Raw genomic sequence first — 57,671 nt, forward strand, 5'->3', positions numbered from 1 at the left:
CGCTGGACCCGCGCGACGACCTGGGCATCGGCCAGGTCCACTTCCCGGAGTTCGAGGTGGTGCGTCGTAGCGGCGTGGCGACCGACGGGGTCGGGGCCACGCCGGCCGACGTCCAGCTCCGTGCCCGCTGCGAGTCGGCGCTCGCCTGGCGCTACGGCTCCGCGCCCCGGCAGCGGATCTGGAAACGGCTGCACGACGAGCTCGAGGTGGTCGAGTCGTTGGGCTACGCCTCCTACTTCCTCGCCGTCAACGAGGTCACCGACCTGATCCGTGACATGGGGGTGCGCTGCGCTGCCCGTGGCTCGGGCGCCGGCAGCCTGGTCAACTACCTGCTCGGGATCTCAGGGGTCGACCCGCTGCGCCACGACCTGCTGATGGAGCGGTTCCTCTCGCCGTTGCGCTCGTCGCTTCCCGACATCGACGTCGACGTCGAGTCCGCCCGGCGGGGCGAGGTCTACGAGGCCATCCTGGAGCGCTTCGGGGGCGACCGCTGCGTCTGCGTCTCGATGACGGAGACCTACCGCGTGCGTCACGCGATCCGTGACGTCGGTGCTGCGCTCGGCATGCCGCCGGGCGAGGTCGACGCGATCGCGAAGGCGTTCCCGCACATCCGCGCACGGGACGCCCGCTCGGCGTTGCAGGACCTGCCCGAGCTGCGGGCCAGCGGGCTGGCCCAGGGCCGGCTGGACCTGATGTTCGCCCTCGTCGAGCGGCTCGACGGGCTCCCGCGCCACGTCGCGGTCCACCCCTGCGGCGTGCTGCTCTCCGACGCCACGCTGCTGGACCGCACCCCGGTCGAGGCGAGCGCGGCGGGCTACCCGATGAGCCAGTTCGACAAGGACGACGTCGAGGACCTGGGCCTGCTCAAGCTCGACGTGCTCGGCATCCGGATGCAGTCGGCGATGTCGCACGCGGTCGCCGAGATCCGGCGCGTCGACGAGGTCGAGGTCGACCTCGACGACGAGGAGCAGGTCCCCTTCGACGACCCGGCCACCTACGAGCTGATCAGCAGCGCCCGGACGCTCGGCATCTTCCAGATCGAGTCGCCGGGGCAGCGCGAGCTGGTGGGCAAGTCGGGGATCGAGAGCTTCGAGGAGATCATCACCGACATCTCCCTCTTCCGGCCCGGTCCGGTGAAGAGCGACATGATCACCCCCTACCTGGAGGCCAAGCAGGGGTGGAGGCCTGCCGCCTACCTGCACCCCGACCTGCGTCCGATCCTCGCCCAGACCCACGGCGTGGTCGTCTTCCACGAGCAGGTCATCGAGCTCTTCGCGATCCTCGCCGGGGTCAGCTTCGCCGAGGGCGACGAGAAGCGCCGGGCGATGGGGAGCCGTGAGGGGGTCGACCAAGTGCGCGACTGGTTCGTGCCCCGGGCGCTGGCCCGCGGCTACGAGGAGTCCTTCGTCGAGCGGATCTGGAAGGTGCTGGCCGCCTTTGCCTCCTTCGGCTTCTGCAAGGCCCACGCGGCGGCGTTCGCACTGCCCACCTACCAGTCAGCGTGGCTCAAGACCCACTGGCCGGCGCACTTCCTCGCCGGGGTGCTGACCCACGACCCGGGGATGTACCCCAAGCGCCTGATCCTCGACGACGCCCGTCAGTACGGCGTGGGCGTGCTCCCGCTCGACGTCAACCTCTCCGGCCGCGACTACATGGTGGAGCCCTCCGACGACCCGTCGGGCTACGCGATCCGCCTCGCCCTCTCCGAGCTCAAGGGGATCAGCGACGCCGAGGTCGACCGGATCCTCGCCGGCCGCCCCTACGCGTCGCTGGCCGACCTGTGGCACCGGGCCCCGGTCTCCCGGCCGGTGGCCGAGCGCCTGGTCCTCACCGGCGCCTTCGACGACGTCCACCGCATCGCGACCTCGGGCGGTGGCGTCGGGCTCCGCGACCAGGTCACCCGGCGCGACCTGCTGCTCCAGGTCGCCGAGCTGGAGCGGGTCGACCGCTCCGACCGGCGCACGGCCCGGGGGCGGCACACCGGTGGCCGGGTGGCGGTGGGGGGTGACGTCCGGACGCGGGCCGCTGCGCAGGTGCGCAGCGACCACGCTCCGGCGCCTGTGGAGTCGGTGCAGCTGGCCCTGGCCATCGGTGACGGCGACGTCACTGTGGTCAGCGGGCTCCCCGAGCTCAGCGTGGGGAGCGGACCGCGGCCGAGCTGGAGATCCTCGGGCTCGACGTGAGCAGCCACGTGGTCTCGGAGTACGCCGAGCTCCTCGACGCCCTCACCGTTGTACGCAGCCGTGACCTGCTGCGCTGCCGCAGCAAGGCCGAGGTGCTCGTGGCCGGGGTGAAGGTCGCGACCCAGACCCCGCCGATCCGGTCCGGACGCCGGGTGGTCTTCCTGACCCTCGACGACTCCACCGGTCCGGTGGACGCCACCTTCTTCGAGGACGCGCAGGGCCCGTACGCCTCCACCGTCTTCTCGACCTGGCTGCTGCTCGTCCGCGGTGAGGTCCGGCGTACGGGCCCCCGCGGGGTCTCGTTGCGCGCCACCGGCGCCTGGTCGCTGCCCGAGCTGCACGCCCTGTGGCGCGACCACCCCACCGCCGAGGAGGGGCTGGCCGCGGTGCGGGCCCGACTGACCCAGCCGGTCGTGACCGAGCAGGGCCCGGAGCACCGCCGGGTGCTGGTGCACAGCAGCGGCTTCCGGATGTCGCCGTACGCCGACATCAAGCCCGCCGGCGTCGACACGCTGCCGGCCCGTGCCCTGTGGCACCGCAGCCCGGGGAGTCCCGGATGAACGCGACGATCTTCGGCCTAGTGTGGGAGGCATGTCAGTCAGTGAGCGACGCAGCGCAGCCCGTTCCTCCGTCGTGTGGGGAGCGCTCGAGTCAGTCCTCGACGGCGCCGAGGGGCGTCAGGTCCTCGACATCGGTGGCGGCACCGGTGGCTTCGCCGTCCGGGTCGCCGCACTGGGGCACCGGGTCACCGTCGTCGACCCCAGCCCCGACGCGCTGGCGGCGCTCGCCCGTCGCGCCGAGGAGGGTGGCGTCGACGTGGCCGGGCTCCAGGGCGAGCTCTCCAGCCTCGAGTCGTTGGTCGAGCCCGACAGCGTCGACGTGGTGCTCTGCCACGGCGTCCTCGAGGTGGTCCCTGACCCCGAGCAGGCGCTCGCGGCGCTCGCCCGCGTGCTGCGTCCGGGTGGCACCCTCAGCGTGGTGGTCGCGCAGCGGCACGCCGCCGTCCTGGCCCGGGCGATGGCTGGCCACTTCCAGCAGGCCCTCGAGCTGCTCGACGGCGACGCGTCCCGCGGCGACGGGGCGCGCCCGCGCCACCGCTTCACCGCCGACGAGATCAGCGACCTCGTGGCGGGGGCCGGCTTCACCGTCGGTCCGCTGCACGCGATCCGGGTCTTCGCCGACCTGGTCCCCGGCTCGCTGGTCGACCTCGAGCCCGGTGCCGGCGGCGCCCTCGTCGAGCTCGAGAAGGCGGTGGCCGACCGCCCGGAGTACCTGCCCCTGGCTGCCCAGGTGCACCTGCTCGCCACGCGCTGACCTGGCGCTGCGTCCCGTCCGGACGGGCGGGTGGTCCGCATGAGCGCGACCCCCGTCCTGCACGTCGACATGGACGCCTTCTACGCCTCCGTGGCGACCCGTGACCGACCCGACCTGGCCGAGGTCCCGGTGATCGTGGTGGGGCGGCGGGCGTGGGGTCGTGCTCTCGGCCAACTACCTCGCCCGTCGCAGTGGGGTGGCCTCGGCGATGCCGATGACCCGGGCGCGACGGCTCTGCCCCGAGGCCGTGGTGCTGGCGCCGGACTTCGCGCTCTTCGACCAGGTCTCCTCCGCGGTGATGGAGGTCTTCCGGCAGGTGACGCCGGTGGTCGAGGCGATCTCGCTCGACGAGGCGTTCCTCGACGTCTCCAGCGCTGCCCGTCGTCTGGGTGAGCCGGAGGAGATCGCGGAGCGGATCCGCTCGACGATCCACGACGAGCAGCGCATCACCTGCTCGGTGGGCGTGGCGGCGACCCCGGTGGTGGCCAAGCTGGCCAGCCGGCGGGCCAAGCCCGACGGCGTGGTCGTGGTCCGCCCCGACGCGGTGACCGCCTTCCTGCACCCCCTCGACGTGGGGGAGCTGTGGGGCGTGGGGGAGAAGACGCGCGGCCAGCTGCACCGGCTGGGGCTCTTCACGGTCGGCGACCTGGCACACACGCCGGTCCGCACGGTCCAGCGCGCCCTGGGTGGGGTCCACGGAGCCCAGCTGCATGCCCTGGCCTGGGGCGTCGACCAGCGGGTGCTCACCCCCCGGAGCGGTCCGCACGCGCCCGACCGGTCGATGGGGGCCGACCGGACCTTCGACCGCGACACCGACGACCCCGACGTGGTCGTCACCGAGATGCTGCGGCTCAGCGCCAAGGTGGCCGGTCGGATGCGCAGCGCAGGCGTCGCCGGTCGCACGGTGACGATCCGGGTCCGCTTCGCCGACTTCACCACGATCACCCGGTCGAGGACGTTGACCGAGGCCACCGACGTCACCGTCGAGGTCCACCGGGTCGCCGTCATGCTCTTCCGGGCGCTGGGCCTGCAGCGGGCCCGGATCCGCCTGGTGGGGGTGCGGGTGGAGGGCCTGGTCCCGCGGGAGCAGGTGCACCGGCAGATGCAGCTGGGGGAGCGCGAGCACGGGTGGTCCGACGCGGAGCGGGCCATGGACCGCGCCACCCGCCGTTTCGGGTCGAGCGCCGTCCGTCCGGCCCGGCTCCTGGGAGGGGCCGGGTGACGAGGTTTTTCCCTCTGTGGCTACCGTGGGAGGCAACGGCTGCCTAGACTTGAAGTTGCGGATGCTCCGCGCCTCGGACTTGTGGGAGGAAACGTGCCACTCTCGGAAGAGGAGCTGCGACTGCTCGAGCAGATGGAACGTGCCCTGGTCGAGGAGGACCCCAAGTTCGCGCACACGTTGCGCGGCACGGGCGGTCACCGCGCGTCCCGTCGTCGGGCCATCATCGCGGGGGTCGTCTTCGCCGTCGGCGTGGTCGTCCTCATGACCGGTGCCATTGCGGCGCTGCCCGTCGTGGGCGTCGCCGGGTTCGTCATCATGCTGGTCTCCGCGACCATCGCCGTGACGGCGCTGCGAGCGCCGAGCAAGCCCGAGCCGACCCCGTTCCGCGAGACCCCGCAGGGGTTCGGCGTTGTCGACGGCGGTCGCCGGACCAAGGCCCCCAAGGCCTCGCGCCACAACCGTTCGCGCCACTCGTTCATCGAGCGCATGGACGAGCGCTGGCGTCGTCGTCGCGACGGCTTCTGAGCCTCGCCCGCACCCCCTGAGCACCCGCCTCCGCACTGACCGACGTCGGTACGGGGGCGGCGCTGTTCCCGGCCGTTGCGGCTTGGTCAGGGCCGGCGGGTGAGCGAGCGCGGCAGCCAGCGTGCCTTCCACCGGGTGGAGCGGTCGCTGCCCGCCGCCAGCGTCTCCACGCACGCCTCGACGTCCGCGGCCAGCGTCGGGTCACCCTGCGTACGCTGCCCCGGTCGGTCGTAGCGCGAGCGCTCCACCGCCACCACCACCCGGTCGAGCCGCTCGGCCAGCTCGTCGACCGACAGCTGGGACTCCCCGGAGGTCGCCGCGCCCGGGCGGTACCACTCCAGCACGGTCCGTCCGGTGGCGCGCGGGGAGCGCCCCTCGGGCCACAGCCGGCCCAGGTCGAGCGCGGAGTCGCGCAGCTCGTCCCACAGCTCCTCGGGGGTCGCGTGGCCCAACCGCCTCGTACGACGTCGCCCACGCACCACCTGCGGCACCAGGCTGAGCGCCCCGACCACGAGCAGCACCAGCAACCACGTCGCGACGGCCCCCCAGTCGACGAGGTCCCGCTCCTGCTCCTGGGCGGCGGGGTCCGACTCGTCGGGGGCTGCCGAGGCGCTCGGGGCGGGGGTGTTGGGAGAGGTGGTCGCCGACGCCGTGGCGCTGGGCTCGTCGCGAGGCACCTCGTCACGGGTGTGCTCCGGCACGCTCGAGGCGCGCGAGGAGGGGGTCGGCTCGAAGCGCACCCACCCGGATCCGGGGAAGTAGAGCTCCGGCCAGGCGTGCAGGTCGTGCGAGGAGAACTCCCACTCGGCCGTCCCGATGCGTCGCGGCACCAGGAAGCCGACCGCCACCCGAGCAGGGATGCCGAGGGTGCGCGCCATGACCGCCATCGAGGCGGCGAACTGCTCGCAGTAGCCGACCCGGCCACTCGGGTCGAGGAAGGCGACCAGCGCGTTGTTGTCGACGGTCTCCACGCGGTCCAGGCTGTAGGTGAACTCCTCGCGGAACCACGACTGCAGGGCACGGGCCTTCTCGTAGCGGGTCGGCTCGTCCCGGGTCACCTGCGCGGCCAGGCGGCCCACGCTGGCCGGGAGCGACTCGGGCAGCCGGGTGAAGACCTCGTCGACCTCGTCACGCCCGACCCGGCGCGCTCCAGCAGCACGTTGGAGTACTCCAGGTCGACGCCGGTCACCGACCACTCCATCTGGGAGGTGTTGAGGTCGGCGTCGAAGGCGGCGAAGTCCATGGTGTCCACGTCGTAGCGCCAGTCACCGCCGGCCTGCACGTCGGTGGTCAGCGGCAGCACCGGCAACCACCGCGATCGGAAGGCGGTCGTCGCCGTGAAGTCGTACTGCGTCTTGGTGCGCCGCAGCACGGCGTCGACGCCCCGCAGCGGCAGGTCGCGACCGTCGGCGTCCTGGATCCGGGTGGCGGTGCGGTCGCCCGTGCTCCACTCCTCGCCGTTGAAGTGGGAGAGGACGGCCGTGCGGACGTACGACGGCTGGCGGTCGGAGACCACCCGCATCAACGGGACGTCGGCGCCTCGGTCGAGGTCGCGGCGCAGGTCGACCAGCGGGCTGGTGAGCATGACCTGCTCGTCGGGACCCTGGTCGACGGCCCGCCACGGCTGGATGGGGGAGCGGGGCACGAGCGCGTTGAGCACCGTCGCCACCACGACCGCGCCCACCGTGGCGACCGCCCCGATCCGCAGGGCGGTGGCGGCGCTGGTCGCCGGACGGGCCGGGACCTCCGTCGGCCTCGTGCCCCCACCGGGCAACGACGACCCCCAGCGCACGACGAGGTCGTCGTTGTCGAGGAAGAGCAGGGTCAGGAAGCCGGCAGCGACCGCCGCGAAGACCGGCCAGGGCACGTCGACCCCGAGGTTGGCGGGCACCAGGTGCAGCGCCAGGAGGATCACCGCGCTGAGCGCGACCCGCCGCAACGTCATGGCGACCAGGTCGAGCAGCACCATCGCCGCGGTCCCGACCACCACGAAGAGCGGAGCCACCGACGGCACGTCCGACGGCACCGGGGGTGCGTAGCGGTCCGCGGAGGTCAGCGCCGCGTCGAGCTGGCCCCTGATGCTCTGCCAGGCGTCGGGGAGCGGCCACGGCGAGTCGGCCAGGAGCAGCACCACCAGCACGGCACCCACGACGACCTGGAGCAGCGTCACCACGGCGACCGGGAGCCCCCGCCAGCGGGCGGTCGCCCCCGTGGCGGCCAGGGCGACGGCGACCAGCAGCAGGGGCGCGACGAACGGCCCGGGGCTCTCGCTCAGCGGCATCCAGGTGAGGAGCGTGGCCCACACGGTCAGGGCGGCCACGACCGAGGTGAGCAGGGAGCGGGGAAGGAGAGAGGGCGCTGCAGCGTCATCGCGCGACCTGCTTCCACACGGTGTCCAGGTCGTCGCCCGGCCCGAGCAGTGCGGCGCGCCAGCCCGAGGCGGAGAGCCCGGCCAGGGTGGTCTCGGCCGCGGAGGCCCCGGAGGCCCGTCGCGTCGACGTCCACGCGTCCACGTCCAGGACCAGGGCCCGCGGCGAGCGGCTGTGCCGCTCAAGGCGGGCCAGCGCGTAGTGGTCGGTCGTGTCGAGCGCGCCGAGCACCGCGGCGACCTGCGTGCCGGTGGGCACCGACATCAGCCACGAGACGTCGAGCGACTCGATGCTGTCCACGTCGACCACCGCCAGCGCCTCCAGGATGTCGGTGACCTCGTGCCCGTGGGCCGAGGAGGTGGCCGCGACGACGGTGACCGGCAGCAGGCCGGTGGCCGTGGCCACCTGCACCTCGTGACCCTGCTCGGCCAGGTGCACGGCCAACGAGGCGGCTGCGCTGACGGCGGTCTCGAACGAGGAGGCGGAGCCACGGCCGCGGTGCGCCCGGGTGCGGGTGTCGAGCACGACGACGGTGCGGGCCTGCCAGGGCTGCTCCTCACGCCGCACCATGAGCTCGTCGGTGCGCGCCGACGAGGGCCAGTGAACGCGGCGTACGTCGTCGCCCTGCTGGTACTCCCGCACCGTCACGTCCTCGGCGTGCCCCACCGAGAAGGAGCGCGGCCGGCTGTGGCCCGACCCCGCCCACGCCTGGGCAGGGTCACCGCTGGTGAGGGCGACCGTGCGCGGCGTGGCGACCAGGTCGGTGGTGCTGTGGAAGGTGCGGCCCATCTCGACCATCCCGAAGGGATCGGTGACCCGGACGGTCATCGGGCCCACCACGTGCCGCCCGCGCACCTCCGAGCGGACCGGGTAGGCGAGGTCGCGGCTCCAGCCGCGGCCGACGCCCTCCAGCACGAAGCGGGGGCGCTGGCCCAGGGCGTACGGGACGACCTCCTCGAGCAGGAGCGTGCCCGACGGGACCTTGCCGTCGTTGGCCAGCCGCAGCTGCACGGTGGCCGACTGGCCGGCGACCACGAGCCGCGGGGTGACGGTCCGCTGCAGCGTGAGGTGGTGCTGCGAGCGGCTGAGGAAGAAGGCCGCGCCCAGGGGCAGCAGCACGGCGACCAGCCCCAGCTGCGTCATCACCCACTGGCCCAGGACGAGGCCGCAGACCACGGTGGTCGTGCCCGCCGCCAGGAAGGTCCGGCCGCGGGTCGTCAGGGAGGCGAGTGCGTCACGCACCGGGGTCGCTCGGGACGCGGACCTGGTCGAGCAGGACGTCGAGGACGGCCGTCACGCTGCGCCCGGTGCGCGTCGCCTCGAGGCTCGGCAGCAGACGGTGGGCGAGCACCGTCCGGGCCAGCCGGTGGACGTCGTCGGGCAGGACGTAGTCGCGCCCGGCCATGGCCGCGGCGGCCTTGGCCGCCCGCACGAGCTGCAGCGTCGCGCGCGGGGAGGCGCCGAGCAGCAGCTCGGGGGCGGTGCGGGTCGCGGTGGCCAGTGCCACCGCGTACCGCTGGACGGCGGGGGAGACGTGCACCTGGCTGACGGTGGCGATCAGCTTGCGGATCTCGGTCACGTCGGTCACCGGCTCGAGGCTGTCGAGCGGGTTGCGGGAGGTGTGCTCCTGCAGCATCGCCAGCTCGGCCTCCTCCACGGGGTAGCCCATGGACACCTTGGCCATGAAGCGGTCGCGCTGGGCCTCCGGGAGGGCGTAGGTGCCCTCCATCTCGACGGGGTTCTGGGTGGCCACCACCATGAACGGCGCCTCCAGCGGCCACGTGACGTTGTCGACGGTGACCTGGCGCTCCTCCATGCACTCGAGCAGGGCGGACTGGGTCTTGGGGGAGGCGCGGTTGATCTCGTCGCCCACCACGACGTTGGCGAAGACGCCGCCGGGCCGGAACTCGAACTCACCCGAGTTGCGGTTCCAGATCGAGACGCCCGTGACGTCCGAGGGGAGCAGGTCGGGGGTGAACTGGATGCGTCGCACGGTGCCGTCGATGCTGCGTGCCAGGGCCTTGCTGAGCATCGTCTTGCCGACGCCGGGCACGTCCTCGATGAGCAGGTGTCCCTCGGCGAGCAGGACGACCAGTGCGGTGTCCACCACCTCGGTCTTGCCGGAGATGACCGTCTCGACGCTGGCACGCAGGCGGTCGGTGACCTGTCGCAGGACCGCCAGGTCGCCGGCGGGGTTGGGCATGGTCACGCTCGCTCGAACTCCTCGTGCTCCGGGAGGCCTCGTCGTGGCTGACGTGCGTCACGGTGCGGTCGCTGGGTGTGCATCGTCAACCGTAGACGGCCGGTGATCAAGCCTCGACACGGAAGTGGGGCAGATCTGCGCCCTCCCGCCGGCCACCGCTCCGCGGCCCTCCACCACGCTCCACCACTGCGCGTCGTCCTCCACCGACGCTCCACCGACGCTCCACCGGGACCCCTGCGCGCCCTGCGTTTCCCGCGTGGAGGGGCGTCGAACCTGCTCTGACCTGCCCCTTTCCTCCCGGCGCGAGGAAGGGGGCGCGCACAGCCGCCCGATGGCGGGTCGCGCCGCGACGCGCCCGTCGACACGCCCGCGGGGAGAAAACACCCAAACAATGGTTGATCGTGGAGGAACGTGGGGTACTGTGGTGGAAAGTGGTGGAAGGGATGAGTGCGGGGGAGGCGTCGGATGTTCTTCGGCACCTACACGCCCAAGCTCGACGACAAGGGTCGGCTCTTTCTCCCGGCAAAGTTCAGAGAGGAATTGGCGGAAGGTCTCGTCGTGACCAGGGGGCAGGAGCGCTGCCTCACGATCTGGTCGCTCGAGGACTTCGCACGGCTCACCGAGCGTCTTCAGCAGGCGCCGATGACCGTCAAGGGGACTCGTGACTACGTCCGCATGCTGTTCGCGGCGGCCAGTCAGGAGGTCCCGGACAAGCAGGGACGCATCTCGATCCCTCCCGTGCTCCGCCAGTACGCGTCACTCGACAGGGACGTGGTCGTCATCGGCTCGATGAACCGCATCGAGATCTGGGACCCGACCTCCTGGGCCGAGTACAGCGAACAGCAGGAACAGGTGTTCTCCGACCTCAGCGACGAGGTCTTCCCGGGCGCCTGACCACCTCGGGCGACCGAGGTCGACACACAACTCAACAACGGCGGCGTGGGGCCAGGTCTCGCGCCCGCTCTCGCGAACCGTCTGGGGTCACTTCCCCGGCACCAGAAGGTCTTCCCATCTCGAGAGCGGGCAGGGACCTGACCGACACGCCGCCCGACTCGCCCCCAGGGGCGGGGCAACCGTCGACGGGTCGTCGACGGCACATCGGTCATCACGAGCACGGAACGGGGGGCAGGACATGAACGGCACGCAGTCAGGCGTCGCTGGAGGAGCTCAGCCCCTCCGGGTGCGCGACCAGGCCCGCGACGTGCTCGCCCTGATGGTCTTCACGGCCGCGGCGTCGGGCGCCTGCTCGCTCGTCTTCCTGCTCCTGCTGGTGCTGGGCGAGTAGGGCATGGCCAACTCCCGCCACGTCCCGGTGCTCCTCGAGCGGGTCGTCGCGCTGCTCGAGCCGGCGCTGCAGACTCCCGGTGCGGTCCTGGTGGACTGCACCTTGGGCCTCGGTGGCCACACCGAGGCGGTCCTGGAGGCGTTCCCCGAGTGCCGGGTCATCGGCATCGACCGTGACCCGCGGGCGATCGCGCTCGCCAGCGAGCGGCTCGCACCGTTCGGCGACCGCTTCACCGCGGCGCACGCGACGTACGACCAGATCGCCGAGGTCGTGGCCGAGGCGGGCCTCGACCACGTCGACGCGGTCTTCTTCGACCTGGGTGTCTCCTCGATGCAGCTCGACGAGCGCGAGCGGGGCTTCGCCTACGCCGAGGACGCCCCGCTTGACATGCGGATGAACGACTCGACGGGCGTGACGGCCGCCGACGTGATGAACACCTACTCGGTGGGTGAGCTGACCCGGGTGCTGCGCGACTACGGCGAGGAGAAGTTCGCCTCCAAGATCGCCCGGGCCATCGTCCGCGAGCGGGAGAAGGAGCCGTGGACCCGCTCCGGCCGACTGGTCGAGCTGCTGTACGCCGAGATCCCCGCCCCCGCCCGGCGGACCGGTGGCCACCCGGGCAAGCGCACCTTCCAGGCCCTGCGCATGGAGGTCAACGACGAGCTGGGCGTGCTCCGCCGGGCGCTGCCCGCCGCGCTGTCGGTGATCGGCGTCGGAGGCCGCGTGGTCGTGGAGTCCTACCACTCGCTGGAGGACCGGATGGTCAAGAAAGCCTTCGTCGAGGTCACCACCCTCGACGTGCCGCCCGACCTCCCCTTCGTCCCCGAGGGGGCCGCGCCCCGCATGAAGCTCGTGATCCGTGGCGCCGAGCAGGCCGACGAGACCGAGATCGAGCACAACCCCGAGCAGCCTCGGTCCGCCTGCGGGCCGTGGAACGAGTCCTTCCTGACCAGAGGAGCACCCGATGAGCAGTCCAGCAGTGCAGCTGCGCTCGCGCGTCTCCACCCTTGGCGGAGCCGCGGTCGAGAAGGCCCGTCTCACCGTCGTCCCGGTCAGCCGGGGACGGGCGCCGCGGGTGCCGTTCATCGTCCTGGTCAGCGTGGTCGCCCTGGCCGGCGTCGTCGGGCTGCTGCTCTTCAACACCTCGCTCCAGCAGGCCTCGTTCGCCGAGACCCGGCTGGCTGACAAGGCCGCTGCGCTGGCCGACCGCGAGGAGACGCTGCGCATGGAGCTCGACGACCTCCGCGACCCCCAGCGGATCGCCCGTGAGGCCGAGTCGATGGGCATGGTGATTCCGCCGGCCCCCCCTTCCTGAAGCTGGACGGCACCGTGGTCGGCACGCCGCGCCCCGCCACCCCGGAGGACCGGATTCGGATCACGCCCCGGCCGCCGGCCATGCCGGCCGACCTCCAGCCCGAGATCACCGTGATCGAGGTCCCGGCCAAGCCTGCGGGGGAGTGACCGGCGCGACGTCGCCGTCGGTCGAGGCGTGATCCACGCCCTCCGACACACGTCGCTGCCTGCCGCGCAGCGACGCCCGCGGCAGGTTCAATGGACGGACCGCCGGCGGGCGCAGACCGACCGCCACCAGCAGGGACCACCACCAGGACCACCACCAGGACCACCACAGGGGAACGGAGCAGAGTTGCCGACCACCAGCCGCCCGGACGAGTCCCGCCCCACGGGGCGACGCGGTTCGCCGGTCCTGCGACTGCGGATCGGCCTGCTGCTGATCGCGGTGGTGCTCTCCTTCTTCGCTGCCCGCCTGCTCCAGCTCCAGGGGCTGGACCCCAAGTCGTACGCCGACATGGCGGACGCCAAGGACGTCGTCGAGATGACGCTGCCCGCGGCGCGCGGTGACATCCTCGACCGCAACGGCGTGGCGCTCGCGGGCTCGGTCAACGGCCGGATGATCATCGCCGACCCGTTCCGCACCGCCTCCAAGGCGCCCGAGCTGGCCACGCTGCTCTCCAACGAGCTCGACCTCGACTACTTCGAGACGCTCGAGAAGCTCCGCAAGGAAAACAGCCGCTTCCAGTACATCGCCCGTCGCGTGCCGGCCGCCGACGCCCGCGAGCTGCTCGACAAGCTGGCCAAGGCCAAGCTCAAGGGGATCAGCACCGAGGACGAGCCGATCCGCGACTACCCGGCCGGTGATGTCGCCGCCAACCTCGTGGGCTTCATGGGCACCGACGAGCCGCTCGCCGGCTTCGAGCGCAGCTTCGACGCGCACCTGTCGGGCAAGGACGGTGAGAGCCGCTACACCCAGGGCTTCGGCTACCGGGTGCCACTGGCCGAGAACTCCACCGTCGCCCCCGTCGACGGTGACGACCTGCGCACCACGATCGACCGCGACCTGCAGTGGTACAGCCAGAAGGTGATCGCCCAGGCGGTCGAGGACTACCGCGCCAAGTCCGGCGTCGCGGTCGTCATGGACTCGCGCACCGGCGAGCTGCTGGCCGTCGCCGACGCCCCGACCTTCAACGCCAACAAGCCGCTCGAGAGCGACGAGGACGACCTCGGCTCGCGCGCCTTCAACGACGTGTTCGAGCCCGGCTCGGTGCAGAAGGTCCTCACCGCGGCCGCCCTGGTCGACGCCGGCAAGGTGACCGCCCGCACCCGGATCAAGGTGCCCGCGCAGCTGCGGCGCCAGGACCGCCCGATCAACGACTGGTTCACCCACGGCGTGCTGCGGATGACGATGGCCGGCGTGATCGCCCAGTCGTCCAACATCGGCACCGTCCTGGCCGCCGACCAGCTCGACAAGCGGACGCTGCACCGCTACCTCTCCGGCTTCGGACTGGGCCTTCCCACCGACGTCGGGGTCCGGGGCGAGGCCCGTGGCCTGCTCCCGTCGCCGGAGCAGATGACGGCACAGAACAAGGACCGCATCGCCTTCGGCCAGTCGCTCTCCGTCAACGCGGTCCAGATGACCGCAGCGGTCAACACCATCGCCAACGGCGGTGTCCGGGTCTCCCCGAGCCTGGTCGCGGGCTCGGCGACCACCGACGAGGGCGTCGAGGTCGGCAGCGACCACGCCACCCGCACGCGCGTGGTCAGTGAGAAGGCCGCCCACGAGACCATGCTGATGATGGAGCGCGTGGTCGACGACGAGGTCGGCGTCGCGCCGCGCGCCCAGGTGCCCGGCTACCGGGTCGCCGGCAAGACCGGTACCGCGCAGCGCGTCGGCGAGAACGGTGGCTACGACGGCTCGTTCTCGCTCTCCTTCGGTGGCTTTGCGCCCGCCGACGACCCGCGCTTCACCGTCTACGTCGTCATCCACGCTCCCGCCGTCGACGGTGGCGGCGGCTCGGTCGGTGGCCCCGCCTTCTCCAAGATCATGGCCCGTGCGCTCTCCCACTACGGCGTCCCGCCGACCGGCAGCAAGCCCAGCCGCACCCCGGTGGAGTGGTGAGCCGGGTCGACCCTGCCGAGCCGAGCCGCGATAGCCTCTCGAAGATGGGTTCAGAGCAGAAGTCGTCCGCGGCCAGGCCGCTGACCCCGCCCCACGCGACCCTCTCCGAGGTGGCGCAGTGGCTGCGGGAGGTGGCCGGCCACTCCGCCCACGTCCTGGTCCAGGGGGCCGGCGACGTGGAGGTCACGGGCCTCACGCTGAGCACCGGCCGCGTCGAGCCCGGTGACCTCTTCGCAGCCCTGCCGGGTTTGCGTACGCACGGAGCGACGTACGCCCCCGAGGCGCTCGCCGCCGGTGCCGTCGCCGTCCTCACCGACCCCACGGGGGCAGTGCTGCTGCCGCCCGACACCCACGCCGTCGTGGTCGAGGGGCCGCGCCGGTTCCTGGGCGCCCTCGCCGCGCGCCTGCACCGCCAGCCCGCCGCCTCGATGCGGATGCTCGGCGTCACCGGCACCCAGGGCAAGACCACCGTCACCCAGCTCGCCGAGGGCGCCCTGCGGCGTACCGGCACCGTGGCCGCCGTCGTCGGCACCGTCGGCACCCGCGTGGCCGGGGTGGACGTCGCCACCTCGCTGACCACGCCCGAGGCGCCGGACCTCCAGGCGCTCTTCGCGCGGATGCGCGAGCTGGAGGTCGAGGCGTGCGCCATCGAGGTCTCCAGCCACGCGCTGGTCCTGGGCCGCGTCGACGGGGTCGTCTTCGACGTCGCGACCTTCCTCAACCTCGGGCGTGATCACCTCGACTTCCACGAGGACGTCGAGGAGTACTACACCGCCAAGGCCTCGCTCTTCACCGCCGAGCGAGCGCGTCGGGCGCTGGTCAACGTCGACGACGAGCACGGCCGCCGCCTCGCCGGCGAGACCGAGCTCGAGGTGACCACCTTCTCGGCCCGTGGCGCCGACGCCGACTGGCGCGCCACCGACGTGGTCTGCGGCCCCGACGGCTCGACCTTCGTCCTGCACGGCCCCGACGGGCTGGAGCTGGCGACCTCGGTGCCGCTGCCCGGCGACTTCAACGTCGCCAACGCCCTGGCGGCGACCGCCATGTGCGCCATGGCGGGCTTCGACGCCGCCACCGTCGCCGGCGGGATCGCGGGCGGCCCCGGCGTCCCGGGACGGTTGGAGCGCGTCGACGCTGGGCAGGACTTCTCCGTGGTGGTCGACTACGCGCACAAGCCCGACGCGGTCGAGGCGACCCTGCGGACCCTGCGCCCCCTCACCGACGGCCGCCTGGTCGTGGTCCTCGGCGCCGGGGGTGACCGGGACCGCGGCAAGCGCCCGCTGATGGGCGAGATCGCGGGCCGGCTGGCCGACGTCTTCGTCGTCACCGACGACAACCCCCGCTCCGAGGACCCGGCCGCCATCCGCGCCGCCGTGCTCGAGGGCGCGCGGGACCCGCACGCCGAGGTCCTGGAGATCGGCGACCGGCGCGAGGCGATCCGCACGGCGCTGCGGCTGGCGCGCTCCGGCGACATCGTCCTGGTCGCCGGCAAGGGGCACGAGTCCGGCCAGGAGGTCGACGGCGTCGTGACGCCCTTCGACGACCGTGAGGTGGCGCGCGAGGAGTTGGCGCTCCTGTGATCCCCATGACCCTGGCGGAGGTCGCGGACGTCGTGGGTGGGGTGCTCGACGGTGACGGGGCCGGCGACGTCCTGGTCACCGCACCTGCCTCCGTGGACAGCCGCGCCGTGCCCGAGGGCGGACTCTTCGTCGCCGTGGTGGGGGAGCGGGTCGACGGTCACGACTACGCCGCGGGTGCCGTGGCCTCGGGGGCCGCCGGCGTGCTGGGCAGCCATCCCTGTGGCGCGCCCGCCGTGCTCGTCGACGACCCCGTCGCCGCGCTGGGACTCCTGGCCCGCCACGTGCTGGACCGCCTGCCCGACGTCACCGTGCTCGCGATGACCGGGTCGCAGGGCAAGACCGGCACGAAGGACTTCCTGGCCGCGGTGCTCGCGCCGGAGGGCCCGACCGTCGCCACCGCCGGCAACAACAACAACGAGCTCGGTGTCCCGCTCACCGTCCTGCGCGCCGACGCCGACACCCGCTTCCTGGTGGTCGAGATGGGGGCCCGCGGGGTCGGCCACATCGCCACCCTCTGCGAGATCGCCCCGCCCCGGGTGGCGGCGGTCCTCAACATCGGCACCGCCCACGTGGGCGAGTTCGGCAGCCGCGAGATGATCGCCGTCGCGAAGGGCGAGATCCTCGAGGCGCTGCCGGCGGACGGCACCGCGGTGCTCAACGGCGGCGACCCGCTGACCTCGGCGATGGGCGTACGCACCCGCGCCACCGTCACCAGCTTCGGCGTCGACGCCGAGCTGGCGGGGGTCGCCTGGCGTGGCCTCGACCTCGACGAGTCGGGACGGGCCCGGTTCGAGCTGGGCCACGACGGACGCTGGGCGCCCGTGCACCTGCGCCAGATCGGGATGCACCAGGTCGAGAACGCGGCCGCGGCCGCCGCCATGGCCCTGGCCGTCGGCGTACGCCTGGACGACGTCGCCGAGCGCCTCTCCGGGACCGGCGAGGTGTCGCGGTGGCGGATGGAGCCGCACGTGCGTGCGGACGGGCTGCTGGTCGTCAACGACGCCTACAACGCCAACCCCGAGTCGATGTCCGCCGCCGTGCGCACCCTGGCCCACCTGGGTCGCGCGCGGGGTGGCCGCAGCATCGCCGTGCTCGGCGAGATGCGTGAGCTGGGCGACGGCTCCGAGGTGGGGCACCGTCGCGTGGGCACGGTCGTGGCCGAGGTCGGGATCGACCTCCTGGTCACCGTCGGGCCCGAGGCCGAGGCGATCGCGGCGGGCGCCGCCGCCGATCCCGCCTGGAGAGGTGAGGCAATCATCACGGCGAGCCGGGACGAGGCACTGGCTCGGGTGCGGGAGAATGTGACGGCCGCCGACGCGGTACTGGTCAAGGCATCACGCGGTGCGGCTCTCGAGCACATCGTCGAAGGAATCCTGGAAGGAACTGCTGCCCGATGAGAGCCATCCTGTTCGCAGGCGGACTCGCCCTCATCCTGTCGTTGCTCGGCACCCGAGTGGCGATCACGATGCTGTCGCGACGCGGGTACGGACAGGAGATCCGCGAGGACGGCCCGACGTCGCACCACACCAAGCGCGGCACTCCCACCATGGGAGGCATCGTCATCATCGGTGCCTCGGTGCTCGCCTACTTCGTCGCCAAGCTGGTCACCGGCACGGCGCCCTCGGCCTCGGCCTGGCTCCTGCTCTTCCTCTTCGTCGGCCTCGGCACGGTCGGCTTCCTCGACGACTTCATCAAGATCGTCAAGCAGCGCAGCCTCGGCCTGCGCAGCAAGGCCAAGATGATCGGCCAGACGGTCGTCGCCGTCGCCTTCGGCGTCCTGGCGCTCTCGCCGATGCTCGAGGACGACCGCGGCCAGATGCCCGCCTCGCAGCACATCTCCTTCCTGCGTGACTTCGACCGCTGGGAAGTGCCGACCATCCTGCTGGTCATCTTCATCTGGTTCATGGTGACCGGCTTCAGCAACGCGGTGAACCTGACCGACGGGCTCGACGGCCTGGCCGCCGGCGCGACCACCCTGGTCTTCGGCGCCTTCGTCCTGGTCAACGTCTGGCAGTACAACCAGTCCTGCGCCCTCTCGCCGTCGGCGTCCTGCTACGAGGTACGAGATCCGCTCGACCTGGCGGTGGTCTCCGCCGCCATCATGGGAGCCACCTTCGGCTTCCTGTGGTGGAACGCCTCGCCGGCCCAGATCTTCATGGGCGACACCGGCTCGCTGGCCCTGGGTGGCGCACTCGCCGGCCTGGCCATCCTCACCCGGACCGAGCTGCTGCTGGTCATCATCGGTGGCCTCTTCGTCCTCGAGACCCTCTCGGTGATGCTGCAGGTCGGCTGGTTCAAGGCCACCAAGGGCAAGCGCATCTTCCGGATGGCACCCCTGCACCACCACTTCGAGATGCTCGGGTGGGAGCAGGTCACGGTCGTCATCCGCTTCTGGATCATCGCCGGCCTCTTCGTCGCCGGTGGCATCGGCATCTTCTACGCCGAATGGGTGGCGGGCATCGGATGAGCCGTCCCGACCTCGACGCCCTGACGAGCAAGGACTCGTGGGAGGGCGTCCGCGCGGTCGTCGCCGGATTCAGCGTGGCCGGCTTCGCCTCCACCGACAACCTCACCCACCTCGGTGCGGAGGTCGTGGCGCTCGACGAGCGACGTGACCCCGAGCTCGAGGAGAAGGCCGAGCTGCTCGGGGTGCTGGGGGCCGACGTGCGCCTGGGGGAGGGCGTCACCGACCTGCTGCCCGCCGACGTCGACCTGCTGGTGGTCTCGCCCGGCTGGCGGCCGGACTCGAGCCTGGTCCTGCAGGCCCACGAGCGCGGCATCCCGGTCTGGGGTGAGGTCGAGCTGGCCTGGCGCCTGCGCCACCCCGACCACGACGTCCCGTGGCTCGTCGTCACCGGCGCCTCGGGGCGTGGCACCACCGTCCGGATGCTCGACGCGATCCTGCGGGCCGAGGGGCTGCGCTCCGTCGCAGCCGGTGACGTGGGGCTCTCGCTGGTCGAGGTCGTCATGGACCCCGAGCCCTACGACGTCATCGCCGTCGACGTCTCCAGCCAGCAGCTGCACCACACGTACTCGATGCAGGCCGAGTCGGCCGCCGTGCTGGGCATGGGGCCGCAGACCGAGGTCGACTACCCCCGCTGGCACCCGTCGTACGAGGCGTGGCTCGCGGACACCGCGAAGGTCTACCACCACGTCCAGAAGGCCTGCGTCTACAACGTCGCCGACGAGCGCACCCGGCGGATGGTCGAGGAGGCCGACGTGCAGGAGGGGGCCCGCGCCATCGGCTTCACCTACGGGATGCCGTCGGTGGGCATGGTCGGGCTGGTCGAGGAGATCGTGGCCGACCGCGCCTTCATCCCGCAGCGCGACACCAGCGCCGCAGAGCTCTTCACGGTGGGCGACCTCGCCTCCACCGAGCCCGAGTTCGTCTCCGCCGCCCTGGCCGCTGCGACCCTCGCCAGGGCCCACGGCGTCAGCCAGGTGGCGGTGCGCGACGGGCTGCGGGGCTTCCGGCCGCGTCTCGGCGACTGACGCCGACCGCCCGCGCCGACCACCCGCACCGACCACGCTGCTGCCCGTCCATGGTGCGACCGCTCGTCCCTCCACGACGTACGCCGGTCGCCCACGTCGCGACACGCGGCGCGGGTGTCCCGTGATCCGGGCGTCCGTTGACGAGACTGGTGGTCACGTTCGCAGCACCCCACGGAAACGGAGCACGCATGGCCACGGTCAGCCAGGAGGGTGACGCCTCCGGCCTGCGTGTGCGTGAGTCGGTGACGGCGCGGGTGCGTGCCGCCCTCGACCACCCGCTGAGCTCGTACTACCTGCTGCTGGGCGCGTCGTCACTGCTGCTCGTCATCGGCCTGATCATGGTGACCAGCTCCTCGAGCGTCTTCGCCTACCGCACCAGCGGCGACTCCTACTCGATCGTGAAGCGTCAGCTGATGTGGGTGGTGATCGCCCTGCCGCTGGCGTGGGGCGCCACCCGGGTGCCGGTGGCGCTGGTGCGCAAGGTGGCCTGGCTGGGCTTCTTCCTTGCCGTCGCGCTGCTGGCCCTCGTGCGGATCCCGGGGCTGGGCGTCGAGGTCAACGGCAACACCAACTGGCTGGCACTGGGTCCGGTCACCATGCAGCCCTCGGAGGTCGCCAAGTTCGCGCTGGTGATCTGGGCCGCCCACATGTTCGCGAAGAAGGAACACCTGCTCCACCAGACCTCGCACCTGCTGATCCCGGTCGTCCCGGGCATCGGGCTCGTCACCGGACTGGTCGTGCTGGGCCACGACCTCGGCACCGCACTGGTCTTCGGCGGCATCCTGATGGCCCTGCTGTGGGTGGTGGGCCTCGACTGGCGTTACTTCGTCTTCGGCTTCACCGGGCTGGTCGCGCTGGCGTTTCTGGCGGCCTCGACGAGCCTGGAGCGCAAGGAGCGCCTGACCAGCTTCGTCGACCCGCAGCACTACCACGACAACGGCTGGCAGCCCTCCCACGGACTCTTCGCCCTCGCGAGCGGGGGGTGGCTCGGCAACGGGATCGGTGACTCCACCCAGAAGTGGGGCGACCTCCCCGAGGCGCACACCGACTTCATCTTCGCCGTCCTGGGCGAGGAGCTCGGCCTGGTCGGCACGGTCCTGGTGGTCGCGCTCTTCGGCGTGATCGCCTTCGCCGGTGTCCGGCTCGCGCTGCAGACCGAGGAACCCTTCGTGCGCTACGCCTCGTTCGGCGTGGTGGCATGGCTGCTTGGTCAGATGATCATCAACGTCGGCATGGTGCTGGCCGTGCTGCCCGTCATCGGCATCCCGCTCCCGCTGATCTCCTACGGCGGCTCCGCGCTCGTGCCCTCGTTGGTCGCCCTGGGCCTGCTGGTCGGCTTCGCCCGCCGCGAGCCCGAGGCAGCCGAGCTGCTCGAGGCGCGTCGTACCCGCACCTCCGGGGTGTCAGCGCCGTCGACGTCGTCGGTCACCTCCTAGGCTGGGACCACCATGCATGTCCTTCTCGCCGGCGGTGGAACCGCCGGGCACACCTCGCCCCTGCTCGCCACGGCCGACGCCCTGCGTCGGCTCGCACCGGAGACGGTGATCACCTGCCTCGGCACCAGCCAGGGCCTGGAGGCACGCCTCGTCCCGGCGGCCGGCCTCCCGCTCGAGCTCGTGCCCAAGGTCCCGCTCCCGCGCAAGCCCGGCAAGGCGCTGCTCCAGGTGCCGGGCAAGCTGCTCGCCGCCCACCGTGCCGCGCTCGAGGTCGTCGACCGGGTCCGACCCGACGTGGTGGTCGGCTTCGGCGGCTACGTCTCGGTGCCGGCCTACCTGGCCGCCCGCAGCCGCAAGCTCCCGATCGTGGTCCACGAGGGCAACGCCCTGGCCGGCATCGCCAACAAGCTGGGTGCCCGCCTGACCACCCACGTCGCCACCTCGTTCCCGAGCACCGAGATTCCGCACGCCACCTACCTGGGCCTGCCGGTCCGACGGATGATCTCGACGCTGGACCGCGCCGCGCTGCGCGCCGAGGCCCGCGCCACCTTCGGCCTCGACCCCGACCGCCCGACCCTCCTGGTCACCGGCGGCTCGCAGGGGGCCGCCCGGATCAACGCCTCGGTCTCCGGAGCCGCGGACGCCTTCGCCGCCGCAGGCGTCCAGGTGCTCCACGTGGTCGGTCCGCAGCAGACGGTCGAGGTGCCGAGCTCCTCGGTGCCCTACGTCGTCCAGCACTACGTCGACCGGATGGACCTGGCCTACGCGGCCGCCGACGCCGTGCTCTGCCGCGCCGGCTCCAACACCGTCACCGAGGTCTCCGGCGTGGGCCTGCCGGCCGTCTACGTGCCGCTGCCCATCGGCAACGGCGAGCAGGCGCTGAACGCCCGTCCGGTCGTCGACGCCGGTGGCGGGCTGCTGGTCGCCGACGGTGACCTGACGCCTGAGTGGGTGCGGGCGGAGCTGCCCGCGCTGCTCACGGACGCCGACCGCCTGGCCCGGATGGGGGCAGCAGCCTCCGACGTCATCCCGCTCGACGCCGACGAGAAGCTGGCGCGCATGATCCTGGAGGCCGCCCGATGAAGGTCCCGGTCCCCGACCAGATCCTCCCGGCGAGGAGCTCGGCCGTGTCCACTTCGTCGGCATCGGTGGGGCGGGCCTCTCCGCCATCGCCCGCATCATGCTCGAGCGCGGCGTCACCGTCTCCGGCAGCGACGGCAACGACTCGCCCACCCTGTCCGCGCTGCGTGGGATGGGGGCGACCGTCCACGTCGGCCACGCCGCCGAGCAGGTCGCGGGGGCGGACACCGTCGTCGTCTCCACTGCGGTGCGCGAGGACAACCCCGAGGTGGTCGCCGCCCTGGCCGCCGGTGCCCGGCTCTGGCCGCGCTCGGCCGGCCTGGCGTCGGTGATGGCCGGCAAGCGCACGCTCGCCGTTGCCGGCACGCACGGCAAGACCACCACCACCTCGCTGCTCACCTCCGCCCTGCAAGCCGCGGGGGCCGACCCGACGTACGCGGTGGGCGGTGACTTCGCCGCGACCGGCACCAACGCCCACGACGGGGCCGGCGACCTCTTCGTCGCCGAGGCCGACGAGTCCGACGGCGCCTTCCTGGTCTACCGGCCGTTCGGCGCGGTCGTCACCAACGTCGAGGCCGACCACCTCGACCACTTCGGCACCGAGGAGGCCTACCGGGCCGCCTTCGACTCCTTCCTCACCCGCATCGAGCCGGGCGGCTTCCTGGTCGTCGTGGTCGACGACCCGGGCGCGGCTGCCCTGGCCGAGACCGCCGAGGGCCGCGGCATCACCGTGCTCCGGGTGGGCGAGTCCACCTCGGCCGACCTGCGCCTGGGCGACCTCGAGTTCGTCGGCAACCGTTCCTCGGCGACCGTCACCGTCTCCGGGCCGCTCGCCGAGCTGGCCGGGCGGGACGGGGCGCTGGGACGCCTGGAGCTGCAGATCCCCGGTCGTCACTACCTGCTCGACGCCGCAGCCGCGCTGGCCGCCGGCCTCCAGGTGGGCCACGGCTTCGACGACCTCGCCCGCGGCCTGGTCGGCTTCACCGGCACCCGCCGCCGCATGGAGCGCAAGGGCGAGGCCGCTGGCGTACGGGTCTACGACTCCTACGCCCACCACCCCGTCGAGATCGCCGGCGACCTCCAGGCTGCCCGCGCGGTGGCGGGGAGGGGCGCGTGGTCGTCGCCTTCCAGCCGCACCTCGTCTCCCGCACGCGCATCTTCGGCGCCGAGATGGGCCGCGCCCTCGAGGCCGCCGACGAGGTGGTCGTCCTCGACGTGTACCTCGCGCGTGAGGACGCCGACCCTGAGGTCACCGGGGCCCTGGTCGCCGACGCCTGCGGGCTGGGGAAGGAGCGCGTGGCCTACGTCCCCGACTTCGACGCCGTGCCCGCCGAGCTCGTACGCCGCGCCCGTCCCGGCGACCTGGTGCTCACCCTGGGCGCCGGCACCGTGACCCAGCTCGGCCCCCGGGTCCTGGACCTGCTGGGCGAGGCCTGAGCGAGCCATGGAGTCCGGGACGCAGGCACCGCCCGACAGTCGGGCCGAGGGGCTCGACCCACGCGCCGAGGAGCGGATGCGGCGACGCTTCGCCCGGCGCCAGTGGGCGCGGCGCTGGGGCGTGTGGCGTCCGCTCCTGGCGCTCCTGCTGGTCGCAGTCCTGGCCGGCGTCGGTGTCTGGCTGGTCTGGTTCTCCGACGTCCTGTCGGTCGAGGAGGTGACCGTCTCCGGGACCGACCACCTCACCTCGGCCGAGGTGCGCCGTGCCGCCGACGTCCCGATGGGTCGCCCCCTGGCCCGGCTCGACCTGGTCGGCATCGAGAGCCGGGTCGAGTCCCTGGCGCCGGTGGCCGAGGCCCGGGTCGAGCGCACCTGGCCCCGTGGCGTCAGGGTCGTCGTGACCGAACGGCGCTCGGTGGCCGTGGTCGAGATCGGTGGGCGCGTGCGCGGCATGGATGCCGACGGCGTCGTCTTCCGCGACTACGCCAAGGCTCCCAAGGGCCTGCCCCGCGTCCGGGTCGTCGGCTCGGTCGACCGCGAGGTGCTCCAGGAGGCGGCGACCGTGCTCTCGGCCATGCCGGCCGACCTGGCCAAGGTCGTGCGCCGGGTCGACGTGGAGACGATCGACCACATCTCGCTGGTGCTGCGTGGTGACCGCACCGTGCTGTGGGGGAGCGGGGAGTTCTCCGAGGACAAGGCGGCCGTGCTCGCCGCCCTGCTGGAGGCCCAGGACGCGAGGTCGTACGACGTCAGTGTGCCGGGGCAGCCCGTCGTCAAGAACTGACGCGCGCATTCCTTTGCTTTTCTCGCGACACGCGGCGTGTCCCGTCGATGACGGCGCGCACGGCTGCCTACTGTCGTCATCAACACGAGGTTGACATAACTATAACCCTCAGGCTCACGGTTAGGGTTCCGCGGGCCGAGGGGAAGCGTCAGCCCCTGACCGACTTTCCGAAGCAGAAGAGACACCTGGGTACCGGTGGCAGGACCGGACCCGAACAGAAGGGCGTGGACCGTGGCAGCAGCCCAGAACTACCTGGCGATCATCAAGGTCGTCGGCATCGGCGGAGGCGGCGTCAACGCCGTCAACCGCATGATCGAGGTCGGCCTCAAGGGCGTCGAGTTCATCGCCATCAACACCGACGCGCAGGCGTTGCTGATGAGTGACGCCGACGTGAAGCTCGACATCGGCCGTGAGCTCACCCGTGGTCTCGGCGCCGGGGCGCAGCCCGAGGTGGGCGCCAAGGCCGCCGAGGACCACGCGGACGAGATCGAGGAGGTGCTCAAGGGCGCCGACATGGTCTTCGTGACCGCTGGTGAGGGCGGTGGCACCGGTACCGGTGGCGCGCCCGTCGTGGCTCGCATCGCCCGCTCGCTGGGCGCCCTGACGATCGGTGTGGTCACCCGCCCGTTCGCCTTCGAGGGTCGCCGTCGCGCCAACTCCGCGGAGGAGGGCATCAGCCGCCTGCGCGAGGAGGTCGACACCCTCATCGTCATCCCCAACGACCGGCTGCTGTCGATCAGCGACCGCAACGTCTCGATCCTCGACGCCTTCAAGCAGGCTGACCAGGTCCTCCTGCAGGGTGTCTCGGGCATCACCGACCTGATCACCACCCCGGGCCTGATCAACCTTGACTTCGCGGACGTGAAGTCCGTCATGGCCAACGCCGGCTCCGCCCTCATGGGCATCGGCTCCGCCCGTGGCGAGGACCGCGCCGTCGCCGCGGCCGAGATGGCCGTCTCCAGCCCGCTGCTCGAGGCCTCCATCGAGGGTGCCCACGGCGTCCTGCTCTCCATCGCCGGTGGCTCGGACCTCGGTCTCTTCGAGATCAACGAGGCCGCGGCGCTCGTCTCCGAGGCAGCGCACGAGGAGGCCAACATCATCTTCGGTGCCACCATCGACGACGCCCTCGGTGACGAGGTGCGCGTGACGGTCATCGCGGCCGGCTTCGACGGCGGCATGCCGAAGCGCCGCGAGAACGCCTCGGGCCTCAATCGCCCGGTGCAGTCGCAGGCGGAGACCCGTCAGGCCGCGCAGCAGATCGCCCAGTCCCACCAGGGCAACCAGTCCCACCAGGGCAACCAGGGCAACCAGGGCAACCAGGGCAACCAGGGAGGTCAGTCCACCCAGGCGCCCGCCTCGCGTCCGGCGGCCCCGGCGCAGCCCGCCCCGGCCAGCCAGACGCCTCCGCCCGCCGAGCGTCCCCGCGTCCAGCGCAAGGTCGAGTTCGACGACGACGACCTGGACGTCCCCGACTTCCTGAAGTGAGCCCCACCTTGTTCTCCGCACGGAGGACGTGGACGGTGGAGTCGACCTCGACGACGGTGGAGGTCGCCTTCACCGACGCGTCCGTCGACTTCGCCGAAGGGCCCGGGCGCGACCCCGACCGTCTGGCCGACGCGCTCGACCGCGTGGCCGACGCGGTCGGGGTGCCGGTCGTCCGGATGAGCCAGGTGCACGGTCGTGACGTCGCCGTCGTCTCCCACGGCGACGACGTGCCCACGGCCGACGTCCTGGTTACCGCCACGCCGGGGCTCGCGCTCATGACGCGAGCCGCCGACTGCGTGCCCGTCGTCCTGGCCGCCCCTGCCGCGGGCCTGGTGGCCGCGGTGCACGCGGGGCGGGAGGGCGTCGTACGCGGTGCGGTGCCGGCCGCCGTCGAGGTCATGCGCGCCGAGGCGGTCACGGACCCGGGGGAGATCCGTGCCTGGATCGGCCCCCACGTCTGCGGCGCCTGCTACGAGGTGCCCGCGGCGATGCGTGACGAGGTCGCCGAGGTGGCGCCGGCGACGAGGTCCCAGACCTCGTGGGGCACTCCCTCCCTCGACCTCGGGGCAGGCGTTCGCGCGCAGCTCGACGCGCTCGGCGTCGTCCACGAGACCGTCGGCGGGTGCACGTACGAGGACGAGTCGCTGTGGTCGCACCGTCGCGGTGGCGCCGAGGCGGGTCGCCTGGCCGGGCTCGTGTGGGTGGCGCCATGACGGCGCGCGTCGACGAGCTGCGGGCCGGACTGGCCACGGTGCGCGAGCGGATCGCCCGGGCCTGCCGGGCGGTCGACCGGGCGCCCGACGAGGTCAGCCTGGTCGTGGTCACCAAGTACTTCCCGGCCAGCGACGTACGCCTGCTCGCCGAGCTCGGCGTCACCGACGTGGGGGAGAACCGGCACCAGGAGGCGGAGGCCAAGGCGCACGAGTGCGCCGACCTCGGCCTGCGCTGGCACTTCATCGGTGGCCTGCAGAGCAACAAGGCCGCTGCGGTGGGCGCCTACGCCCACGTGGTGGAGTCCGTCGACCGGACCAAGCTGGTGGCGCCGCTCTCCCGTGGTGCGGCCGGCCGACCGGAGCCGGTCGAGGTGCTCCTCCAGGTGAGCCTCGACCCACCCGGCGCCGCCCACCGGTCCGGTGCGCCGGTCGCCGACCTGGCTGCCCTGGCCGACGCGGTGGCCGACGCCGAGCACCTGCGGCTGGCAGGGCTCATGGCGGTGGCGCCGCTGGGGGCGGACCCTGACGCCGCCTTCGCCCGTCTGGCCGAGGTGTGCCAGGACGTCCTCACCCGGCACCCGGAGGCACGCGTGCTCTCCGCCGGGATGAGTGGTGACCTCGAGCAGGCGATCGCCCACGGCGCGACACACGTACGCGTCGGCTCGGCGATCCTCGGTCCGAGGCCAGTGATCTTGTAATGTCAAAATTCAATGGGTCGCCCATCGCGGGCGACACGATGTACCGGAGGAATGGCTCATGAGCGGCGCGATGCGCAGGATCGGCGAGTACCTCGGCCTGCTCGAGGACACCGGTCGGTACGACGACTACGCGGACGACGGCGCCGCGGACACCGAGACGACCATGGCTGGCCCGGTGGAGGACCGCCGCCCCGCCCCGGTCTCCGACCTGGCCGAGCGCCGCCGTCCGGCGCCGGTCCCGACCCCGACGACGGTGACTGAATTGAGCAGGATCACGACGCTCCACCCGCGTACCTACAACGAGGCTCGTACGGTCGGTGAGAACTTCCGAGAGGGTGTCCCGGTCATCATGAACCTCTCGGACATGGACGATGCCGACGCCAAGCGCCTGGTCGACTTCGCGGCCGGCCTGGTCTTCGCCACCCGTGGCAGCATCGAGCGGATCACCAACAAGGTGTTCCTGCTCTCGCCGCCCAACGTCACCGTCTCGACGGAGGAGAAGGAGCGCCTCGTCGAAGGCGGCTTCTTCAACCAGAGCTGAGAATGACTGCTGTCGGATCGGTCCTGTACGCGATCGTCTGGATCTTCCTGATCCTGCTGATCATCCGCCTGGTGGTCGACTGGGTCCAGGTCTTCGCGAGGTCGTGGGTCCCGAAGGGGCCCCTGCTGGTGGCGCTCGAGGGCGTCTACACCGCGACGGACCCGCCCATCAAGCTCGTACGCCGCTGGGTGCCCATCGTGCGCATCGGGCAGGTCGGCCTGGACCTGAGCTTCATGCTCGTGTTCATCGCCTGCTGGCTGCTGCTCAGCGTCATCAGTGGCGTCTTCGCCCTGTGAGCGTACTGTGATTCATGCCGCACGCCGCGCTGCGGCGTGACGGGCGGAAACCCCCGCAAGTCGTCCATCTGGACGCACCAGCCACATGGGTGCTGCACCACGCGTCGAGAACTGGCGCTATTGTTCCCACAGTCAGAACCATAAGTTTGTCGATGAAGAGATTGGGTGAGGTCATGCCGCTGACGCCTGAGGACGTGAGCAACAAGCGCTTTACTCCTGTCCGGCTCCGTGAGGGCTACGACATGGGTGAGGTCGACCAGTTCCTGGACGAGGTCGAGGCGGAGCTCGCTCGGTTGACCAAGGAGAACGACGACCTGCGCGCCAAGCTCGCTGCGGCGCAGAACGCGGCCCCCGCGACCCCGACGCCGTACGCGATCCAGGCCGTCGAGCCGGAGCCGGAGCCGGAGCCCGTCGCTCCCGAGCCGGTCTACGCCCCGGAGCCTGTGGCGCCCGTCGTCGCCGCCCAGCCGCCGGCGCAGGAGACCCTCCGCGTCGAGACCGTCGCCGAGGCCTCCAACGCCGCTGCGCGACTGCTGGAGATCGCCACGCGCAACGCCGACGAGCTCGTCGACAGCGCCAAGAACGAGGCCGACCGCATCGTCGGCGAGGCCCGCACCAAGGCCGAGCGCCTCGAGTCCGAGTCGAAGGGCAAGGCCGACCGCCTCGAGGCCGAGGCCCGTCAGCGTGCCCAGATGCTCGACGCCGAGACCGCCGAGCGTCGTACGCAGATGTTCGGTGCGCTCGAGACCGAGCGCGACAAGCTCAACGGTGAGGTCGAGACCCTGCGCTCGTTCGAGCGTGAGTACCGCTCGCGCCTGAAGACCTACTTCACCCAGCAGCTCGAGGCGCTCGAGGGCACCGCAAGCCTGGAGAACCCCTCGACGGGCGAGGCGCCGGCACCCAAGCGCCTGCGCTCGATCCTGGGCGACGACGAGGGCTGAGGCTCCACCACAAGGTTCTGAAGCAGCGGCCGGTCCCGTAGGGGGCCGGCCGCTGAGTCGTGCCCGGAGGTGTGTCGCGGTCCAGGCCGGTGAGGGGTCGCCACGCCGTACCGAGGATTGAGTGATTTGGTCCGACGCACTAACGTGCGTCGCAGCCCGTGTGGCCCTCGCCACGCCGGATCGTTCGAAGGGGGAGTGCGCGATGGTCCCGACCACCCGCAAGAGCGTGACCACCAAGAAGGTTCCCACCGCGGAGTCCGCGGCGGCCCTGGCCGTCAAGGACGGCGAGACCAGCTGGAGCTCGGAGGAGCTCGACGAGGTGCTGGTCGACCTGCACGAGCACCGCGACCGCCTGGTGAAGATGATGGACGTCCAGGAGCGGGAGCTCACGGGCCTCATGAAGGACGCCGGAGACGGTGCCGGCCACGACCAGGCCGACGTCGGCGCGACCAGCTTCGAGCGCGACCACGAGCTGACCCTGATGAACAACGAGCGGGAGATGCTCGCGCAGATCGACCGCGCGCTGGCCCGGATCGAGGCCGGCACCTACGGGGTCTGTGAGTCGTGCGGTGAGCCCATCGGCAAGATGAGGGTCATGGCCTTCCCGCGTGCGACACTGTGCCTGTCATGCAAGCAGCGCGAGGAGCGTCGCTGACCCCAGCGACAGCACGACGGGTCTCTCCGTCCCCCACTGGTCCCTGTTCGCGACGGTCGCCGTCATCGGATACCTGGTCGACCAGCTGACCAAGGCGTGGGCGCTGGAGACGCTCGACGACCGGATCATCGGCGTGATCGGTGACTGGTTCACCCTGCGCCTGGTCTTCAACCCGGGCGCGGCGTTCAGCACCGGGGCCGAGTTCACGATCGTGTTCACGTGCCTGTCGACGGCGGCTGCCGTCACGGTGCTGTTCCTCTCCCGCCGGGTGGCGAGCAAGGTCTGGGCCGTCGGCCTGGGTGCGTTGCTGGCCGGCGTTCTGGGCAACCTGACCGACCGGGTGTTCCGCGAGCCGGAGCCGTTCCACGGGCACGTGATCGACTTCCTGAGCTTCGGGGACTTCCCGGTCTTCAACGTCGCCGACGTGCTCATCAACGTGGCGGCCGGCGTGATCATCCTGCAGAGCCTGCGGGGCGTCTCCCTCGACGGGAGCCGCGACGGCGATGACGACACCCCCGACGACCCCGACGGTGCCGACGAGGCGTCCGACGACGCCGACGCGAGCGAGGAGAACCCATGACCGACCGTGCCGACCACCGCACCGTGCTGATCCCCGAGGGGTTGGCGGGGGAGCGTGTCGACGCGGCGATGGCACGCATGTTCGGGCTCTCACGCACCCGCTCGGCCGACCTCATCGCCGGTGGCCTCGTCCACCTCGACGGGGCGCAGGTCTCGAAGAGCGAGCGGGTCCACCCCGGCGCGATGCTGGAGGTCGTGATCCCGGTGGAGAGCGACCCGCTGGCGGTCGTGCCCGAGCTGGTCGAGGGCATCAAGATCATCCACGACGACGACGCCATCGTCGTGATCGACAAGCCCGTGGGCGTCGCCGTCCACCCGAGCCCCGGCTGGTCCGGCCCGACCGTGGTCGGTCACCTCGCCGGCGCCGGCTTCCGGATCTCGACCTCCGGCGCGTCCGAGCGCCAGGGCATCGTCCAGCGCCTGGACGTCGGCACCTCCGGCGTCATGGTGATCTGCAAGTCCGAGCGTGCCTACTCGGTGCTCAAGAACGCGTTCCGCCACCGCACGGTCGACAAGACCTACCACGCGTTGGTCCAGGGCCACCCGGACCCGCTGGAGGGCACGGTGGACGCCCCGATCGGGCGTCACCCCAAGTTCGACTACAAGTTCGCGGTGATGGCCGACGGCCGCCACAGCGTCACCCACTACGAGACGCTGGAGGCGCACCGCTTCGCCAGCCTGCTCGAGATCCACCTGGAGACCGGCCGCACCCACCAGATCCGGGTGCACATGTCGGCCCTCAAGCCCCCGTGCGTGGGGGACATCACCTACGGCGCCGACCCCACGCTGGCGCGACGCGTCGGGCTGGAGCGGCAGTGGCTGCACGCGGTCAAGCTCGGCTTCGAGCACCCCGAGTCCGGTTGAGTACGTCGAGTAGAGTCGACCTACCCCGACGACCTGGCGCACGCCCTCGACGTCATCCGTGACGCGCACTGACCCGACCCCGGCCCGTTGACGCTCCGCCCCGCGACGAGGGACGACCTGGCGGCGATGGTCGAGGTGCACCTGGCGGCGCGTGCCGCCGCGCCCATGCCGCCGGCCGCCGGCGGGCGTGACGTCGTACGCGAGGGGCTGGCCTCGGCGGACGAGGACGAGCTGTGGGTCGCCGAGGCTGAGCTCGCCACCGGCGCCGCTGTGGTGGCGTACGTCCGCTTCGTGCGCCCGACGCCCGGCGGGTGGGCTGGCTCGACGACCTGTACGTCTCTCCCCGGGCCGCGGGACAGGGTGCGCACCGCCCTGCTCGACCTGGTGAAGGCGGCGTTGCCGGACGGGTTCGGCCTGTGGGCCTTCGCCTCGAACCGGCCTGCCCGCGTCTTCTACGCCGACCGCGGTCTGGTGGAGGTCGAGCAGGTCGCGGCCCACGAGTCGCCGACCGGGGAGGCCGAGGTACGCCTGGAGTGGGCCGGGTCACCCGGTGGCTGAGACCGAAGGGCCCTGTCGAGTGCCAGCTGTCGGCGCGCTCGCCTAGTCTTGGATCTCCGAGCTCCGCCGGTGCGCGGAGCTCGACCCTCGTCCCTCTCGACCCCGTCGCACGTCGTGCGTCGGAGGCGCCCCTCGGAAGGAGCCACCGAACCCCTCATGTCGGTCGCCAACGACTCGTTCGCCCACCTGCACGTCCACACCGAGTACTCCATGCTGGACGGCGCCTCCTTGCTCGACGGGCTCTTCTCCCGCGTCGCCAACCTGGGCATGACGTCGATCGCGATGACTGACCACGGCAACCTGCACGGCGCCTACGACTTCTGGAAGAAGGCGAACAAGTACGGCGTGAAGCCGATCATCGGCATCGAGGCCTACCTGACGCCCGGCACGCCGCGCCAGGAGCGTCGCCGCGTGAAGTGGGTCGTGGCGGGGCTGCCGAGGAGGGTGGCGACGACGTCGCCGGTGGCGGCGCCTACACCCACATGACGATGTGGGCCGAGGACACCCCCGGCATGCACAACCTCTTCCGGCTGTCGTCGCGCTCGAGCCTCGAGGGCTACTTCTACAAGCCCCGCATGGACAAGGAGATCCTCGCCGAGCACAGCAAGGGCCTCATCGTCTCCACGGGCTGCCCCTCCGGCGCGATCCAGACCCGGTTGCGCCTCGGGCAGTACGAGGAGGCGGTGCGCGAGGCCGGCGAGCTGCAGGACATCTTCGGCAAGGACAACGTCTTCCTCGAGCTGATGGACCACGGCATCTCGATCGAGAAGCGGGTCCGTGACGACCTGCTCCGCCTGGGCAAGGAGATGGGCCTCCCGCCCATCGCCACCAACGACTCGCACTACAACAACCCCGAGGACGCCGACGCCCACGACGCCCTGATCTGCGTGGCCTCCGGCAAGAGGCTCGCCGACCCCAACCGCCTCAAGTTCGACGGCGGTGGCTACTACATCAAGTCCGCCGCCGAGATGCGGGCGCTGTGGGCCGACCAGTTCGGCATGCCCGAGGCCTGCGACAACACCCTGCTCATCGCGGAGCGCTGCAACATCGAGTTCACCGAGTCCACCGGTGGCTACATGGCGCGCGCCCAGATCCCCGCGGACGAGACCGAGGAGTCGTGGTTCCGCAAGGAGGTGTGGCGCGGCATCGAGATGCGCTACCCGGGCGAGCGGCTCACCCAGGAGGTGAAGGAACGCGTCGAGATGGAGCTCGGCGTCGTGGCCCAGAAGGGCTACTGCGGCTACTTCCTGGTGGTCGCCGACTTCATCCAGTGGTCCAAGGACAACGGCATCCGCGTCGGCCCCGGCCGTGGTTCCGGTGCAGGCTCGATCGCTGCGTACGCCCTGCGCATCACCGACCTCGACGACCCGCTCGAGCACGGCCTCTTCTTCGAGCGCTTCCTCAACCCCGAGCGCCCGTCGATGCCTGACTTCGACATCGACTTCGACGACGCCCGCCGCGGTGAGGTGATCCAGTACGTCACCGAGAAGTACGGCGCCGAGCGCGTCGCCCAGATCGCGACCTTCGGCCGGTTGAAGGCGAAGGCGGCGATCAAGGACGCCGCCCGCGTCCTCGACCACGGCTTCGCCATCGGCGACCGGATCACCAAGGCCCTGCCGGCCGACGTGATGGGCAAGGGCGTCCCGCTCAAGGAGCTCTTCAACGAGCAGCACAAGCGCTACGGCGAGGGCGGCGAGTTCCGTGCCCTCTTCGAGCAGGACCACGACGTCCGCACGATCTACAACACCGCGGTCGGCCTCGAGGGCCAGATCCGCAACTGGGGCGTGCACGCAGCAGGCGTGATCATGTCCAGCGAGCCGCTGATCGACATCGTCCCGATCATGGCGCGCCCGCAGGACGGCGCCGTCATCACCCAGTTCGACTACCCGATGTGCGAGTCGCTGGGCCTGGTCAAGATGGACTTCCTCGGACTGTCCAACCTCCGCATCCTCGAGGACGCGGTCGCCAACATCCGCGCCAACCGCGAGATCGACGTGGTCCTGGAGGACCTCCCGTTCGACGACCGGGCGACGTACGAGCTGATGGGCCGCGGCGACACGCTCGGCGTCTTCCAGCTCGATGGTGGCGGCATGCGGGCCCTGCTCCGCTCGCTGCTGCCCGACCAGTTCGCCGACATCACGGCCGTCTCGGCGCTCTACCGCCCCGGCCCGATGGGTGCGGACTCGCACAACAAGTACGCCCGGCGCAAGAACGGGCGCGAGCCGATCGAGCCGATCCACCCCGCGCTGGCCGAGGCCCTCGAGCCGGTGCTGGGGGAGACGTACGGCCTGATCGTCTACCAGGAGCAGGTCATGGCGATCGCCCAGGTGCTCGCCGGCTTCACCCTCGGTGCCGCAGACAACCTGCGTCGCGCCATGGGCAAGAAGAAGAAGGAGGAGCTGGACAAGCAGTACGCCGGCTTCCAGGCCGGCATGCTCGAGCGGGGCTACCCGCAGGACGCCATCGACACGCTGTGGGAGATCCTGCTCCCGTTCTCCGACTACGCGTTCAACAAGTCGCACTCCGCCGCCTACGGCGTCATCACGTACTGGACCGCCTACCTCAAGGCCAACTACCCGACCGAGTACATGGCCGCCCTCCTGACGTCCGTCAAGGACGACAAGGACAAGATGGCGATCTACCTCAACGAGTGCCGCCGGATGAAGATCCAGGTGCTGCCGCCCGACGTCAACGAGTCCTCCTCCAACTTCACCGCGGTCGGCAAGGACATCCGCTTCGGCCTCACCGCGATCCGCAACGTCGGCGCCAACGTGGTTGACGGGATCATCGAGGGGCGCACGTCGCAGGGCCGGTACGCCGACTTCAACGACTTCATGGCCAAGGTGCCGCCGCTGGTCTGCAACAAGCGCGTCATCGACTCGCTGATCAAGGCCGGGGCCTTCGACGACATGAAGCACCGCCGCCGCCGCGCTCCAGGTGATCCACGAGTCGGCGGTCGACCAGTACGTCGACATCAAGCGCAACGAGGCGATCGGCCAGGACTCCCTCTTCGCCGGTCTGATGGACGAGGACGACACCGGCGGCTTCGGCGTGACGGTCGCCATCCCGAGATCGACGAGTGGGACAAGATGACCCTGCTCGGCCACGAGCGGGAGATGCTCGGTCTATACGTCTCCGACCACCCGCTGATGGGCCTGGAGCACGTGCTCTCCAACGGCACCGACTGCACGATCGGCCAGCTGCTCACCGACGAGGACCGGGCCCACGGGACCACGGTCACCGTCTCGGGCCTGGTCACCCAGGTGCAGCGCAAGATCACCAAGCGCGGTGACGCCTGGGCGACGCTGACCCTGGAGGACCTCGAGGGTGGCATCGAGGTGCTCCTCTTCCCGAGCGCCTACCAGCTCGCGGCGCCGCACCTGATGCAGGACGCGATCATCCGGGTGAAGGGCCAGCTCTCCCGCGACAAGGAGCAGCCCGAGCTGCGCGGGCAGGAGGTCACCGTCCCCGACCTGAGCGACGGCCCCAGCGGCCCGGTCGTCGTGTCGTTGCCCGCCACGCGCTGCACCCAGCCCGTGGTCGAGTCGTTGCGCGACGTGCTCTCCGCCCACCCCGGCATGACGGAGGTGCACCTGCGGCTGATGTCGCGCTCCTCGACGACGGTGATGAAGCTGGACGACCGGTTGCGGGTGACGCCCACCTCGGCCCTCTTCGCCGACCTCAAGCAGCTCCTGGGGCCCCAGTGCCTGGGCCAGTGATCACCCAGGACGGTCAGCCGGCCGGAGCCCCCGCGGCCACCGACTCCTCGCACCCGGGGGAGACGGCCGGCAGGCGCGCGCTGGTCCTCCTCGGTCTGCTGGGCGCAGGTGCCGTCCTCGGCGCGCTGCTGGGCGCCGTGTGGGAGCTCGTCTGGACCCCGCCGACCGGTGCGGCCTGGAAGGGCGAGTTCTTCCTGGACCGTGCGGGACTGGTCAACGACGTCGACGCGACCGGCTGGTTCACCGTGGTCGGCCTGGTCGGAGGCGTGGTCTTCGGTGGCCTGGCCGCCAGGTTCGTGCGCTCCGCGCCCCTGCTCGTGCTGGTCGGCATCCTCCTCGGCGCCTTCGTCATGGCCTGGGTCATGTACGTCGTCGGCCACGTCCTCGGTCCGCCGGACCCCGACGTCGTCGCCCGGACCACCGGTGACTGGGAGCCGATCATCTCCGACCTGCGTCTCGCGGGCGTCGAGCACACCTGGTGGCCCTTCGGCTCGACCGCCACCCTCGCGCCCGCAGTGGGCGCGATGATCAGCGTCGTCGGCATCTACTTCGGCGGGGTCCGGCGCCCACACCGGTGACCGCGTGGTCCCCGGTTCTGCCCCGGTGGATATCGGTGGGTGTCGTGTCGGTCGGTCCACCTATCATTGAGCCATGATTCGCCGCATCGACCTCCGTGAGGCCTCGCCCTCCATCGACTACCGCACGAGCGTGCCCCGTGCCGAGTTCGACGTCGAGGCGGCCACGCATGCGGTGAAGCCGATCATCGAGGCGGTCCGCACCCGTGGTGTCGACGCCATCCGGGAGTACGGACTCCAGTTCGACGGCGTCGACGTGGCCGAGATCCGGGTCCCGACCGAGGCGCTGGGTGAGGCGCTCGCCGACCTCGACCCCGGCGTACGTGCCGGTCTGGAGGAGGCCATCCGTCGTCTGCGCCTCACCTGCGCCGCCGAGCTCGAGCAGGACGTCACCACCGAGCTGGCCCCCGGTGCCACGGTGACCCACCGCAAGGTGCCCGTCGACCGTGTCGGCCTCTACGTCCCCGGTGGCCTCGCGCCGCTGGTGAGCAGCGTCGTGATGAACGTCGTCCCCGCCCAGGTCGCCGGCGTCGGCTCGATCGCCCTGGCCAGCCCGCCCCAGAAGCACAACGGTGGACTGCCCGAGTCCACGATCCTGGCCGCCTGCGCACTGCTCGGCGTCGACGAGGTCTACGCGGTCGGGGGCGCGCAGGCCATCGCCATGTTCGCCCACGGCGCGGGTCCCTGCGCCAAGGTCGACCTGGTCACCGGCCCGGGCAACATCTACGTCGCCGCCGCCAAGCGCGAGCTGCGCGGCGTCGTCGGCATCGACTCCGAGGCCGGCCCGACCGAGATCGCGATCCTGGCCGACGACTCCGCCGACGCGTCCTTCGTGGCGGCCGACCTGATCTCCCAGGCCGAGCACGACCCGATGGCTGCCTCGGTGCTGGTGACCGACTCCCCGGTGCTGGCCGACGCCGTCGTCGCGGCCCTCGAGGTGCAGGTGGCCGCGACCAAGCACGTCGAGCGGATCCGGACGGCCCTGCAGGGCCAGCAGTCCGGCATCGTGCTGGTGCGCGACGTCGACCAGGGGCTTGACGTCGTCAACGCCTACGCCGCCGAGCACCTCGAGATCCACACGCGTGACGCCGCGGCCGTGGCCGCCCGCGTGCGCAACGCCGGCGCGATCTTCGTCGGCTCCTGGGCGCCGGTCTCCCTGGGCGACTACTGCGCAGGCTCCAACCACGTGCTTCCCACGGCTGGCTGCGCCTGCCACTCCTCGGGCCTGTCGGTGCGCGCCTTCACCAAGTCGGTGCACGTCATCGACTACTCGCGCGAGGCCCTGGCCGAGGTGGCCGACCACGTCGTCACCCTGGCTGGAGCCGAGGACCTCCCGGGCCACGGCCAGGCCGTGCAGGTGCGGTTCGCGGGTGACGGGGAGTGACCGCGCTCAGCTGGCCCCCGTTGCGCGACGCGCTGGTGGGGGACGAGCCCTACGGTGCGCCCCAGCTCGACGTGCCGGTGGCGCTGAACACCAACGAGAACCCGTACGGGCCCTCGGAGGCGGCTGCCGCTGACATCGCCGAGGCGGTGCGCGAGGCGGCCCTCGGGCTCAACCGCTACCCGGACCGCGAGTTCACCGCGCTGCGCCACGCGCTCACCGACTACCTCAACACCGACGGTGGCCAGGGCCTGACCCCTGACATGGTCTGGGCAGCCAACGGCTCCAACGAGGTCATGATGCAGATCCTGCAGGCCTTCGGTGGGCCCGGGCGCACGGCGATCTCGTTCGCCCCCACGTACGCGATGTACCCCGAGTACGCCCGCAACTCCCTCACCGAATGGGTCGCGGGGCGCCGCGAGGACGACTTCAGCCTCGACCTGGAGGCGGCTCGCCGGATGGTCGAGGAGGTCCGTCCGGCCGTCGTGCTACTGCCGAGCCCCAACAACCCGACCGGCACCGCCCTGCCCCCGGAGGCGGTCTCGGTGCTCTGCGAGGCCGCCGGCAACGGCATCGTGGTGATCGACGAGGCCTACGGCGAGTTCCGTCGCGAGGGCGTGCCGAGCGCGCTCGAGCTGATCGGCACCCACCGCAACCTGGTCGTCACCCGCACCATGTCGAAGGCCTTCGCCCTGGCCGGGGCCCGGGTGGGCTACCTGGCCGCCCGGCCCGAGGTCGTCGACGCGATCCGCATCGTGCGCCTGCCCTACCACCTCTCGGCCGTCACCCAGGCAGCAGCGCTGGCCGCCCTGCGGCACGCACCGGAGCTGCTCGGCAAGGTCGACGACCTGCGCGCCGAGCGCGACGCCTGCGTCGAGTGGCTGCGCGCGCAGGGGCTCGAGGTCGCCGACTCCGACGCCAACTTCGTCCTCTTCGGTCGGTTCGCCGACCGTCACGCCGTCTGGCAGGGCCTGCTCGACGCCGGCGTGCTGATCCGCGAGACCGGCCCCGAGGGCTGGTTGCGGGTCTCCGTCGGCACCCCGGCCGAGATGGCCGCCTTCCGCGACGCCCTCACCACCGTGATGGCCGACCCCTCCACCACCGTCAAGGAGAACCGATGAGCCGCACCGCCCGGATCGAGCGTCGTACCAAGGAGTCCTCGGTCCTCGTCGAGGTGAACATCGACGGCACCGGCCGCACCGACGTGTCCACCGGGGTCGGCTTCTTCGACCACATGCTCGACGCCTTCGGTCGCCACTCGCTGGTCGACCTGACCGTGAAGACCGAGGGTGACACCCACATCGACGCGCACCACACCGTCGAGGACACCGCGATCATCCTCGGCCAGGCGCTGCGCCAGGCCCTCGGTGACAAGAAGGGCATCCGTCGCTTCGGCGACGCGACCGTGCCGCTCGACGAGGCGCTCGTCCAGGGCGTCGTCGACCTCTCCGGCCGTCCCTACTGCGTCCACACCGGCGAGCCCGAGGGCCAGATCTACGTGGCGATCGGTGGCGACTACCAGGGCTCGCTGACCCGTCACGTCTTCGAGTCGATCTCCTTCCACGCCCAGATCGCGCTGCACGTGCGCGTGCTCGCCGGACGCGACCCGCACCACCTGGTCGAGGCGCAGTTCAAGGCCTTCGCCCGGGCGTTCCGCGACGCCGCTGCCATCGACCCGCGCGAGACGGGCGTCCCCTCGACCAAGGGCACCCTGGAGGGTGACGGCGTGGAGAGCGGATCCGCAGCGGCAGGGGCGCCGGCGTGAGCAAGCCGTCCGTCGTCGTCCTCGACTACGGGTCGGGCAACCTCCGCTCGGCCGTCCGGGCCGTCGAGCGCGCCGGGGGAGAGGTCACCCTGACCAGCGACTTCCAGACCGCCCTGGACGCCGACGGCCTGCTGGTGCCCGGAGTCGGGGCGTACGAGTCCTGCATGAAGGGCCTGCGCGCCATCAAGGGCGACCGCATCATCGGGCGTCGGCTCTCCGGGGGCCGACCGGTGATGGGCATCTGCGTGGGCATGCAGATTCTCTTCACGAAGGGCGTCGAGCACGGCGTCGAGACCGACGGCTGCGACGAGTGGCCCGGCACCGTCGAGCGCCTCCAGGCGCCCGTGGTGCCGCACATGGGCTGGAACACCGTCGAGGTGCCCGAGGGCAGCCAGCTCTTCGCCGGCGCCGAGGACGAGCGCTTCTACTTCGTGCACTCCTACGGCGTGCGGGAGTGGGAGCTAGTCACCAACGACCGCACCGCCGCGCCGCTGGTGACCTGGGCCGAGCACGGCGGGGACCGCTTCGTCGCCGCCGTGGAGAACGGCCCCCTCTGGGCGACGCAGTTCCACCCGGAGAAGTCCGGTGACGCGGGCGCCACGCTGCTGCGCAATTGGGTCAACACCCTCTGACACCCCGGTCCCGTCCGCACCGCTGCGGGGCGGACGGACCACCTGAGAAGGACGACATGACGAACTACCTCCAGCTCCTCCCGGCCGTGGACATCTCCGGTGGCCAGGCCGTCCAGCTCTCCCAGGGGGTGGAGGGCACCGGCGGCCGGTACGGCAACCCGGTCGACGCCGCGCTGCGCTGGCAGGAGGCCGGCGCCGAGTGGCTGCACCTGGTCGACCTCGACGCCGCCTTCGGCAAGGGTGACAACTTCGAGATCAAGTCCGAGATCGTGCGCCGGCTCGACATCAAGGTCGAGATGACCGGCGGCATCCGCGACGACGAGTCGCTGCGCAAGGCGCTCGCCACCGGCTGCGAGCGGGTCAACATCGGCACCGCCGCGATCGAGAACCCCGAGTGGTGCGCCCGCGCCATCGCCGAGCACGGCGACCGGATCGCGATCGCCCTCGACGTGCGCGGCACCACACTGGCCGGGCGCGGCTGGACGTCGGAGGGTGGCGACCTCTACGAGACGCTGGCCCGCCTCGACGCGGAGGGCTGTGCCCGCTACGTCGTCACCGACGTCAACAAGGACGGCATGCTCCAGGGCCCGAACACCGAGCTGCTGCGCAACGTCTGCGCCGCCACCGACCGCCCGGTCATCGCCTCGGGCGGCATCTCCACCATCGACGACATCGCCGCCCTGGCCGAGCTGGTCGACCTCGGGGTCGAGGGTGCGATCGCCGGCACGGCGCTCTACGAGGGTCGGTTCACCCTCCAGGAGGCGCTCGCCCTCACCCTCCCGAAGGGGGGACGGGCATGAGCCTCGCGGTGCGTGTGATCCCGTGCCTCGACGTCGACGGTGGCCGCGTGGTCAAGGGCGTCAACTTCAGCGAGCTGCGCGACGCCGGTGACCCCGTCGAGCTGGCACGGCTGTACGACGCCGAGGGTGCCGACGAGCTGACCTTCCTTGACATCTCCGCCTCCCACCAGGGGCGGGCCACGACGATGGAGATCGTCTCCCGCACCGCCGAGGAGGTCTTCATCCCCCTCACCGTCGGTGGAGGGGTCTCCAGCGTGGAGGACGTCGACCGGCTGCTGCGGGCCGGTGCCGACAAGGTCGCCATGAACACGGCCGCGATCCGACGCCCCGAGCTGATCTCCGAGGTCTCCGACCGTTTCGGCAGCCAGGTGCTGGTGCTCTCGGTCGACGCGCGTCGTGCCGCCGGCACCGACTCGGGCTTCGAGGTGACCACCCACGGTGGTCGCCAGTCGGCCGGCATCGACGCGATCGCCTGGGCGGCCCGTGCGGCCGAGCTCGGCGCGGGGGAGATCCTGCTCAACTCGATGGATGCCGACGGCACCCGCGACGGCTTCGACCTCGAGATCATCCGGGCGGTGCGCCGCGAGGTGAACATCCCCGTGATCGCCTCCGGCGGCGCCGGCGAGCTCGGCCACTTCTCGCCGGCCGTCGACGCCGGTGCCGACGCGGTGCTGGCCGCCAGCGTCTTCCACTTCGGCACGCTGCGGATCTCCGACGTCAAGCAGGCCCTGGCGGCTGACGGGCACCCCGTCCGCTGACCCGCTCCACCCCGCCGACCCTCGGCCCGGCGCGCACGAGAGCGTCGGGACCGGTTCCCCCGGGGAAGCACCGGACCACCACCCCGGAGTCCGGGGAATGCCACCGGCGTACCCCGGGTTGCCCCCAGAGGCGCTGCGTCGACCGACGAAGGCTGCCGTCCGCACGGAAGAGGAGTGAGCCCTGAGCACCACCACGACCGAGGCGACGAGGTCCCCGGCCCCCGGGACCGGCGGCGTCCCGCCCGAGGCGGCGCCGCGACGTCGTACCTCCACGACGTGGGAGGGGTTCCGGGTCCTGGGCGTGGCCGTCCGCCGCGAGCCGTGGGTCTTCATCCTCTCCACCGTGGGCAGCGTGCTCTTCGCCGTGCTCACCGTCGCCGACGCCTGGGTGCTCGGGTGGTCCACGGACCACGTCGTGATCCCCGCCTTCGAGGACGGTGAGATCGGCACCGCGATGCTCTGGGCCGTCGTCGCCCTCTTCGTGGGAGTGGCCCTGCTGCGCGCGGTGGGCATCGTGGCCCGACGCCTCGGCGCCGGCATCATGCAGTACCGGATGCAGGCGCACACCCGTCGCGAGGTCACCCGCAAGTACCTCGAACTGCCGATGGAGTGGCACCAGCGCCACCCGACCGGCCAGCTGCTCTCCAACGCCTCCAGCGACGTCGAGGCCGCGTGGGCGCCGATCGCGCCCTTCCCGATGGCGCTCGGCACGGTCGTGATGATGGTGATCGCAGTCGTGCAGATGCTGGCCGCCGACCTGGTGCTCGCCCTCGTCGGGCTGCTCGTCTTCCCGGCCGTCTTGGTCGCCAACGTGGTCTACCAGCGTCTGGCGTCACCGCTGATGACGCGCGCTCAGCGACTGCGCGCCGAGGTGGCCGAGGTGGCGCACGAGTCCTTCGACGGCGCCATGGTCGTCAAGACGCTGGGGCGCGAGGGGGAGGAGACCGCGCGCTTCGCCGCCAAGGTGCAGGAGCTGCGCGAGGTCAACACCCGCGCCGGACGGGTGCGGGCCGCGTTCGACCCCGTGCTCGCCGCGCTGCCCAACCTCGGGGTCCTGGTCGTCCTCGCGGTCGGCGTGGCCCGGGTGGAGTCCGGCGTCACCGTCGCCGGCGACGTGGTGACGGTGGCCTACCTGCTCACCATCGTCTCGTTCCCGATCCGCGCCATCGGGTGGCTGCTCGGCGAGTTCCCACGCAGCGTCGTGGGCTACGACCGCACGCGCGCCGTGCTCGACGCGACCGGCACCATGCCGCACGGCGACCTGCCTGCGCCCGTCAGCGCTCACGGGGCGCGACTCAGCGTCGACGGCGTGGCGTACGCGTACGACGAGGCCCCGGTGCTCCGCGGCGTCGACTTCGAGGCCGCGCCCGGACGAACCGTCGCGATCGTCGGTGCCACCGCCTCGGGCAAGAGCACCCTGACCCAGCTGCTGACCCGGCTGGTCGACCCCGACGAGGGCGCCATCCGCCTCGACGGCATCGACCTGCGCGACCTCGCCCCCGGCGAGCTCGCCCGCGTGGTGGCCGTCGTGCCGCAGACCGCCTTCCTCTTCGACGACACCGTGCGGGGCAACGTGACCCTGGGCGCGGAGGTCGGCGACGACGAGGTCTGGTCGGTGCTGCGCACGGCCCAGGCCGAGGAGTTCGTGCGGGCGCTCCCGCTCGGCCTCGACACCCCGCTGGGGGAGCGCGGCACCTCGTTGTCGGGAGGACAGCGTCAACGGCTCTCGCTGGCGCGGGCGCTGCTGCGCCGTCCCCGCCTGCTCGTGCTCGACGACGCCACCAGCGCGGTCGACCCCGAGGTCGAGCAGCGCATCCTGGCCTCGCTGCGCTCCGGCGAGGCCGGTGACACCACGCTGGTCGTGGTCGCCTACCGGAAGGCCACGATCGCCCTGGCCGACGAGGTCGTGCACCTCGAGCAGGGGCGCGTCGTCGACCGCGGGCCGCACGCCGACCTGCTGGCGCGCAACGCGTCGTACGCCCGTCTCGTCAACGCCTACGAGCAGCCCCGTCCCGACGTCGAGGAGGTGCTCGGATGAGTCTTCGTCCCGGAGCCACCGGTCCCGTCGGCAGCCAGGTCTCCTCCGGTGAGGAGATCGGGGCCGTCGAGACGATACGGCGTGGCATCGCCCAGACCCCCGAGCTGCTCCACGGCGTCGGGTGGACCCTCTTCTTCGCGGTCATCGCCTCGCTCGGCCAGGTGATCGTGCCCATCGCCGTGCAGCAGACGCTCGACCGTGGCCTCGCCGGCCCCGGCGGCCCGGACCTGGCGTTCGTGGCCTGGATGGGCCTGGCCGCCTTCGGTGGCCTCATCGTCACCAGCGTGGCGTCGTACTTCATGACGTCGCGCCTCTTCACCACCAGCGAGGGCGGGCTGGCGACGCTGCGGACGAAGGCGTTCCGCCACATCCACGACCTGTCGTTGCTCACCCAGAGCACCGAGCGCCGCGGGGCGCTCGTCTCGCGCGTCACGAGCGACGTCGACCAGGTCAGCCAGTTCCTGGTCTTCGGTGGCCTGCTGCTGGTGATCAGCGTCGGCCAGGTGCTGGTCGCCACGGTGATCATGGCGTTCTACTCGTGGCAGCTCTGCCTGGTCGTCTGGCTCTGCTTCGCCCCGCTCTTCGCCTCGATCCGCTACTTCCAGCGCAAGCTCTCCGACGCCTACGGGGTCGTCCGACGCCAGGCCGGCACCATGCTGTCCGCAGTCTCAGAGCCCGTCGTCGGCGCCTCGGTGGTGCGGGCGTACGCCGTGCAGGAGCGCACCCAGGAGCGCATCGACACCGCGATCGACGGCTTCAAGGCGGCCAGCACGCGCGCCCAGCAGTTCACCGTCTTCTCGTTCTCCCTGGGTGGCATCTCCGCCGGCCTCGCCAACGCGGGCGTCCTGGTGATCGGGGTGCTGCTCGGCTTCACGGGCGACATGACGGCCGGGACCGTGCTGGCCTTCGCCTTCCTGGTCACCCTCTTCGTGGGCCCCGTGCAGATGGGCACCCAGATCATCACCGACGCGCAGAACGCGATCGCCAGCTGGCGCCGCGTCATCGGCATCCTCGAGATGCCGGCCGACGTGGTCGACCCCGGCGGGGAGGGCACCGCCCTGCCGCGCGGCCCGATGGACGTCCGCTTCGAGGAGGTCTCCTTCGCCTACCCGGGTGGTCCGCTGGTGCTGCGCGACGTCGACCTGGAGCTCCGTGCGGGCACGCGCGTCGCGATCGTCGGTGAGACCGGCTCGGGCAAGTCCACCTTCGCCAAGCTGCTGACCCGGCTCATGGACCCGACCACCGGCCGCGTGCTGCTCGACGGGGTCGACGTGCGCGAGGTCGCCCATGCCAGCCTGCGCCGCGGCGTGGTGCTGGTGCCGCAGGAGGGATTCCTCTTCGACGACACGTTGGCCGCCAACGTGCGCTACGGACGCCTGGACGCGACCGAGGACGACATCGTCCGCGCCGCCGAGGAGCTCGGCCTGGCCGACTGGCTCGACGGCCTGCCCGACGGCGTACGCACCGAGGTCGGTCAGCGTGGCGAGTCGCTGTCGGCGGGGGAGCGGCAGCTCGTGGCGCTGCTGCGCGCCCACCTGGCCGACCCCGACCTGCTCGTCCTGGACGAGGCCACCAGCGCGGTGGACCCCGAGCTGGAGGTGCGCATCGGGCGCGCGCTGGAGCGGCTGATGTCCGGACGCACGTCGGTGACCATCGCCCACCGCCTCAGCACGGCCGAGCAGGCCGACGAGGTGGTGGTGGTCGACGCCGGACGTGTCGTGCAGCGCGGGCCGCACCGCGAGCTCGTCTCGCAGCCGGGGCTCCCGTACGCCCGGCTCCACGCCTCCTGGGTCGCCCAGCACGGGCGCTGAGCCGGTGACGGTTTCACACCAGAGGTCACAGGAGGGGGCGCAGCAGGAGTCCGGCGGCGCCGGCCCACCCGCCGCGCGCGATACTGGGGGAGTGACTGCACTCGACCCCGACATCGCCGCCCGGCTCAAGCGCACCTCCGACGGGTTGGTCCCCGCGGTCGTGCAGCAGCACGACACCGGCGAGGTGCTGATGCTCGGCTGGATGGACGACGAGGCCCTGGCCCGTACCCTGACGACCGGACGCGCCACCTACTGGTCGCGCAGCCGCCAGGAGTACTGGGTCAAGGGGGAGACCTCGGGCCACGTGCAGTGGGTCAAGGAGGTCCGGCTCGACTGCGACAAGGACACGCTGCTGGTGAAGGTCGACCAGGAGGGCGCCGCCTGTCACACCGGTGACGCCACCTGCTTCGACGCCGACCTGCTGCCGGCGGTGCCCGGTCGTGGCTGACCGGTCGTTCGGCCCCACCCTGCTCGCCGGCCTGGCCGGCGCGGGCCTCGCCGCCACCGCCGGCCACCGTGACTGGGTGGAGCTCTCCGCCCGCGGCAGCGACCAGGCAGCGGCCGACTGGTTCTGGCAGAACGCCCCCGGCCTCGGCCAGATGCCCGCCTCGGGTGCGCTCGGCCTGGTGGCGCTCGCCGCGTGGGGCGTGCTGCTGGTGACCCGCGGTGCGTGGCGCCGAGCGGTCGCCGGCCTCGGCCTGCTGGCCTCCCTCGGGCTCGCCGCCGTCTGGGTGATCGGGGCGCTGACGCTGCGTGATGACGTCTCCGCCGCCGTGACGCGCGCCGAGCTGGCGCCGGGGTGGTCCCTGGGCTGGACGTCGTGGTTCGTGATGGCCGGGATCGCCGTCGTGCTCCTGGTGCCGGCGCACGTCGTCGCGCTCCTGCGCGTCCCGCGGTGGCCGGCCATGGGCAGCCGGTACGACGCCCCGACCGGTGCGCCGCGCCCCGGTGCGGAGTCGTCCGCGGCAGCCGCGGCCGTCCCGGTCGCCGACCTCGGCGAGGAGGACCCTGCCGACGTGTGGAAGGCCATCGACGAGGGCCGCGACCCGACGGAACGGGTCGACCCCTAGACTGGTGCCCGGTCCGCGCTGCGGGCTGGACGTACTCGCACGGATCAGGAGCACAACTCATGGCTGACAACCACGGAAACACCCCCGCCGCCTGGACCGCTGTCGCGGTGGCGATGGTCGGCTTCGTGATCGGCAGCGTCGCGCTCATGCTGACGCCCGTCTCCATGGTCCTCTTCTGGGTCGGCGTCGTTGTCGCCGTCGTCGCCCTCCCGCTCTTCATGGTGATGGCGAAGATGGGCCTCAACGAGGAATCCCACTGATCCGAGCCTGACCGGCCGTGGTCCACGTGACCTCCCCGGTGGGCCCGGTGCCCACCACCCGGGCGCAGCGTCTGCGTCCGGTCCTCGCCGCGGGCGCCGTCGTCGGTGCCGCCACGCTGGCGCTGCACCTGCGTGACCCGCACGTGCAGGGCAGCTGGGGCTTCTGCCCCACCGCGCTGGTCGGCTTCGCCTGCCCGTTCTGCGGCAGCCTGCGCGCCGTCCACCACCTCACCGACCTCGACCTGGTGGCGGCTGCCTCGAGCAACCTCGTCCTGGTCGCCGCGGCGCCGGTGGCCGTCGTGCTGTGGCTGCGTGCGGTGCTGCGTGCCTGGCAGGGCAGGCAGCCGCTGCTGCCGGCCCTTCCCGCCGCCGCGTGGTGGGGGATCGGCGTGGCCCTCGCCGTCTTCGCGCTCTGGCGCAACCTTCCGGTGCCGCTGGGGGAGTGGCTCGCGCCCTGAGCTGCCGCTCGAGCCACTGGACTGGTGCCCGGGGCTCACCGCCGGGGTGAGAGGCTTGTCCCTGTTCGTCCCGCCAGCCCTGGAGGAATCCGCGTGTCCGTCCTCGACGACATCGTCGCCGGTGTCCGGATCGACCTCGCCCGCGCGAGTCCGAGACGCCGTTGCGCGACCTGCGGGCCGCGTTGGCCGACGTCGACGCCCCCCTCGACCCGATGCCGCACTTCTCGGCGCCCGGGTCCAGCGTCATCGCCGAGGTGAAGCGCTCCAGCCCCAGCAAGGGCCACCTCGCCGACATCCCCGACCCGGCCGACCTGGCGGTTGCGTACGCCCGTGGCGGCGCCGCGGCGATCTCCGTCCTCACCGAGGAGCGCCGGTTCAAGGGTCCCTCGACGACCTGCGCGCGGTGCGCGCGGCCGTCGACGTGCCGATCCTGCGCAAGGACTTCATCGTCGAGTCCTACCAGCTCGTCGAGGCCCGTGCCGGGGGCCGACCTCGCCCTGCTCATCGTCGCCGCCCTGGACGACGACACCCTGCGCCGCCTCCACGACGAGGCCCGCGAGCTCGGGCTCACCGTGCTGGTCGAGGTGCACGACGAGGAGAGACCGAGCGTGCCGTCCGCCCTCGCGCGCTCCCTGATCGGGTCAACGCCCGCAACCTCAAGACGCTGGCGGTCGACCACACCACTTCTCGCGGCTCGGCCGCTCGTGCCCGACGACCGGGTCAAGGTCGCCGAGTCGGGCATCAACTCGACGGACGACGTGGCTGGCTTCGTGGCCGACGGGCGCCCGGGTCGTGCTCGTGGGGGAGGCGCTCGTCAAGGACGGCGACCCCGAGCAGGCCGTCCGCAGCATGACAGGAGTAGGACTGTGACAGGGCAGGCAGACGCAGGCCGGCCGGGCCGTTACGACGCCGACGAGCGGGGCTTCTTCGGCGACTTCGGTGGCCGTTTCATGCCCGAGGCGCTGGTCGCCGCGCTCGACGAGCTGACCGAGGCCTGGAACGGCGCGATGGCCGACCCGGAGTTCGTGAAGTCGTTCGAGGACGTCCTCGCCGACTACGCCGGCACCCCCAGTCGGCTCTACCACGCGGAGCGGCTCTCGGCGCAGTACGGCGCCCGGATCCTGCTCAAGCGCGAGGACCTCAACCACACCGGCGCCCACAAGATCCGCAACGTGATGGGCCAGGCCCTGCTCACCAAGCGGATGGGCAAGACCCGCGTCATCGCCGAGACCGGCGCGGGCCAGCACGGCGTCGCCAGCGCGACCGCCGCGGCCTACTTCGGCCTCGACTGCACGGTCTACATGGGTGCGGTCGACACCCGGCGCCAGGCGCTCAACGTCGCCCGGATGCAGATGCTGGGCGCCACCGTGGTCCCGGTCGAGTCCGGAAGCGCGACGCTGAAGGACGCCATCAACGAGGCGCTGCGTGACTGGGTCGCCAGCGTCGACCACACCGCGTACCTCTTCGGGACGGCGGCTGGTCCGCACCCGTTCCCGAGCATGGTCCGCGAGTTCTGCCGCGGCATCGGCGACGAGGCGCGCGCCCAGGTGCTGGAGCAGTTCGGCCGGCTCCCTGACGCCGTGACCGCCTGCGTCGGCGGCGGCTCCAACGCCATCGGCCTCTTCACCGCCTTCCTCGAGGACGAGGACGTCGCCATCTACGGCTTCGAGCCGGGCGGCGACGGCGTCGAGACGGGCCGTCACGCGGCCACCATCTTTGCCGGCGACTCCGGCGTGCTGCACGGCGCGCGCACCTTCGTGCTGCAGGACGAGGACGGCCAGACGGTCGAGTCCCACTCGATCTCCGCCGGTCTGGACTACCCGGGCGTCGGCCCCCAGCACTCCCACCTGGCCAGGGTCGGGCGCGCCACCTACCTCCCGGTGACCGACTCCGAGGCGATGGACGCGATGGCCCTGCTCGCGCGCACCGAGGGGATCATCCCGGCCATCGAGAGCGCCCACGCGCTGGCCGGCACCCTGAAGGTGCTGCCGGAGCTGGTGGCCGAGAAGGGCCCGGAGACGACCGTGGTCGTGAACCTCTCCGGTCGTGGTGACAAGGACATGGGGACCGCCATCGAGTGGTTCGGACTGGGAGGCTCGTGATGGGCACCGCACCCGCCTTCGAGCGCGCGAAGGCCGAGGGTCGCGCGGCCCTCGTCGGCTACCTGCCGGCCGGCTTCCCCGACCTGCAGCGCTCGATCGACGCCATGAAGGTGATGGTCGACTCCGGCTGCGACGTGATCGAGGTGGGCCTGCCCTACTCCGACCCCGTCATGGACGGCCCGACGATCCAGGCAGCCGCCCAGCAGGCGCTCGACGCCGGCATCCGTACGAAGGACGTGCTGACCGTCGTCGAGGCGGTGGCGGCCACCGGGGCGCCGACCGTCGTGATGACGTACTGGAACCCCGTCGAGCGCTACGGGGTGGAGCGCTTCGCCACCCACCTGGCCAACGCCGGCGGCTCGGGCCTGATCACGCCCGACATCACCCCCGACAGCGGCGAGGAGTGGATCGCTGCGGCGGACGCCCACGACCTCGACAAGATCTTCCTGGTCGCCCCCTCCTCGACCGACGCGCGGGTGGCGATGACCACTGCGGCGTGCCGCGGCTTCGTCTACGCGACCGCCGTCATGGGGGTCACCGGAGCGCGCACCTCGACCAGTGACCTGGCCGGCCCGCTCGTGGCGCGCACCAAGGCCACCACCGACTTGCCCGTCGGGGTCGGCCTCGGCGTCAGCAACGGCGAGCAGGCTCGCGAGATCGCCCAGTACGCCGACGGCGTCATCGTCGGCTCGGCCTTCGTGCGGGTGCTCCAGCAGCACGCCGACGACCACGCTGCCGGCCTGCGGGCCCTGGCAGCGCTCACCGAGGACCTGGCGAACGGGGTGCGGGGATGACCCGTGGGTGGGGACGGCGTCTCGCGCTCGGCCTGGCGGCCGGCGTGCTGGCCACCGGAGCCCTCGCCTGCAGCCCGGCCACGCAGGAGCCGTCCGAGGCGGGCATCTACGGAGCCGAGCTCGACCAGCCCTACGAGGCCGCCGCGATCCCGCTGACGACCACGTCGGGGGAGGAGCGGGCGCTGGCCGACGTCGACAACGACCTGACGCTGGTCTTCTTCGGCTACACCCACTGCCCCGACATCTGCGGCGTGGTCATGTCCACGATCGCCTCGGCCCTGACCCAGGTCGACGAGGAGCTCCGCGACCGGGTCGACATGGTCTTCGTCACCACCGACCCGGCCCGTGACGACGCCGAGGTCCTGCGTGCTACCTCGACCGCTACAACCCCGAGTTCGAGGGCTCACCGGCAGCCTGGACGCCATCGTCGAGACCGGGCGCTCGGTCAGCGTCGCGGTCGAGGAGGGCGAGAAGCTGCCCAGCGGCGGCTACGAGGTCGTGCACTCCGACCACGTCGTGGGCCTCGACGAGGACGGCCTCGGCCAGATCGTGTGGACCAAGGACGTCTCGGCCAAGCAGATGGCCTCGGACATCGAGTCCCTTCTGAGCCGCTGAAGCCTGCCGCTGAACCCTGCCGCTGAACCACTGCCGCTGAACCCTGCCGAACACTGGAGCTCCCATGCTGAGCCAGCTCGTCGCCCTGGCCATCCCCAGCCCCGACCAGGGCGTGTGGCACCTCGGGCCCGTGCCCCTGCGTGCGTACGCGCTCTGCATCATCCTCGGCGTCGTCGTCGCGGTCTGGATGGGGGAGCGGCGCTGGGTGGCACGCGGTGGCCAGCCCGGCGACGTGCAGGACCTTGCCCTGTGGGCGGTGCCGTTCGGCCTCGTCGGCGGCCGGCTCTACCACGTCGTGACCGACCACCAGCTCTACTTCGGAGACGGCAACGACCCGATCACCGCCCTCTACGTGTGGCGCGGCGGGCTCGGCATCTGGGGCGCGATCGCCCTCGGTGCCCTGGGCGTCGTGATCGGCGCCCGGCTCAAGGGCATCAAGGTGCTGCCCTTCCTCGACGCACTGGCTCCCGGGGTGCTGCTCGCCCAGGGCATCGGGCGCTGGGGCAACTGGTTCAACCAGGAGCTGTACGGCCGTCCCACCGACCTGCCGTGGGGTCTCGAGATCGACGACGCCCACCGGCCGTACGACTACGTCGGGGCCGACGTCGTCTTCCACCCCACCTTCCTCTACGAGAGCCTGTGGGCGCTCGCCGGCTGCCTCCTGCTGCTCTGGCTCGACCGGCGCCGGCGCTTCGCCCCCGGCCAGCTGGTCGCGCTCTACGTGATGGTCTACACGGCCGGTCGCGTCTGGATCGAGAACCTGCGCATCGACTCGGTGCAGTACGACGACCTGCTGGGCCTGCGCCTCAACAGCTGGACGTCGATCCTGCTCTTCGCGGTGGCGCTGGTGTGCTTCTGGCTCCTGCGCCGCCGGGCGGCGCAGGAGGGGGCAGCCGCCCCCGCGTCCGCCGTCGGTGACGGGGGTCCGGAGCCGGCCGGTTCTGAGAAGGCCGTTGACGCAGAGCCGGGCGACGACCGATCCTGAGTGGGCGGGCTTCCGCCCGAGATGGGGGAGCCAGCCCCCCTGGGTGGTAAAGTTCCGCCGTCCGGGCCAACGTCGTCCCGCGAGATCTTCACATCGTGGCCATCCCCCTCCTCTCGAGGCGGGTGCTGCCACCCAGGACGACGGGAGAAATGCCCATGCACGCATTCCCGCCTCACCAAGGGCTGTACGACCCCGCCTTCGAGCACGACTCGTGTGGCGTGGCCTTCGTCGCGACCCTGACCGGCGTTGCGAGCCACGACATCGTGGCCAAGGGCCTGGAGGCCCTGATCAACATGGAGCACCGCGGCGCCGCGGGCGCCGAGACCAACTCCGGTGACGGCGCCGGCATCCTGATCCAGGTGCCGGACGCCTTCCTCCGCGAGGTCGTCGACTTCGAGCTCCCCGCCGCCGGTGCGTACGCGGTCGGCACCGCCTTCATCCCGGGCGACGAGGCCGCGGTGGCCGACACCGTCCAGGCGATCGAGAAGATCGCTGCCGAGGAGGGCCTCGAGGTCCTCGGATGGCGCGACGTCCCGGTCAACCCCGAGGTGCTCGGTGCGACCGCCCTGTCGGTCATGCCGACCTTCATCCAGCTCTTCGTCGCCTCCCCGGGCGCTGCCGTCACCGGCATGGACCTGGAGCGCCAGGCCTTCTGCCTGCGCAAGCGCGCCGAGCGCCTGACCGAGGTCTACTTCCCCTCGCTCTCCTCGCGCACGCTGGGCTACAAGGGCATGCTCACCACCGAGCAGCTCGGCCAGGTCTTCCCCGACCTGTCCGACGAGCGCATGGCCTCGGCCATCGCCGTGGTGCACTCGCGCTTCTCGACGAACACGTTCCCGAGCTGGCCGCTGGCCCACCCGTTCCGCTTCATCGCGCACAACGGTGAGATCAACACCGTCAAGGGCAACCGCAACTGGATGCGGGCCCGGGAGGCGCTGCTCGACTCCGACAAGTTCGGTGGCGACCTCGACCGCCTCTTCCCGATCTGCACCCCCGAGGCCTCCGACTCGGCCTCGTTCGACGAGGTGCTCGAGCTGCTGCACCTCGGCGGCCGGACCCTCCCGCACTCGGTGCTCATGATGATCCCCGAGGCGTGGGAGAACAACGAGCAGATGGACCCGAAGCTCCGGGCCTTCTACGAGTTCCACTCCACGATGATGGAGCCGTGGGACGGCCCCGCCTGCGTCGTCTTCACCGACGGCACCCAGATCGGCGCCGTGCTCGACCGCAACGGCCTGCGTCCCTCCCGCTACTGGGTGACCGACGACGGCCTCGTGGTCCTCTCCTCCGAGGTCGGCGTGCTCGACATCGACCCCGCCAGGATCGTCCGCAAGGGCCGCCTGAAGCCGGGTCGCATGTTCCTCGTCGACACCGAGGAGCACCGCATCGTCGAGGACGACGAGATCAAGGCCGGCCTCGCCGCCGAGCACCCCTACGAGGAGTGGCTGCGCGACAGCCTGATCAACCTCAAGGACGTCCCGGACCGCGAGCACGTCGTGCACACCCACGCGTCCGTGGCCCGACGCCAGCAGGTCTTCGGCTACACCGAGGAGGAACTGCGCGTCATCCTCGCGCCGATGGCCAACACCGGTGGCGAGGCGCTGGGCTCCATGGGCACCGACACGCCCATCGCCGCCCTGAGCGACAAGCCGCGCCTGCTCTTCGACTACTTCCAGCAGCTCTTCGCCCAGGTGACGAACCCGCCGCTGGACGCGATCCGCGAGGAGCTCGTCACCTCGCTGTGGGGCACCGTCGGTCCGGAGTCCAACCTGCTGGAGCCCTCCGCGGACTCCTGCCGCCAGGTGGTCATCCCGTTCCCGGTGCTCTCCAACGACGACCTCGCCAAGCTCCGCTACCTCCACCAGGACAGCGAGCGCCCCGAGTTCGTCACCCACGTCGCCCGGGGCCTGTACGAGGTCGCCGGCGGCGGCGCGGCGCTGGCTGCGCAGATCGACGAGATCTGCCACGAGGTCTCGGCCGCCATCGCCGACGGTGCCCGGATCATCGTGCTGTCGGACCGTCACTCGACGGCCGACCTGGCGCCAATCCCGTCGCTCCTGCTCACCGCGGCGGTCCACCACCACCTGGTGCGTGAGAAGACGCGTACGCAGGTCGGGCTGGTCGTCGAGGCCGCCGACGTGCGCGAGGTCCACCACGTCGCCCTGCTGATGGGCTTCGGTGCCGGCGCGGTCAACCCGTACCTGGCCATGGAGACGGTCGAGGACCTGGCGCGCGAGGGCTACTACGTCCAGGTCGAGCCCGAGGTCGCGGTCAAGAACCTGATCAAGTCGCTCGGCAAGGGCGTCGTGAAGGTGATGAGCAAGATCGGTGTCTCGACGGTCGCCTCCTACACGGGTGCGCAGATCTTCGAGGCCATCGGCCTGTCGACCGACCTGGTCGACAAGTACTTCACCGGCACCACCTCCAAGCTCGGCGGCATCGGCATCGACACCATCGCCGAAGAGGTCGCCCTGCGCCACGCCCAGGCGTACCCGCGCGGCGGCGTCGTCTCGGGCAACCGTGAGCTCACCACCGGTGGTGAGTACCAGTGGCGTCGTGACGGCGAGCCGCACCTGTTCGACCCGGAGACGGTCTTCCGCCTCCAGCACTCGACGCGCCAGGGCCGCTACGACATCTTCAAGCAGTACACCGCGCGCGTGGACGAGCAGTCCGAGCGCCTGATGACGCTGCGTGGCCTGTTCCGGTTCAAGGATGCGGAGCAGACCGGTCGGGGCCCGATCCCGATCGACGAGGTCGAGCCGATCAGCGAGATCGTCAAGCGCTTCTCCACCGGCGCGATGTCCTACGGCTCGATCAGCCGCGAGGCGCACGAGACGCTGGCGATCGCCATGAACCGGTTGGGCGCCAAGTCCAACACCGGTGAGGGTGGCGAGGACCCGGAGCGTCTCTACGATCCCGAGCGTCGTTCGTCGATCAAGCAGGTCGCCTCGGGACGCTTCGGCGTCACCTCGGAGTACCTGACCAACGCCGACGACATCCAGATCAAGATGGCCCAGGGCGCGAAGCCCGGTGAGGGCGGCCAGCTGCCGGGCAACAAGGTCTACCCCTGGGTGGCCAAGACCCGTCACTCCACCCCGGGCGTCGGCCTGATCAGCCCGCCGCCGCACCACGACATCTACTCGATCGAGGACCTGGCGCAGCTGATCCACGACCTGAAGAACGCGAACCCGTCCTCGCGGGTCCACGTGAAGCTGGTCTCCGAGGTCGGTGTCGGCACGGTCGCCGCGGGTGTCTCCAAGGCGCACGCCGACGTCGTGCTGGTCTCCGGCCACGACGGCGGCACCGGTGCCTCGCCGCTCACCTCGCTCAAGCACGCCGGTGGTCCGTGGGAGCTCGGCCTGGCCGAGACCCAGCAGACCCTGCTGCTCAACGGCCTGCGTGACCGGATCGTGGTGCAGGCCGACGGCCAGCTGAAGACCGGCCGCGACGTCATCATCGCCGCCCTGCTGGGCGCCGAGGAGTTCGGCTTCGCGACCGCTCCGCTCGTGGTCTCCGGCTGCGTGATGATGCGCGTGTGCCACCTCGACACCTGCCCGGTGGGTGTGGCCACCCAGAACCCGGTGCTGCGCAGCCGCTTCAGCGGCAAGCCCGAGTTCGTGGTGAACTTCTTCGAGTTCATCGCCCAGGAGGTGCGCGAGCTCCTCGCCGAGCTCGGCTTCCGCTCGATCGACGAGGCCGTGGGCCAGGTCGACGTGCTCGACACCGTCAAGGCCGAGCACCACTGGAAGGCCTCCGGCCTGGACCTGGCGCCGATCCTGCACAAGGTGGAGAACCCGCCGCAGTTCGCCGACCAGGACCTGCGCTGCACCAAGAGCCAGTACCACGCCCTCGACAAGGCCCTGGACAACGAGCTGATCCGGCTCGCGGCCCCGGCCCTGGAGAACGGCGAGCCGGTGCGCGCCCAGGTCAAGGTCTCCAACGTCAACCGCACCGTCGGCACCATGCTCGGCCACGAGGTGACCAAGCGCCACCGCGGCGAGGGTCTGCCCGACGGCACGATCGACATCACCTTCACCGGTTCGGCGGGCCAGTCCTTCGGCGCGTTCGTGCCCAAGGGCATCACCCTGCGGCTCGAGGGTGACGGCAACGACTACGTCGGCAAGGGCCTCTCGGGCGGTCGCATCGTGGTGCGTCCCTCGCGTGAGGCCACCTTCGACGCCAGCGAGCAGGTCATCGCCGGCAACACGATCGGCTACGGCGGCACGTCGGGCCAGATCTTCCTGCGCGGGCAGGTCGGCGAGCGCTTCTGCGTCCGCAACTCGGGCCTCACCGCCGTCGTGGAGGGCGTGGGCGACCACGGGTGCGAGTACATGACCGGTGGCCGCGTCGTGGTCCTCGGCCCGACGGGACGCAACTTCGCGGCCGGCATGTCCGGCGGTGTCGCCTACGTCCTCGACCTCGACGCCTCGCGGGTCAACCCCGAGCTGGTCGACCTGACCCCCCTCGGCGCCGACGAGGCCGCCGAGCTCGAGGCGCTCGTCCGCGAGCACCTGGAGGAGACCGGTTCCACCGTCGCCGAGCAGCTGCTCGCCGACTGGCCCGCCGCGGTGGGTCGCTTCACCGAGGTCATGCCTCGGGACTACCGACGCGTGCTCACCGCACGCGCCGAGGCCCTCGCCGAGGGTCTCGACGAGGACCAGGCTGCTGCGCGCATCATGGAGGTGCTTCATGGCTGACCCGAAGGGCTTCCTCAAGCACGACCGCCAGGTGGCTGGCCGTCGTGCCGTGGAGGAGCGAGTCAAGGACTGGAACGAGGTCTACCCCGACGGGATCGGCCGCGCGCTGCTCCCGATCATCAACACCCAGGCCAGCCGCTGCATGGACTGCGGCATCCCGTTCTGCCACCAGGGTGCCCGCTGGGCAACATCATCCCGGAGTGGAACGACCTGGTCTTCCGCAACGACTGGGAAGGCGCGATCGACCGCCTGCACAAGACGAACAACTTCCCGGAGTTCACGGGTCGTCTGTGCCCGGCACCGTGCGAGACCGCCTGCGTCCTGGGGATCAACCAGAACCCGGTGACGATCAAGAACGTCGAGGTCTCGATCATCGACCGTGCCTGGGAGTCCGGCTACGTCCGGCCCGAGGCGCCGGAGTGGCTCTCGGGCAAGACCGTCGCCGTCGTGGGCTCCGGCCCCGCCGGCCTGGCGGCCGCCCAGCAGCTGACCCGGGCCGGTCACACGGTCGCCGTCTACGAGCGCGCGGACAAGCCCGGCGGTCTTCTCCGCTACGGCATCCCCGAGTTCAAGATGGAGAAGAAGCACCTCGACAAGCGCCTCGACCAGATGCGCCGTGAGGGCACCATCTTCCGCAGCGGCGTCGAGGTCGGGCAGGGCACCCTGACGGGTGAGCGCCTCCAGCAGCGGTACGACGCGATCGTGCTGGCTGTCGGCTCGACGGTGGCGCGTGACCTGCCGGTCCCGGGGCGCGAGCTCAACGGCATCCACCAGGCCATGGAGTTCCTGCCGCAGGCCAACCGTGAGGCGCTCGGCCAACCGGTCGAGGGCCAGATCCGTGCCGACGGCAAGCACGTCGTCATCATCGGTGGCGGTGACACCGGCGCCGACTGCCTCGGCACCTCGATCCGTCACGGTGCCGCGAGCATCACGCAGCTCGAGATCATGCCGCAGCCGACGCCCGAGCGTCCGACGGGTCAGCCCTGGCCGACCTACCCGATGATCTTCCGCGTCTCCTCGGCGCACGAGGAGGGTGGCGAGCGCGTCTACTCGATCTCCACCACCGAGTTCGTCGGTGACGACGAGGGCAACGTCAAGGCGCTCCGCTTGGTCGAGGTCGACGCGAAGTTCCAGCCCGTCCCGGGCACGGAGAAGGAGATCCCGGCCGACCTGGTCCTGCTGGCGATGGGCTTCGTCGGGCCCGAGCAGCCCGGCCTGGTCGAGCAGCTCGGCGTCGAGCTCGACGAGCGCGGCAACGTCGCCCGCTCGAAGAACTACGAGTCCTCGGTCCCCGGCGTCTTCGTGGCCGGTGACGCCGGACGCGGCCAGTCGCTCATCGTGTGGGCGATCGCGGAGGGCCGTGCTGCGGCCGCCGCGGTGGACGAGTACCTCACGGGATCGACCGAGCTGCCGTCGCCCATCCCGCCGACGGCTCGCCCGCTGGTGGTCTGACGACGCACTGCTGGTCCGGCCGGGTCGCCCTTCGGGGCGGCCCGGCCGGCGCCATTTCGGTCGCCCGATTTCATCGCGGTGACACCTCGCCGACACGTTGGTCC

At 71.7% G+C, this 57,671-nt stretch carries 49 protein-coding genes and 6 pseudogenes (1 of these 55 running past the window's edge); 51 read left to right on the forward strand and 4 right to left on the reverse strand.

All coding sequences use genetic code 11. The features are described from left to right. The 5 genes and pseudogenes from E2C04_RS06895 to E2C04_RS06910 form a co-directional block, all read left to right on the forward strand. Window positions 1-2,183 carry the 3' portion of a DNA polymerase III subunit alpha gene (locus tag E2C04_RS06895; RefSeq protein WP_202977924.1) on the forward strand. The gene continues 907 nt to the left of window position 1, outside the view, so the window shows 2,183 of its 3,090 coding nt (coding positions 908-3,090); the start codon falls outside the window, past its left edge; it ends in the stop codon at window positions 2,181-2,183. After that, entirely contained in the window at window positions 2,180-2,743 is a 564-nt protein-coding gene (locus E2C04_RS18570) for an OB-fold nucleic acid binding domain-containing protein (RefSeq protein WP_202977925.1), read from the forward strand. Before E2C04_RS06895 ends, E2C04_RS18570 begins: the two co-directional genes overlap by 4 nt. A 31-nt stretch (window positions 2,744-2,774) precedes the next feature. Beyond that, complete coding sequence (locus tag E2C04_RS06900) at window positions 2,775-3,497, forward strand: class I SAM-dependent methyltransferase (RefSeq protein ID WP_135832057.1); 723 nt, start codon at window positions 2,775-2,777, stop codon at window positions 3,495-3,497. Between the two features lie 69 nt (window positions 3,498-3,566). After that, window positions 3,567-4,719: pseudogene (dinB, locus tag E2C04_RS06905) on the forward strand (DNA polymerase IV). A gap of 93 nt (window positions 4,720-4,812) precedes the next feature. Beyond that, on the forward strand, window positions 4,813-5,244 hold the full coding sequence (locus E2C04_RS06910; RefSeq protein ID WP_135832058.1) for a DUF3040 domain-containing protein: 432 nt from the start codon (window positions 4,813-4,815) through the stop codon (window positions 5,242-5,244). Between the two features lie 86 nt (window positions 5,245-5,330). Here the strand turns inward: E2C04_RS06910 and E2C04_RS06915 are convergent, their stop codons facing one another. The 4 genes from E2C04_RS06915 to E2C04_RS06930 are packed head-to-tail and all read right to left on the reverse strand — an operon-like array spanning window position 5,331 to window position 9,786. Beyond that, window positions 5,331-6,323 (reverse strand): transglutaminase-like domain-containing protein, encoded by a 993-nt coding sequence (locus E2C04_RS06915; protein WP_135832059.1) that lies wholly within the window; start codon window positions 6,321-6,323, stop codon window positions 5,331-5,333. Beyond that, entirely contained in the window at window positions 6,299-7,564 is a 1,266-nt protein-coding gene (locus E2C04_RS06920; RefSeq protein ID WP_135832060.1) for a TgpA N-terminal domain-containing protein, read from the reverse strand. Before E2C04_RS06920 ends, E2C04_RS06915 begins: the two co-directional genes overlap by 25 nt. A gap of 46 nt (window positions 7,565-7,610) precedes the next feature. Beyond that, on the reverse strand, window positions 7,611-8,855 hold the full coding sequence (locus E2C04_RS06925; RefSeq protein WP_135832061.1) for a DUF58 domain-containing protein: 1,245 nt from the start codon (window positions 8,853-8,855) through the stop codon (window positions 7,611-7,613). Beyond that, window positions 8,848-9,786 (reverse strand): AAA family ATPase, encoded by a 939-nt coding sequence (locus E2C04_RS06930; protein WP_229721526.1) that lies wholly within the window; start codon window positions 9,784-9,786, stop codon window positions 8,848-8,850. Before E2C04_RS06930 ends, E2C04_RS06925 begins: the two co-directional genes overlap by 8 nt. Window positions 9,787-10,281: 495 nt before the next feature. Between E2C04_RS06930 and mraZ the strand changes: the two genes are divergently transcribed. The 46 genes and pseudogenes from mraZ (at window position 10,282) to E2C04_RS07145 (ending at window position 57,567) form a co-directional block, all read left to right on the forward strand. After that, window positions 10,282-10,710, forward strand: coding sequence for a division/cell wall cluster transcriptional repressor MraZ (gene mraZ / locus E2C04_RS06935; RefSeq protein WP_135832062.1), 429 nt, complete (start codon window positions 10,282-10,284; stop codon window positions 10,708-10,710). 394 nt (window positions 10,711-11,104) lie between these two features. Continuing rightward, window positions 11,105-12,069: pseudogene (gene rsmH / locus E2C04_RS06940) on the forward strand (16S rRNA (cytosine(1402)-N(4))-methyltransferase RsmH). 131 nt (window positions 12,070-12,200) lie between these two features. Next, window positions 12,201-12,416, forward strand: coding sequence for a cell division protein FtsL (gene ftsL, locus E2C04_RS22275; protein WP_170213493.1), 216 nt, complete (start codon window positions 12,201-12,203; stop codon window positions 12,414-12,416). Window positions 12,417-12,430: 14 nt separating this feature from the next. After that, window positions 12,431-12,562, forward strand: coding sequence for a hypothetical protein (locus E2C04_RS20770; RefSeq protein WP_275106566.1), 132 nt, complete (start codon window positions 12,431-12,433; stop codon window positions 12,560-12,562). Between the two features lie 184 nt (window positions 12,563-12,746). Then, window positions 12,747-14,516, forward strand: a complete 1,770-nt coding sequence (locus E2C04_RS06950; RefSeq protein ID WP_229721500.1) for a peptidoglycan D,D-transpeptidase FtsI family protein — start codon at window positions 12,747-12,749, stop codon at window positions 14,514-14,516. 44 nt (window positions 14,517-14,560) lie between these two features. Continuing rightward, complete coding sequence (locus tag E2C04_RS06955; protein ID WP_135832064.1) at window positions 14,561-16,096, forward strand: UDP-N-acetylmuramoyl-L-alanyl-D-glutamate--2,6-diaminopimelate ligase; 1,536 nt, start codon at window positions 14,561-14,563, stop codon at window positions 16,094-16,096. Between the two features lie 5 nt (window positions 16,097-16,101). After that, window positions 16,102-17,493, forward strand: a complete 1,392-nt coding sequence (locus tag E2C04_RS06960; RefSeq protein ID WP_229721527.1) for a UDP-N-acetylmuramoyl-tripeptide--D-alanyl-D-alanine ligase — start codon at window positions 16,102-16,104, stop codon at window positions 17,491-17,493. Continuing rightward, entirely contained in the window at window positions 17,490-18,563 is a 1,074-nt protein-coding gene (gene mraY / locus E2C04_RS06965) for a phospho-N-acetylmuramoyl-pentapeptide-transferase (RefSeq protein WP_135832066.1), read from the forward strand. Before E2C04_RS06960 ends, mraY begins: the two co-directional genes overlap by 4 nt. Continuing rightward, window positions 18,560-19,588, forward strand: coding sequence for a Mur ligase family protein (locus E2C04_RS06970; protein WP_135832067.1), 1,029 nt, complete (start codon window positions 18,560-18,562; stop codon window positions 19,586-19,588). The genes mraY and E2C04_RS06970 overlap by 4 nt, the downstream gene beginning before the upstream one ends. Before the next feature lie 188 nt (window positions 19,589-19,776). Continuing rightward, the gene (gene ftsW / locus E2C04_RS06975) at window positions 19,777-21,024 is read left to right on the forward strand and encodes a putative lipid II flippase FtsW (RefSeq protein ID WP_135832068.1); all 1,248 of its coding nucleotides are present in this window, start codon (window positions 19,777-19,779) and stop codon (window positions 21,022-21,024) included. 12 nt (window positions 21,025-21,036) lie between these two features. After that, on the forward strand, window positions 21,037-22,107 hold the full coding sequence (gene murG / locus E2C04_RS06980; RefSeq protein WP_135832069.1) for an undecaprenyldiphospho-muramoylpentapeptide beta-N-acetylglucosaminyltransferase: 1,071 nt from the start codon (window positions 21,037-21,039) through the stop codon (window positions 22,105-22,107). Then, window positions 22,104-23,541 (forward strand): annotated as a pseudogene (murC, locus tag E2C04_RS06985) (UDP-N-acetylmuramate--L-alanine ligase). Before murG ends, murC begins: the two are co-directional and overlap by 4 nt. A gap of 7 nt (window positions 23,542-23,548) precedes the next feature. Continuing rightward, window positions 23,549-24,325: a cell division protein FtsQ/DivIB gene (locus E2C04_RS06990; RefSeq protein ID WP_135832070.1), complete on the forward strand. Its 777-nt coding sequence runs from the start codon at window positions 23,549-23,551 to the stop codon at window positions 24,323-24,325. A 231-nt stretch (window positions 24,326-24,556) separates the two neighbouring features. After that, window positions 24,557-25,810, forward strand: a complete 1,254-nt coding sequence (gene ftsZ / locus E2C04_RS06995) for a cell division protein FtsZ (RefSeq protein WP_135832071.1) — start codon at window positions 24,557-24,559, stop codon at window positions 25,808-25,810. Beyond that, window positions 25,807-26,523: a purine nucleoside phosphorylase YfiH/LACC1 family protein gene (locus E2C04_RS07000; protein ID WP_229721501.1), complete on the forward strand. Its 717-nt coding sequence runs from the start codon at window positions 25,807-25,809 to the stop codon at window positions 26,521-26,523. The genes ftsZ and E2C04_RS07000 overlap by 4 nt, the downstream gene beginning before the upstream one ends. Further along, window positions 26,520-27,221, forward strand: a complete 702-nt coding sequence (locus E2C04_RS07005) for a YggS family pyridoxal phosphate-dependent enzyme (RefSeq protein WP_135832072.1) — start codon at window positions 26,520-26,522, stop codon at window positions 27,219-27,221. The genes E2C04_RS07000 and E2C04_RS07005 overlap by 4 nt, the downstream gene beginning before the upstream one ends. Window positions 27,222-27,279: 58 nt before the next feature. Next, window positions 27,280-27,762, forward strand: a complete 483-nt coding sequence (locus E2C04_RS07010; RefSeq protein ID WP_135832073.1) for a cell division protein SepF — start codon at window positions 27,280-27,282, stop codon at window positions 27,760-27,762. A gap of 2 nt (window positions 27,763-27,764) precedes the next feature. After that, window positions 27,765-28,058, forward strand: a complete 294-nt coding sequence (locus E2C04_RS07015) for a YggT family protein (RefSeq protein WP_135832074.1) — start codon at window positions 27,765-27,767, stop codon at window positions 28,056-28,058. 173 nt (window positions 28,059-28,231) lie between these two features. Continuing rightward, complete coding sequence (locus E2C04_RS20775) at window positions 28,232-28,999, forward strand: DivIVA domain-containing protein (RefSeq protein WP_135832075.1); 768 nt, start codon at window positions 28,232-28,234, stop codon at window positions 28,997-28,999. Between the two features lie 202 nt (window positions 29,000-29,201). Further along, window positions 29,202-29,654, forward strand: coding sequence for a TraR/DksA family transcriptional regulator (locus E2C04_RS07025; protein ID WP_135832076.1), 453 nt, complete (start codon window positions 29,202-29,204; stop codon window positions 29,652-29,654). Continuing rightward, window positions 29,608-30,234: a signal peptidase II gene (gene lspA, locus E2C04_RS07030; RefSeq protein ID WP_135832077.1), complete on the forward strand. Its 627-nt coding sequence runs from the start codon at window positions 29,608-29,610 to the stop codon at window positions 30,232-30,234. The genes E2C04_RS07025 and lspA overlap by 47 nt, the downstream gene beginning before the upstream one ends. Then, window positions 30,231-31,169, forward strand: a pseudogene (locus E2C04_RS07035) (RluA family pseudouridine synthase). The gene lspA and the pseudogene E2C04_RS07035 overlap by 4 nt, the downstream one beginning before the upstream one ends. 15 nt (window positions 31,170-31,184) lie before the next feature. After that, on the forward strand, window positions 31,185-31,655 hold the full coding sequence (locus tag E2C04_RS07040) for a GNAT family N-acetyltransferase (RefSeq protein WP_135832078.1): 471 nt from the start codon (window positions 31,185-31,187) through the stop codon (window positions 31,653-31,655). Between the two features lie 156 nt (window positions 31,656-31,811). Next, window positions 31,812-32,141, forward strand: a complete 330-nt coding sequence (locus tag E2C04_RS20780) for a PHP domain-containing protein (RefSeq protein ID WP_275106567.1) — start codon at window positions 31,812-31,814, stop codon at window positions 32,139-32,141. After that, window positions 32,072-35,374, forward strand: coding sequence for a DNA polymerase III subunit alpha (gene dnaE, locus E2C04_RS07045; RefSeq protein WP_275106568.1), 3,303 nt, complete (start codon window positions 32,072-32,074; stop codon window positions 35,372-35,374). The genes E2C04_RS20780 and dnaE overlap by 70 nt, the downstream gene beginning before the upstream one ends. Then, complete coding sequence (locus E2C04_RS07050; protein ID WP_135832079.1) at window positions 35,371-35,952, forward strand: hypothetical protein; 582 nt, start codon at window positions 35,371-35,373, stop codon at window positions 35,950-35,952. Before dnaE ends, E2C04_RS07050 begins: the two co-directional genes overlap by 4 nt. 73 nt (window positions 35,953-36,025) lie before the next feature. After that, window positions 36,026-37,333 carry a histidinol dehydrogenase gene (gene hisD, locus E2C04_RS07055; RefSeq protein WP_135832080.1) on the forward strand — a complete coding sequence of 436 codons (1,308 nt, stop codon included), beginning with the start codon at window positions 36,026-36,028 and terminating at the stop codon, window positions 37,331-37,333. Next, window positions 37,330-38,451 carry a histidinol-phosphate transaminase gene (locus tag E2C04_RS07060; protein WP_135832081.1) on the forward strand — a complete coding sequence of 374 codons (1,122 nt, stop codon included), beginning with the start codon at window positions 37,330-37,332 and terminating at the stop codon, window positions 38,449-38,451. Before hisD ends, E2C04_RS07060 begins: the two co-directional genes overlap by 4 nt. After that, window positions 38,448-39,095, forward strand: a complete 648-nt coding sequence (gene hisB / locus E2C04_RS07065; RefSeq protein WP_135832082.1) for an imidazoleglycerol-phosphate dehydratase HisB — start codon at window positions 38,448-38,450, stop codon at window positions 39,093-39,095. The genes E2C04_RS07060 and hisB overlap by 4 nt, the downstream gene beginning before the upstream one ends. Next, window positions 39,092-39,727 carry an imidazole glycerol phosphate synthase subunit HisH gene (gene hisH / locus E2C04_RS07070; RefSeq protein WP_135832083.1) on the forward strand — a complete coding sequence of 212 codons (636 nt, stop codon included), beginning with the start codon at window positions 39,092-39,094 and terminating at the stop codon, window positions 39,725-39,727. The genes hisB and hisH overlap by 4 nt, the downstream gene beginning before the upstream one ends. A gap of 56 nt (window positions 39,728-39,783) precedes the next feature. Further along, complete coding sequence (priA, locus tag E2C04_RS07075; protein WP_135832084.1) at window positions 39,784-40,527, forward strand: bifunctional 1-(5-phosphoribosyl)-5-((5-phosphoribosylamino)methylideneamino)imidazole-4-carboxamide isomerase/phosphoribosylanthranilate isomerase PriA; 744 nt, start codon at window positions 39,784-39,786, stop codon at window positions 40,525-40,527. Next, window positions 40,524-41,285 carry an imidazole glycerol phosphate synthase subunit HisF gene (gene hisF, locus E2C04_RS07080; RefSeq protein WP_135832085.1) on the forward strand — a complete coding sequence of 254 codons (762 nt, stop codon included), beginning with the start codon at window positions 40,524-40,526 and terminating at the stop codon, window positions 41,283-41,285. The genes priA and hisF overlap by 4 nt, the downstream gene beginning before the upstream one ends. Window positions 41,286-41,586: 301 nt before the next feature. Then, on the forward strand, window positions 41,587-43,323 hold the full coding sequence (locus E2C04_RS07085) for an ABC transporter ATP-binding protein (protein ID WP_229721502.1): 1,737 nt from the start codon (window positions 41,587-41,589) through the stop codon (window positions 43,321-43,323). Next, window positions 43,320-45,134 (forward strand): ABC transporter ATP-binding protein, encoded by a 1,815-nt coding sequence (locus tag E2C04_RS07090; protein ID WP_135832087.1) that lies wholly within the window; start codon window positions 43,320-43,322, stop codon window positions 45,132-45,134. The genes E2C04_RS07085 and E2C04_RS07090 overlap by 4 nt, the downstream gene beginning before the upstream one ends. Window positions 45,135-45,225: 91 nt before the next feature. Further along, window positions 45,226-45,582 carry a phosphoribosyl-AMP cyclohydrolase gene (hisI, locus tag E2C04_RS07095; protein WP_135832088.1) on the forward strand — a complete coding sequence of 119 codons (357 nt, stop codon included), beginning with the start codon at window positions 45,226-45,228 and terminating at the stop codon, window positions 45,580-45,582. Continuing rightward, a complete protein-coding gene (locus E2C04_RS07100) occupies window positions 45,575-46,204 on the forward strand; it encodes a Trp biosynthesis-associated membrane protein (RefSeq protein ID WP_158630626.1) in 630 nt (209 codons plus the stop codon). Before hisI ends, E2C04_RS07100 begins: the two co-directional genes overlap by 8 nt. A gap of 59 nt (window positions 46,205-46,263) precedes the next feature. After that, entirely contained in the window at window positions 46,264-46,464 is a 201-nt protein-coding gene (locus E2C04_RS07105) for an HGxxPAAW family protein (RefSeq protein ID WP_135832090.1), read from the forward strand. A 17-nt stretch (window positions 46,465-46,481) separates the two neighbouring features. Continuing rightward, the gene (locus tag E2C04_RS07110) at window positions 46,482-46,922 is read left to right on the forward strand and encodes a DUF2752 domain-containing protein (protein ID WP_202977926.1); all 441 of its coding nucleotides are present in this window, start codon (window positions 46,482-46,484) and stop codon (window positions 46,920-46,922) included. A 421-nt stretch (window positions 46,923-47,343) separates the two neighbouring features. Next, complete coding sequence (locus tag E2C04_RS22280) at window positions 47,344-47,775, forward strand: hypothetical protein (protein ID WP_238694498.1); 432 nt, start codon at window positions 47,344-47,346, stop codon at window positions 47,773-47,775. Window positions 47,776-47,788: 13 nt separating this feature from the next. Continuing rightward, entirely contained in the window at window positions 47,789-49,024 is a 1,236-nt protein-coding gene (trpB, locus tag E2C04_RS07120) for a tryptophan synthase subunit beta (protein ID WP_188421482.1), read from the forward strand. Then, window positions 49,024-49,818: a tryptophan synthase subunit alpha gene (trpA, locus tag E2C04_RS07125; protein WP_135832091.1), complete on the forward strand. Its 795-nt coding sequence runs from the start codon at window positions 49,024-49,026 to the stop codon at window positions 49,816-49,818. The genes trpB and trpA overlap by 1 nt, the downstream gene beginning before the upstream one ends. Then, window positions 49,815-50,150: pseudogene (locus tag E2C04_RS21885) on the forward strand (SCO family protein); the annotation flags it as partial. The gene trpA and the pseudogene E2C04_RS21885, both read left to right, overlap by 4 nt. Before the next feature lie 34 nt (window positions 50,151-50,184). Then, the gene (locus E2C04_RS19520; protein WP_238694470.1) at window positions 50,185-50,433 is read left to right on the forward strand and encodes a thioredoxin domain-containing protein; all 249 of its coding nucleotides are present in this window, start codon (window positions 50,185-50,187) and stop codon (window positions 50,431-50,433) included. A gap of 64 nt (window positions 50,434-50,497) precedes the next feature. Beyond that, the gene (lgt, locus tag E2C04_RS07135) at window positions 50,498-51,418 is read left to right on the forward strand and encodes a prolipoprotein diacylglyceryl transferase (protein ID WP_135832093.1); all 921 of its coding nucleotides are present in this window, start codon (window positions 50,498-50,500) and stop codon (window positions 51,416-51,418) included. Window positions 51,419-51,567: 149 nt separating this feature from the next. Then, window positions 51,568-56,115, forward strand: a complete 4,548-nt coding sequence (gene gltB, locus E2C04_RS07140) for a glutamate synthase large subunit (protein ID WP_135832094.1) — start codon at window positions 51,568-51,570, stop codon at window positions 56,113-56,115. Next, window positions 56,108-57,567 (forward strand): annotated as a pseudogene (locus tag E2C04_RS07145) (glutamate synthase subunit beta). The gene gltB and the pseudogene E2C04_RS07145 overlap by 8 nt, the downstream one beginning before the upstream one ends. Window positions 57,568-57,671 lie beyond the last annotated feature (104 nt).

This window comes from Nocardioides daphniae, assembly GCF_004777465.1.
GTDB classification, from domain to species: Bacteria; Actinomycetota; Actinomycetes; order Propionibacteriales; family Nocardioidaceae; genus Nocardioides; species Nocardioides daphniae.

Bases quoted from the DNA above. Each gene is read 5' to 3' on its own strand.
- hisD (WP_135832080.1), top strand. From the start codon at position 36,026: ATGATTCGCCGCATCGACCTCCGTGAGGCCTCGCCCTCCATCGACTAC.
- E2C04_RS07010 (WP_135832073.1), top strand. From the start codon at position 27,280: ATGAGCGGCGCGATGCGCAGGATCGGCGAGTACCTCGGCCTGCTCGAG.
- hisB (WP_135832082.1), top strand. From the start codon at position 38,448: ATGAGCCGCACCGCCCGGATCGAGCGTCGTACCAAGGAGTCCTCGGTC.
- E2C04_RS20780 (WP_275106567.1), top strand. From the start codon at position 31,812: ATGTCGGTCGCCAACGACTCGTTCGCCCACCTGCACGTCCACACCGAG.
- priA (WP_135832084.1), top strand. From the start codon at position 39,784: ATGACGAACTACCTCCAGCTCCTCCCGGCCGTGGACATCTCCGGTGGC.
- E2C04_RS06970 (WP_135832067.1), top strand. From the start codon at position 18,560: ATGAGCCGTCCCGACCTCGACGCCCTGACGAGCAAGGACTCGTGGGAG.
- ftsW (WP_135832068.1), top strand. From the start codon at position 19,777: ATGGCCACGGTCAGCCAGGAGGGTGACGCCTCCGGCCTGCGTGTGCGT.
- E2C04_RS07090 (WP_135832087.1), top strand. From the start codon at position 43,320: ATGAGTCTTCGTCCCGGAGCCACCGGTCCCGTCGGCAGCCAGGTCTCC.
- hisF (WP_135832085.1), top strand. From the start codon at position 40,524: ATGAGCCTCGCGGTGCGTGTGATCCCGTGCCTCGACGTCGACGGTGGC.
- E2C04_RS20775 (WP_135832075.1), top strand. From the start codon at position 28,232: ATGCCGCTGACGCCTGAGGACGTGAGCAACAAGCGCTTTACTCCTGTC.
- E2C04_RS06900 (WP_135832057.1), top strand. From the start codon at position 2,775: ATGTCAGTCAGTGAGCGACGCAGCGCAGCCCGTTCCTCCGTCGTGTGG.
- gltB (WP_135832094.1), top strand. From the start codon at position 51,568: ATGCCCATGCACGCATTCCCGCCTCACCAAGGGCTGTACGACCCCGCC.
- E2C04_RS07105 (WP_135832090.1), top strand. From the start codon at position 46,264: ATGGCTGACAACCACGGAAACACCCCCGCCGCCTGGACCGCTGTCGCG.
- mraZ (WP_135832062.1), top strand. From the start codon at position 10,282: ATGTTCTTCGGCACCTACACGCCCAAGCTCGACGACAAGGGTCGGCTC.
- E2C04_RS06960 (WP_229721527.1), top strand. From the start codon at position 16,102: ATGACCCTGGCGGAGGTCGCGGACGTCGTGGGTGGGGTGCTCGACGGT.
- E2C04_RS07005 (WP_135832072.1), top strand. From the start codon at position 26,520: ATGACGGCGCGCGTCGACGAGCTGCGGGCCGGACTGGCCACGGTGCGC.
- E2C04_RS07025 (WP_135832076.1), top strand. From the start codon at position 29,202: ATGGTCCCGACCACCCGCAAGAGCGTGACCACCAAGAAGGTTCCCACC.
- murG (WP_135832069.1), top strand. From the start codon at position 21,037: ATGCATGTCCTTCTCGCCGGCGGTGGAACCGCCGGGCACACCTCGCCC.
- E2C04_RS07015 (WP_135832074.1), top strand. From the start codon at position 27,765: ATGACTGCTGTCGGATCGGTCCTGTACGCGATCGTCTGGATCTTCCTG.
- trpA (WP_135832091.1), top strand. From the start codon at position 49,024: ATGGGCACCGCACCCGCCTTCGAGCGCGCGAAGGCCGAGGGTCGCGCG.
- E2C04_RS06990 (WP_135832070.1), top strand. From the start codon at position 23,549: ATGGAGTCCGGGACGCAGGCACCGCCCGACAGTCGGGCCGAGGGGCTC.
- E2C04_RS06955 (WP_135832064.1), top strand. From the start codon at position 14,561: ATGGGTTCAGAGCAGAAGTCGTCCGCGGCCAGGCCGCTGACCCCGCCC.
- mraY (WP_135832066.1), top strand. From the start codon at position 17,490: ATGAGAGCCATCCTGTTCGCAGGCGGACTCGCCCTCATCCTGTCGTTG.
- lgt (WP_135832093.1), top strand. From the start codon at position 50,498: ATGCTGAGCCAGCTCGTCGCCCTGGCCATCCCCAGCCCCGACCAGGGC.